Origin of the sequence: Halomonas eurihalina (genome assembly GCF_008274785.1) — a bacterium.
GTDB classification, from domain to species: Bacteria; Pseudomonadota; Gammaproteobacteria; order Pseudomonadales; family Halomonadaceae; genus Halomonas; species Halomonas eurihalina.
On sequence record NZ_VTPU01000003.1, the window covers coordinates 172600 to 227265 of the forward strand.

Sequence of the window (54666 nt, forward strand, 5' to 3'; positions counted from 1 at the left end):
CGGCCGACGGGATCATGGAACGACAGAAGGAATCATGGAATGGATATGACACTCGTCGAACACATGTGGATCGCCGTCGTCGTGCAGCTTGGGCTGGCGTTTTTCCTGGGGCTCAGGGGAGCGGGAGTGGCGGCCGTGATGGTGTTTCTCGGCAGGGAAATCGCCCAGAACGAGTATGAGGCATTGCGGCTTCCCGAATTCGCCGACATGAACCTGGCCACTCTGCCTTGGTGGGCAGGGCTGCGGCATGGCTGGGGGCTGGGCTCGGTGCTGGACGTTGCCGCCCCGGCGCTGGCCTGTAGCCTGGTGCTCGTCCTGTGGCATGCATGGCAGAAGTGGCGATAGGTGTCGCTATCTTGCCACAGGGCATGAGCCTGTCGACTTGCTACCATAGGGGCATCATTCTCTTTTGGAGACTCCTATGCGCGTACTGTCACTATTATTTGGCGCCATCGTCATTGCTGGCCTGGCGGGCTGCAGCTATCAGCCGGCCCGCCTCACCCCGGAACCCCTGATAGAGATCGGGGATGGCGGCCACCACCATGACCGCGGCCATGGCCGAGGCTTCTGTCCTCCTGGTCAGGCGAAGAAAGGGCGTTGCTGACCTTCGACGGGCGTCATCAGTAGCACGACGTATCCTGTCCTTGGGGTGTCACTTATTGCCAGCAACGTTCGATCCGCTCCGGCGTTGGGGAACACCCGACGCCGGGCCTCACTGCTGAGGCCGCGGGAGCCTATTCAGCCTTGTGTGTACCAGCGCCATCAGGTAGAGTGTAAGGGCGAGCGCGAGTACGGAAAGCGCCAGATATATGGCATCGAGAGGGGACGTGAACTGAATCCCGACCACGGCCCGGAAGAACTCGATGATCACTGCCAGAATTACCACCCGGGTGATCTTGTCCTTGAGCTGGTCCAAAGACTGTACGTTGAAAGGATGGGAGGGAGAGCGTTCCTCGACTGGATCGATGGGCGACACGAATAGCTTGTAGACCCCGATTCCGAAGATCATCAATACCAGAGCGATCAGGTATATGTCGACAGCCACGATGATGTTGGTGACGATGCTCTTATGATGAACATCGGATCCTCCTTCAAGGTAGTGGCGCCAAGCTTCGACGACCAGTGAGAGTATGTCCAGACTGGCAATGACAAACAGTACCAAGGCTCCGATCAGTGAGGGAATCACTGCCAGTAGCACCATGAGTCGCGATTGCCAGAGGGTATATTCGAATCGCCGCTCGAGACGGCCGCCTGGTGTCTTGGAGCTGGAATTCCGGGGTGGTCGTGCTTCACTCATTGCTCTTGCCCAGTTGCCCTTGTCACGCTCAGCATAGTGCCTGACTATGCTTCATGCTTTTCTCAACAAATGTGTTGGCGTGAGAGACGATATCAGGCAGGGAGCGCCCCGTCATGGTTGTCTAACGAGCTATATCCAGCGAGTCGCAGACTTTCTGGGCAAGCATGTCAGGTTCCTGTGTAGACTCGATTGCTAGAACTGGGCATGAGCGTTCGGCCAGCCAGGCGTTGTGCCTAGCCAGGCTCCTTCCCCCCATTCCACCGTCATCATACTGGGCGGCCCATTCGAGAAATGCTGGATCGACAGCTCCGAATTGCTGGATGTCTCGGCGCTTGATGCGCTCCAGGCGGGTTCGGACAGGAGCGGTGAGAAAGACGATTGCATCAAAGGCATCTTCGATGTCTGTTCCCCAGGACATGACCGATCCAGCTACGACAAGAACATTGGTCCCTCGAATGATCTTGCTCAACATTTCACGACGTTTTTCCTTCGAGCGTTTTTGTTGAAAAGGGGGAGTCGTGTCGAGCCAGTAGATGTCGTCAGCCTCCTGGAACACGGCGCCAAGTCGGGTCGCTAACAATTTCCCCAGTGTTGAAGTGCCGGACCCGGCGGCTCCCGTCACGAGTATCCTCATGGCTACTTCCCTATAGCGTGGTGAAAATGTGGCCTTTCTGGCGCCAGTCCCGAGACAGCATTCGAGTGATGCACTCATCAATATGCCGGGTCTATACGATTCCGGCCGGGAGTCTATCGGGAGAGTCGCCAGGTTGTATGGATGAGTTTTATTCGGCGAGATCCAGCGTCATGGTGACCATGAGGGGATCGCTGGAGTTGTCCTTTGGCTCGATCGCAAAGCCCAGCTCCTCGGCCATTTTGACCATCCGATGATTTTCACGCAGCACATCGGCAAAGACATGCCGGATACCTGTACTGCGGGCATAGTCAAGGATCTTCTCCATCAGGCAATAGCCCAGACCACTCCCTTTCATGTCACTGCGCACCATAATGGCCAACTCGGCATCTTCCTTGTCGGGGGTGGCTAACAGGCGAACGACTCCGACGATACTTGCTTCATCAGGTGGCATCACGACAAAAGCCATCTCTCTGTCATAGTCGATCTGGGTCAGGCGGGCCGCAAAGGCATGGTCGAAGTTCTGGATGGTGTTGAAGAAGCGTAGTCGTACATCCTCCTTGGATGATCGACGAAGCATATCGACCAGAGCGTTTTCATCCTCGGGCCGAATAGGCCGCAAGGCGTAGCGCCCGCCACGCTGAGTCTCGATTTCTTGTTCCAGCTGATATGGGTAGGGGCGAATGGCAAGTGGGCGTCGATGGGCGCGCTCGGCCCGGACGACAATACGGGCATCCAGGGCAATGACCCCAGAGGGATCGGCGAGAAGCGGATTGATGTCCAGCTCGACGACCCGTGCTAGCCCACATACCAGATGAGACAGCTTGATGAGCGTCAATGTGATCGCCTCGAGGTCGGCCGCCGGACGATCCCGATAGCCACGTAGCAGGCGTGAGATCCGCGATTCCTGAATCATCTCGCGCGCCAGCAGCTGGTTGAGCGGCGGTAAGCCGACAACGCGATCACCGATGACCTCGACAGCCGTTCCGCCTTGTCCGAACAGGATGAGCGGCCCGAACACACTGTCTTCGGCGACGCCCACGATCAGTTCATGCGCGTCCGGACGGTGAATCATCGACTGTACGTTGAAGCCATCGATGCGCGCTTGGGGGGCGATGCGCTGGATGCTGGCGATCATGTCCTCGGCTGCCTGGAGCACGGCACCGGGGGAGGCCAGATTCAACTGCACTCCGCCCACATCGGACTTGTGGGAAATATCGCGGGACAGGATCTTCACCACGACCGGAAAGCCCAATTGCTGCGCCGCCAGGCTGGCTTCTTCTGGTGTCCGTGCCGTAATGGCCGGGGCCGTCGGAATACCGTAAGCGGCGAGTATCGCGGTGGCCTCGGGTTCCGTCAGGACGCTGCGGCCATCTTCCAGGACTCCGTCGATGATCGACTCCGCCTTGGCCTGATCGATCGTGATGGCATCGGAAACCGCCGGCGGTGTTTCCATCAACGACTGTTGATTTCGCCAATAACTGGATAAGTGTCGAAGAGCTCGGATGGCCTGTTCCGGGGTCTCGTAGGTTGGGATTCGCCGGGAGGCAAACAAACGACGCGCCTCGGTAGGTGATTTTTCACCCAGCCAGCAAGTCAGCACGGGAGGTCGTCGCGAACCAAGCGTATCGACGACAGCCTGGGCGGCATCCAGACTATCGGCGACCGCCACGGGACAGTTCATGACAAAGATGGCGTCGATATCGGGTTCATCGAGCAGTGCATCGAGTGCTCCCGCGTAACGTTGTCCCGGCGCATCACCGAGGATGTCCACGGGGTTCGCGTGTGACCAGTCCTTCGGCAGCAAGGCATCCAGGCGCTTCAACGTCGCCTCGGAAAGCTCGGCTAATTGACCGTGCATGTCGGCCAGCTCATCGACAGCGAGAACGCCGACTCCTCCACCGTTGGTGAGGATGGCAAGTCGATCCCCCTTGACGCGAATGCCGGTCGCCAGTGTTCCTGCCGCTTGAAAGAGCTCATCGAGTGTGTGGACTCGCAACATTCCCGCGCGACGGAAGGCTGCGTCGTAGACGGCATCGGCGCCGGCAAGCGCTCCGGTATGCGACAGCGCGGCTTTGGCTCCGGCACTGCTGCGCCCCGCCTTGACGACCACGACAGGCTTGTTGCGTGACGCCATCCGGGCTGCCGAGAGAAACTTGCGTGCTTCAGTAACAGCTTCGGCGTAGAGCAGAATGGAATGTGTCTTGGGATCGAGTGCCAGATAATCGAGCATATCGCCGAAGTCGACATCGCTCATTGAGCCGAGAGAGGCGACATGAGAGAAGCCGATACCGCGGGCCGAGGCCCAATCGAGGATCGATGTCGCCACCGCACCCGATTGGGTGACGAAAGCGATATCGCCTTTCGCTGGGGTGAGATGCGCAAAGCTGGCATTGATGCCCACGTGTGGTGACAGAATGCCCAGACAATTGGGACCGACAATTCTCATTAGAAAAGGCTTGGCGGCCTCCAGCATTGCTTTCTTCAGTGCATCGCCATCTTCATTCTCGCCCTCGCCAAAGCCTGCCGAAATCACGACCGCGGCGCGACAGCCTCGCGTACCGAGCTCATGAATCAACTCCGGCACGGTAGCGGCAGGGGTGGCAATGATCGCCAGGTCGGGGGCTAGCGGTAGTTCGCTTATTGTTTGGTAGTTCAGGGTCGAGCGGATAGCTCGTTCCCTGGGATTTACGGTGAGAATCGGACCTGCAAAGCCTGCTCCGTAGAGATTTCTAGCCAGCACGGCCCCCACCGATCCAGGGCGATTGCTGGCACCGATCAAGGCAATCGTGGAGGGTGAGAACAATGCATCAAGATTGCGAATCGACATCAATGCCCTCCAAAAGCATTGCCGCCTTGAGTTGTCCCGTCAGAGGCCCTGCAACCCGCAGTCATCATACGTCTAAATGGACTGGTCGGGCATTACCTTCTGCCATCAGAGCCTTGACCTTGATCATGTTGCAGGTTCAGGCATCTGCTATGCTGCTTTTGCCTATCATGAGGCGTAGCTGCGAGAAGAGGCTTCTCGGTCGGCCGGGCTAAGCATAGCAGCTAATTTAGTATGGTCCCGTGGGTAGTGACTCTCGTGGAGTACGACAACGATGAAAGCGCTTGTATATGAAGGGGTAGGTCAGCGTGCCTGGATAGACAGGCCGAAGCCGGAGATCGAGGTTCCTACCGATGCAGTGGTAAGGATTACCCATACCACGATCTGCGGTACAGACCTGCATATCCTGAAAGGGGATGTACCTGCTGTGGAGTCCGGCAGGACCCTGGGGCACGAAGGTATCGGTGTCATCGAAGAAATAGGCGAGGGCGTGTCCAACCTGAAGAAAGGTGATCAGGTTCTCATTTCCTGTATCACGTCCTGCGGTCGTTGCGACTATTGCAAACAGGCAATGTATTCCCACTGTCGTGATGGGGGCTGGATCCTCGGCCATCTGATCGATGGCACGCAGGCCGAATATGTCCGCATTCCACATGCCGACAATAGTCTCTATCGCTTACCGCCCGGACTCGAGCCTGCGGCGGCGCTCATGCTGAGTGATATCCTGCCCACCGGACATGAAATCGGTGCGCTCAATGGCGAGGTTCACCTGGGGGATACTATCGCCATCATCGGGGCAGGCCCCATAGGTCTGGCTGCTTTGCTGACGTCTCGCTTCTATTCGCCGGCACGCATCATCGTGGTCGATCCCGACGAGAACCGCCTGGCCGTGGCACGCCAATTCGGGGCTACCGATACCATCGCCGTTGACCCCGTGGAAACCGTGCTGGAGATGACCGGCGGCGAGGGTGTGGATGTTGCCATGGAAGCGGTGGGTATCCCGGAGACCTTCGATGTGTGTCAGCGAATCCTGCGCCCCGGTGGCCGCCTCGCCAACATGGGAGTCCATGGCCACAGTGTCGAGTTTCATCTCGAGGATCTTTGGATAAAGAACGTCACCATCCGTACGGGACTGGTGAATACCAATACCATCCCTGTGCTGATGCGTTTCCTGGAATCCGGCGGCATCGATGCCGAGGGGTTGGTCACCCATCGATTTGCGCTCGACGACATCGAGCAGGCCTATGACGTGTTCTCGCGAGCAGCGTCTGAAAAAGCCATCAAGATGCTGCTCACCGCTGAATAGTGGGGAGGCGTTACCCCGCTCAGGCTAGGGCGGCCTCTCGGCGCGGACGTGATGTGGGCAATTTTTTTGAACACAACGAAAAACCGCCACCCGGCATGACCCGTGAGTGGCGGTTTCTCTTGATGTTTCTGGTCGGAGCGACTGGATTCGAACCAGCGACCTTTGCAACCCCATTGCAACGCGCTACCAAGCTGCGCCACGCTCCGACTCCATTCCCGGTCGACCCTTTTGCGTCTTAGGCCTCCCCGAGAACGAGGCGTATACTAGCGCGTTCGTGAGAAAATGAAAAGCCCCTTTTGCGCTTTTGTTTCAATTGCTTGGCCAATGAAGCCGGGATGGTGCCCGGTTGCTGGACTTTGCCACAATACCGCATGTCGAAAAGGGCGATGAGATGAATCGGGGGACGAGATGCCATTGATCATGGGGATGAGCATGCTGTTGGCATGCCAGATGCTGGGCGAGCTGGTGACACGGGGGCTGACGTTGCCGGTTCCTGGCCCGGTGATTGGCATGGTGATCCTGCTGGTGGCCTTGGTAGTGCGGGGTAAGGTGCCGTCGAGCCTCAGGATGACCGGCGAGGGCCTACTGCGTTACCTGACGCTGCTGTTCGTGCCGGCTGGTGTCGGCTTGATGGTTCATGGCGCCCTGATCGGTGCCGACTTGTTGCCGATTGTGGTGACACTGGTGGGCTCCACGGCCGTGACCCTGGCGGTAACGGCCTGGGTGTTGTCGCGCCTGCAACGACGAGGTGAGCGCCAAGCTAACGGCGAGGGTGGCGCATGAATGTGGCGGCTCTTGATCAGTTGTGGGTTTATCTTTCCGGTAACCCCTTGCTGTCGTTGCTGGCGACACTGCTGGCTTTCATGGTGGCGGTACGTCTCAATCGCGCTCTGGGCGGCACGCCGTTGCTGCATCCGGTTACCCTTTCCATCGCCATCCTGATCGGCTTTCTGTTGCTGGTTGACATGGATTACGCGACCTATTTCGAGGGGGCGCAGTTCATCCACTTTCTGCTGGGGCCGGCAACGGTCGCCCTGGCGATTCCACTCTATGATCATCGCGAGCGCGTCCGCCGCTTGCTGGTGCCGCTGCTGCTGGCCTGTGTCGCGGGTATCCTGACCGCGGTGACCAGCACCATCGGCCTGGCGCTGCTGTTCGGGGTGCGCCAGGAAACCTTGCTATCGTTGGCGCCGCGGTCGGTTACCTCTCCCATCGCCATGGGCATCGCCGAGCAGATCGGGGGAATTCCCTCGCTGGCGGCGGGGCTGGTTCTGCTGACGGGCTCCATCGGTTGCGCCCTTGGTCCCGCGATCTTCCGCCTGTTGAAAATTACCGATCCGGCGGTGCAAGGCTTCACCATGGGGTTGTCGGCCCATGGGTTCGGTACGGCTCATTCCTTCGCCCGCCTGGGGGCAGTGGCGGGGGCCTTTTCGGGGTTGTCGATGGGGCTGACGGGCCTGCTGACTGCCTTCCTCCTGCCGCTGATCACACGGCTTCTTGGGCTGAGTTGACGCCTTCCGTTCTGACAATATCAGGAGGTCGGCGCGCGCATGGTCTAGGGTCAAGGAAGAGGTCGCGTCGAAGGAGAAGGGCAATGTGGCGAGTGATCAAGTCGGTTCTGGCGGCCTTCTTCGGGGTGCAGAAGGAGAGCCGCCGATACGAAGACTTTTCTCGTGGGCGGGCTTCGCACTTCATCATTGCCGGCATTCTGATGGGAGCTGGGCTGGTGCTGCTGATTGCCTTGGTGGCGTCACTGGCCGCACGCTGAGGAAACACTGCATCAATACCTGCGCATGCAAATCGGCTACGTTACGCGATGCTCGAAAGCTTTCCTAGCCTCTTGTTATCTATCGTTTTTTTTGATCTTGTCGCCTTGCGTGACCCACAGAGACGTGGGGAATGCGATGGCCCGTCGGGAACGGGCCTCGCCTTCACGACGCTCGATGATTTATTCAGCGCTTTCCTACTGCTCCTGGCTGCTGATCGTTGAGAGTGGCGTTTATGAACCCACGCCCGGTCAGACCGTGACGAATGTCGAGGCTCTTCTATACTCGATCAAGTAGCGGCTAATACAACAACAATGTTCAGGAGGAGGCGATGCGCAAACGGATCGTGCGGACAGCGGGATTGGTCGCCTGCTCGGGGCTGTCGGGGAGTGTGCTGGCCAATGGCTGGAACATGCCGGTCGGCGTCACCGATGTCAGCCGCGAGATTCATTCCCTGCACATGATCATTTTCTGGATATGCGTTGTCATTGGCATCGTCGTATTCGGTGCGATGTTCTACTCGCTGTTTCGCTATCGACGCTCGCGTGGCGCCAAGGCCGCTAACTTTCATGAGCATACCACCGTGGAAGTCATCTGGACTCTGATCCCGATCTTGATTCTGGTGGCCATGGCGATTCCCGCCACCGCGACGCTCAAGACGATGTACGACGCCTCCGAGGCCGACCTGGATGTCATGATCACCGGTCAGCAGTGGCGCTGGCGCTATTCCTATCTCGGCGAGGAGGTCGCTTTCACCTCCAATATGGCGACATCGCGTTCCCAGGTCAGCGGGGAGAGTGCGAAGGGCGAGAACTACCTGCTCGAGGTCGATGAACCCCTGGTGCTGCCTGTGGATCGCAAGGTGCGCCTGCTGATGACCTCGGATGACGTCATCCACTCCTGGTGGGTGCCGGACCTGGCCGTCAAGCAGGATGCCGTACCGGGCTTCGTCAATGAGAACTGGGTGCGCATCAACGAGCCGGGCATCTATCGTGGCCAGTGCGCCGAGCTGTGCGGGCGCGACCATGCCTTCATGCCAGTGGTGGTGGAGGCCGTGGAGCCAGAACGCTTCGATGCCTGGTTGGCCGAACGCAAGGAAGCTGCCGCCCAGGAGGCGCTGGGTGTGGATCGCGAGTGGGAACTGGATGAATTGATGGAGCGCGGCGAGCAGGTCTACAGCAGTATTTGCGCTTCCTGCCACCAGCCCGATGGTTCGGGCAGTCCGCCGGCCTTCCCGGCATTGGCCGGCAATCAAGCGATATTGGACGACCCGGACTATCACATCGACACCGTGGTCAACGGCGTGTCCGGCACGGCGATGCCGGCCTTCCGTAGCACACTGAATCCAGTGGAACTGGCCGCAGTGATTACCTATGAGCGCAACGCCTGGGGCAATGAGACCGGCGATGCCATACAGCCGGCCGATATTGCCGAGTTACTGGACGACGAGTAAGGCACGGCGCTTTTCGACGACGGATACCGAGGGGGATAGATCATGGCTTCGCACCTGCCTCCCAGACCCACCGCCCAGCAGAATCAGGCCGATGCCGGCGGCATGGCGGTGGATGAGCATCATCATTACGGGCCAAGAGGCCTGAAGCGCTGGTTGCTGACCACCAACCACAAGGAGATCGGTACCCTGTATCTGATCTTCTCGCTGACGATGTTCTTTATCGGCGGCATCTTCGCCATGGTGGTTCGGGCGGAGCTGTTCCAGCCGGGCCTGCAGTTGGTGGAGCCCGAGTTCTTCAACCAGATGACTACCATGCACGGTCTGATCATGGTGTTCGGTGCTGTCATGCCGGCGTTTGTTGGCCTGGCGAACTGGATGGTACCGCTGCAGATCGGCGCTCCCGACATGGCATTGCCACGCCTCAACAACTTCAGTTTCTGGCTGCTGCCGGTGGCCTTCGCGTTGCTGCTTTCCACCCTGGTGATGCCGGGGGGCGCTCCCAATTTTGGCTGGACCTTCTATGCGCCGCTTTCGACGACCTATGCGCCGCCGTCCACGACCTTCTTCATCTTCTCGCTGCACCTGGCGGGCATCAGTTCGATCCTCGGCGCGATCAACATCATCGCGACCATTCTCAACCTGCGGGCTCCGGGCATGCGCATGATGGACATGCCGCTGTTCGTCTGGACCTGGTTGATCACCGCTTTCCTGCTGATTGCCGTGATGCCTGTACTGGCCGGGGTGATCACCATGATGCTGCTGGACATCAATTTCGGCACTAGCTTCTTCAATGCCGCCGGCGGCGGGGATCCCGTGCTCTTCCAGCATCTGTTCTGGTTCTTCGGGCATCCCGAGGTCTACATCATGATCCTGCCGGCCTTCGGCATCGTCTCGGTGATCATTCCGACTTTCGCCCGCAAGCGCCTGTTCGGTTACGCCTCCATGGTCTATGCCACGGCTTCCATCGCGATCCTCTCGTTTCTGGTCTGGGCTCACCATATGTTCGTCGTCGGCCTGCCTCTGGTGGCGGAGCTTTTCTTCATGTACAGCACCATGTTGATCGCGGTGCCTACCGGGGTGAAGGTCTTCAACTGGATCACCACCCTGTTCCGCGGTTCTCTCACCTTTGAGCCGCCGATGCTGTTTGCCCTGGCCTTTGTGGTGCTGTTCACCATCGGAGGCTTTTCAGGCCTGATGCTGGCCATCTCGCCGGCGGATTTCCAGTACCACGACACCTATTTCGTGGTCGCGCACTTCCATTATGTGCTGGTGCCCGGGGCCGTGTTCGCCATCATGGCGGCTGTCTACTACTGGTTGCCCAAGTGGACCGGCCACTACCCGCATACACGGCTTTCGCAGTGGCATTTCTGGCTGTCGGTGATCGGGGTGAACCTGACCTTCTTCCCCATGCACTTTGCCGGACTCGCCGGCATGCCTAGGCGAATTCCGGATTACGCCCTGCAGTTCGCCGACTTCAACATGGTCACCAGCATCGGGGCGTTCATCTTCGGGGCCTCGCAATTGCTCTTCGTGGTCGTGGTGGTGCTCTGCGTGCGTGGCGGCGAGAAGGCGCCGGCCAAGGCCTGGGATGGTGCCGAGGATCTCGAGTGGACGGTTCCCAGCCCGGCACCGTTGCACACCTTCGAGACACCACCGCACTTCGAGCCGCATCGGCATTGATGGCGAAGCCGGGAGGCAGGCATGACAGAGCAGCGTACCGACGACACACGCAAGGGCGTCAGACGTACTGTGGCCAGGACCCTGGTAGCGCTGGCCGGGATGTTCGTCTTTGCGTTCGCCCTGGTGCCGCTGTACGACGTGTTTTGTCAGGTCACCGGGCTCAACGGCAAGACCTCGAACCAGGCCGAGGCACTGGTTCATGAGGACGCCGACGAAGGCCGGATGGTGACCATGCAGTTCATCACCCGAGGCAGCCCCGGCTTGCCATGGGCGCTGGAAGCGCATACCCGACAGGTTCGCGTGCATCCGGGGCAGAGCTCCGAAGTCGAGTTCACGTTCGAGAACTTGGGCGATGAGATCAGCGTGGCCCGGGCGGTGCCCAGCGTGACGCCCTCCGAAGCATCGCTGCATCTTCGCAAGCTGGCGTGTTTCTGCTTCCAGAATCAACGCCTGGCACCGGGCGAGCGTTTCGAAGCGCCCCTGGTTTTCCAGTTGACGCGCGACCTGCCGGACGACATCCAGACGGTCACGCTGGTCTATACCTTGTATCGGCAGGACGCGGCACCGTCCCCGGGGAGCGGGAAACAGGTGCAGGGAGGTGACGCATGAGTGGTGGCAGCTATTACGTACCCGCATCGAGCAAGTGGCCGGCGCTTGGTTCCCTGGCGCTGGGGGTCATGATGGTCGGCACCGGCATGGTGCTGGTGCATGGCAATTCGGGGATGCCGGTCATGGTGATAGGCCTGATCGGGATACTGGCAGTGATGGCGCTGTGGTTCCGAGATGTCATCCACGAATCCCGCAAAGGGCTCTACGATGCCCAGATGGACCGTTCCTTCCGCTGGGGGATGGGCTGGTTCATCTTCTCAGAGGTCATGTTCTTCGCCGCTTTCTTCGGCGCGCTGTTCTATATCCGCACCTTTGCGTTGCCGTGGCTGGATGGCGAAGGGGCCAAGGGAGTCGCCGCGTTGCTGTGGCCTGACTTCACGGCCTCCTGGCCGTTGCTCGAGCCACCGGATGCGGCCATTCAGGGGCCGCACCAGACTTTCAGCCCCTGGCACTTGCCGCTGGTCAACACCCTGATCCTGGTGGGTTCTAGCATCACCTTGACGGTGGCGCACGAGGGCCTGAAGGAAGGACGGCGCACTACGGCGCGCCACTGGTTGACGCTGACCGTGCTGCTGGGGCTGTGCTTCATCGCGATTCAGGGCATCGAGTATCGGGAGGCCTATGTCCATTACGGCATCACCCTGCAGGCGGGCATCTACGGCGCGACCTTCTTCCTGCTGACGGGCTTTCATGGCGCCCATGTGATTGTTGGCACCCTGATTCTGATCGCCATTCTGGTACGGGTCTGGAAAGGGCATTTCTCCGAGGACGATCATTTCGGCTTCGAGGCGGCGGCCTGGTACTGGCACTTCGTCGACGTGGTGTGGATTGGGCTTTTCACCTTCGTCTATGTCTTCTGAGTCCGGGGGCTATTGGCCTCAGCCACCGAGGCCACCGGCATAAAAGCCGTACAGAAGCAGGACCAGCAGCAGAGCGGCCAGACCGACACGCAGCTTGAGGGAAATGAGCACGCGCCGCGAACGGCCACCATCCTTGAGCAAGAAGCCGGCACCAGCGGCGAGGCTCGCGACCATGGCAACGAATACGAGGGCAATCAGGACCTTGAGAAGCATGTCGGACTCCATGACGAGGGTCTCCACTGGGAGGCGCTCCAGCCGTCGCCTGGTGCTGTGGTTCGGATTCTGGGCCTGCCTGGTGGTTCTCGGGCTCGGACTCGGACTATGGCAGTGGGAGCGTGCCGCCGACAAGCGCGAGTTGTTGGCGCGTTACGATGCAGCACCACAGTTGGTGGCTCCCGAGTCCACTCCGCCCAATGGTGCACGGATCAGCGTGTTGGGAGAGTACCTGGTGGAGGAAACCCTGTTTCTCGACAACCGTATTCATGCCGACCGACTCGGCGTGGCAGCCTTGACCCCGCTGCGTGGCGAGGACGGCCGCCTGTGGCTGGTGGAGCGGGGATTCCTGCCCACCGGGCCGAGTCGCGACACGCCACGGGTGTCGACGCCGGAGGGGCGAGTCACGGTGGGGGGGCGCTGGCAGGTAGCCGGGGATTCGGCACCGCTCTTCGGGCCTAATCGTGAAGGCAAGCGTCTGCAGCGCATCGCGCTCGACGCTTGGGAGGGCCTGGATGGTTTTGCCCATGACGGTTGGCTGCATCAGGAGAAAGGTGGGGGCCACTTGACCTCCTGGTGGCAGCCCAATGTGTTGCCGCCGTCGCGCCATCTTGGTTATGCCGCTCAATGGTGGGGGCTGGCGCTGACGGCACTGATAGTGATGGTTGTCGGTGCCCGTCGGCTGAACCGCGATCGACGTCGAGACACGCCCGATGACAAGGAGACTCGCTCATGACCGAAGCCCGTATCGCCCACTCCCGGCTCAAACTGCTGGCGTTGTTCGCCGTGTTCGGTCTGCCCATGGCGATGGCCTGGGGCATGGTCGAGTGGCGATTGGGTATACCCGACGAACGTACCGCCCATGGCTCTTTGCATCCCGACCTGCCCCAGTTGGCCGACTGGCCGCTGGGCCAGGTGGCAAAGGAGGGCGCCGACGATTGGTTGATGGCCTTCGACTGTGCGAGCGATTGCTCCGCATCGGCAGACCGCTGGTGGCGGGTGCATCGTGCCCTGGGGCGTGATGCCCACCGGGTCAGTCGGCTGCGTATCGGCGGGACGGAGAGCAAGGCTCTGCCCGGGGAATCGGTCGTGACATGGCAAGCTGCGCCGGACTGGCGGGAACCCGGCGCTCTCTGGATTATCGACCCCGAAGGGCGGGCGGTGCTGAGCTACGGCGAGGGTGTCGAGGCGTCGAATGTATTGGAGGACATCGAACGCTTGCTGAAGCTGAATCCCGAGCCACCTCTGGCGCGCCTGCACGACGAGTGATGGGAGGGCTGGCGGATGCATATGCGAGATCGGCAATACCGGGCCAGGTTGAACGGGCTACGTTGGCTGAGCCTGCTGGGAGTGCTGCTTGCTGCCTTGGTGGTGCTGGCTGGCGCCTGGACCCGGTTGGTGGACGCTGGCCTGGGGTGCCCGGACTGGCCCGGCTGCTATGGGCAATGGGTCGTGCCGGACCAGGGGCGCGCGCTGGCGCATTCCCCCGATGTTCCGCTTGATGTGTCCAAGGCGTGGATGGAAATGATGCATCGCTACCTGGCTTCGTCGCTGGGATTGCTGGCCATCGCCGTGGTGATGCTGGGCCGACGCTTGAGGCATCATGAAGGGTATCCATGGCGACTCTCGCTGGGGCTGCTGATGTTGATCCTCGTCCAGGGTGCCTTCGGAGCGTTCACCGTGACGCTGCGCTTGTGGCCCCAGGTGGTGACCCTGCACCTGCTGGGCGGCATGGCGGTGATGGGAAGCTTCCTGTGGCTGTATCTGCGCTGTCGACGCCTGGCGATGCCAGGAATGCCGCGACAGCGGCCGCGCCGTTTGACCCCGTTATGGGGGCTGGCGCTGGGCCTGTTGGTGCTGCAATTGGGGCTGGGTGGCTGGACCTCGAGCAATTATGCTGGCCTCGCCTGCCAAGGCTTTCCCACCTGCAATGCCCAGTGGTGGCCGAGCATGGATTGGGGGGAAGGCTTCCACCTGACCCAGACGGTGGGGCCCAACTACCTGCATGGACAACTGCATGGCGAGGCGCGCAGCGCGATCCAGGTCGGACATCGCTTGGGTGGGGTGGCGCTGTTCCTGTGCCTGCTGGGGCTCGGCCTGCGTCACCGTCGTGATCGTGGAATGTCGGTCTGGCTCGGGGCGATGGGCGGTGCTTGTCTGCTGCAGGCGGCCCTGGGCGCCGCCAATGTTCTGTTCTGGTTGCCGCTCTGGCTGGCCTTGTTGCATACGGCGGGTGCGGCCGTGCTGGTGGTAGCGACGCTACTGGCGGTCTGGCACTGGCGATGGGGGCAGGCCGTGCCTCGTTCATCGCCATCGGTGATGGCAAGGGAGCTGATGCATGCATGACGCCCGGTCGATGCCCCAGGAAGCGCCCATGCCGCTATGGCGCGATCTCGCGACCCTCGGCAAGCCGCGTGTGGTGTTGGTGATGCTGGTCTGCAGCCTGGTGGGCATGCTGCTGGCCCGACCGGTGCCACCGCTGGACAAGATGGTGCTGGGGTTGGTGGGTATCGGACTCGCCGCCAGCGGTGCAGCGGCGTTCAATCATGTCGTGGACCGTCGCCTGGATGCGATGATGCTGCGCACGGCGTCTCGCCCCTTGGCGACGAGGCGGTTGTCGATACCGCTGGCCCTGGGCTGGGCAAGCCTGTTGTCGGTGGTGGGGATCGGGGTGTTGTACAGTGGCGTAAACGCCTTGACGGCCTGGCTCACCTTCGGCTCATTGATCGGCTATGCCCTGATCTATACCGCCTTTCTCAAGCGCGCCACGCCTCAGAACATCGTGATTGGTGGCGTGGCCGGCGCCGCTCCGCCACTGCTGGGCTGGACGTCGGTGAGTGACCAGCTCGGGCCCGAGCCGCTGCTGCTGGTGTTGATCGTCTTCGCCTGGACGCCGCCGCATTTCTGGGCCCTGGCCATCCACAAGCGCGAGGAATACGAGCGGGCCGGGGTCCCGATGCTGCCGGTGACCCACGGCGAGGCCTTCACGCGGCTGCAGGTATGGCTCTATGGCTGGTTGACGGTCGCGGTGACGCTATTGCCCTTTGTCATCGGCATGAGCGGCTGGCTTTACCTGGCGGGCGTGACGGCGCTGAACGTGCGCTTCATGTGGTGGAACGGGAAGGTCTGGCGGGGGCGGGATCCGAAGGCGCCGCTCGCGGCCTTCTGGTTTTCCATTCGCTATATTCTTGGTGTTTTCGTCGTTTTGCTGGTGGACAGCTACGCCACGCTTTGGTGGCTATGAAAGGCGGCGGTGGAGGGCATCCACCGCCGCCGGGATCACCAGAACAGCTTCAGCAGCGGATAGGCCAGCAGGGTGACCAGCACCGTGCCGGCCAGGTTGAGAACGAAGCCAGCGCGAATCATCGACTGGATCTTCATGTGCCCGGTAGCAAACACGATGGCATTGGGAGGTGTGGCGACCGGCATCATGAAGGCGCAGCTCGCGGCGATGGCGGCCGGCACGGTGATCAGCAATGGCGAGATATCCAGCGACAGCGCCAGGGCGCCGAGCAGTGGCAGGAAGGCGGCGGCGGTGGCGGTGTTGGAAGTCACCTCAGTAAGAAAAATGATCACCAGAACCACGACGCCGATAAGTGCCAGTATCGGGAAAACGCCAAAGACACCGAGGCGCTCGGCGATCCATTCGGCGAGCCCCGAGCGGCTGATGGCGCCGGCCAGCGCCAGACCGCCACCGAACAGCAGCAGAATGCCCCATGGCAGGCCCTGGGCATCTTCCCAGTGCATCAGGCGGCGGCCTTGTTCATTGCCGGAAGGGAGCAGGAACAAAAGGATGCCGGCAGCGATGGCGATGCCGGTATCCGATAGCCAGTCGAGCCCATGCTGATTGAGCAGCGGACGGACGATCCAGGCCAGGGCGGCCAACAGGAAAATCAAGCCAACCCGGCGCTCGGCAGATGACATGGCGCCGAGCTTCGCCAGTTCGCGATCGACCATGGCGGCGCCATCCTGACTGGTCTCGAGGGCGAAGCCGCGGCGCGTCAGCCACCACCATGCGCAGACCATCATGGCGAGACTGATCGGCAATCCCACCAGCATCCATTGCGCGAAGCCCAGATCGATGCCGCGACTGTCGGCCAGGTAACCGGCCAGCAAGGCATTGGGAGGCGTGCCGATCAAGGTGGCAACGCCGCCGATGCTAGCGGAGTAGGCGATGGCCAGCAGCAGAGCGGTTGCATAGCGACGCAATTCCTCGGGATCGCTGTCGTCGAGCAGGCTGACCACCGACATGCCGATGGGGAGCATCATGATGGCGGTGGCGGTATTCGACACCCACATGCTGAGAAAGCCGGTGGCGATCATGAAACCGCCGATCTGTCGCCGCGGACGCTGTCCCACGACCTTCAGAACATGCAGGGCGATGCGCCGGTGCAGGTCCCAGCGCTGCATGGCGATGCCCAGCAGAAAGCCCCCCAGGAAGAGATAGATGATGGGGTTGGCGTAGCTCACCGCCGTGTCGCTCATGCCTTCGATGCCGAGTGCCGGCACCAGCACTAGCGGTAACAGGGAGGTGGCAGGAATGGGAATGGCTTCGGTCGACCACCAAGTGGCCATCAGCAGCGCCAGTCCGACACAGGCCCAGGCGGGGTCCGTCATGCCGGCCGGGGCGGGTAACAGCCACGTCAAGATCAGCCAGAGTGGGCCGAGCCACAGGCCGATACGTGAAGCGAGGGAAGGAGGCGCAGAAGCGGAGCTCGAGGACATGATCTCTCCTTGGTCATCGTGACAGACGTCTGATGATGCGACGTTCGGAAGGGGATTCTAGCCGAGCGCTCGCCGCTGTGCAGCGAATGCGAAGACTTGTCTCGCGTCTCGATAGGAGAGCTCGATGACTTGGGCCGACTACCCCGGCCGGTATAGAATACCGCCCGCCCCAAGTTATACGCCGACAGGAAACGAGATTAATGTCCACCACTACCGCCTTGATCCTGATGGGCCTTGGCCTGGCCATCGTGGCAGCCCTTGGCGCTTACGCCTATGTTCTATGGCGGGAAGTCCGTCGTCGGCAAGCATTTCGCGAGGAAGAATTACGTCGGGCACACGACAACTGCCTGGAGAATCTCGAGCTGGTGGCCAATGCCTTGCAGCAGGGGCAGGTCGATATTACCGAAGGCGCCTGGCGCTGCAGAGCGTTGCTGGACATCCTCGATCCAACACTGGTTTCGCGGCCGGAATTCCGCGCATTTGCCGAGGTTCATGAGCGTACTCGCCATTTGCACACGCATTCGGCGCGGCAGGCTCTGACCCCCAAGGCGCGGTTTCAGGAAGATCGCGAACGCATTAACGTGGAGGACGAGTGGCGTGATGAGGTCATTAAAGCAGCCTCGTCCGCCCTGGTGTTTCGACGCGGCTGGCCGGATTCTTTGCATTGATTTGAATGACCTAAACAAAACAATGTATTACACTTTCCCATGCGTTTTTCGATTGAAAGGTGACTCAGTCTCCGGCAAGCTGCTAATCGCGACGTAGATGACTGATAAGTGGATGGAGTCCCGGTCATCACGCGCCGTTGATTGGCCGAGATCGCGATTTCGTGCTTTCTTGGTCGGTGTGGGCGGACAAGATCCGTCTCCGGTTGGCCATACCATCGGACTCGCTGGATGGCTAAGCCCTATGCTGGCCCCGCTAGATTTGTGTCAAGAAGGAGTCTTACATGAAAAAATCAACGACTGGCTTGTTGCTCGGTTCCGCGCTGGTGGTCGGTCTTTCCGGCTGCGCCAGTTCGGCGTCTCAATCCTCCGGCATGGGCGACAGCTCTGCGTCCGATCGTGCCTGGTACAAGCATCCCGCAGTGTGCAGCGTCGCGGGTGGCCTGATCGGTGCCGGTATCGGCTATGGCGCTACCGATAGCGACGACGAGGATACCGGTGCTTATGTCGGCGGTACCATCGGTGCCGCAACGGCTGCGCTGCTGTGCGCCGAGCCGAACAAGGGCCCGGCCCCTGTCGGTGACAGCGATGGCGATGGCGTGCCGGACGACAAGGACCAGTGCCCGGGTACCCCGGCCGGTGTCGCCGTTGACGCCGTCGGCTGCCCGCTGGATTCCGATGGTGACGGCGTGCCGGACTACCAGGACCAGTGCCCGGGTACCCCGGCTGGTGCCGAAGTCAATGCTCTGGGCTGCGTCGAGGACCTGGTGCTGCAGGACGTCAACTTCGAGTTCGACTCTGCCAAGCTGACCATGGGCGCCGAGTCCGTGCTGACTGACGTGGCTTCCAAGCTGCGCGCCAACGAGAATGTCCGTGTGCGTATCGAAGGCCACACCGACTCCGTCGGTGCTGCCCAGTACAACAAGGACCTGTCTCAGCGTCGTGCCGATTCCGTGGCAAGCTTCCTGGCTGGCCAGGGCATCGCCGCCAATCGCATGACTACCATCGGTTATGGTGAAGAGCAGCCGGTGGCCAGCAACGACACCAAGGCGGGTCGTGCCGAGAACCGTCGTGTCGAGCTTGGCGAGTGGGAGTGATCCTCTCCTGAGTAGTCGACCCTGCGCGCCCCGGCTTTGAGTCGGGGCGCCGCATAGAGTCGGAAAGGCGCCTTAGGGCGCCTTTTTCTTTGGTGGTTCGGCCTGCCCATGGCGCTGTCGGTAGGGCGTCTGGTAGGCTAATGTCGCTCAAGGCAACCCATCTTCTCGCGACATGTGATCCTTGGTATGGATCACCACTGTGCACAAGGAATCGCTTCATCATGCCCATCGTGACCCTGCCGGACGGCAGTCAGAGATCCTTCGACGAACCCCTTTCCATCATGCAACTGGCCGAGAGCATTGGTGCCGGGCTGGCCAAGGCCTGTGTGGCCGGCCGCATCGATGGCGAGCTGGTGGACGCAGCGGATATCATCGACCATGACGCCAAGGTGGCGATCATCACCGCTCGTGACCCCGAGGGGCTGGATATCATTCGTCACTCCTGTGCCCACCTGATTGGCCATGCGGTCAAGCAATTGTATCCGGATGCCAAGATGGCCATTGGCCCGGTGATCGAGGACGGGTTCTATTACGATATCGACTTTGGCCGTTCGATCACGCCTGAGGATCTCGAGGCCATCGAGGCGCGAATGAAGGCGCTGATCGAGACCGATTACGATGTCGTGCGCGAATATGTCGACCGCGACCGTGCCATGTTGACCTTCCTGCATCGCGACGAGCCCTACAAGCAGGAGATCGTGCGCGAGATTCCGGAAGGGGAGACGATTCGTCTCTATCACCACCAGGAATACACCGATATGTGTCGGGGGCCTCACGTCCCCAATACCCGCCACCTCAAGGCCTTCAAGTTGACCAAGCTGGCCGGCGCCTACTGGCGTGGTGACGCTGAGCGTCCCATGCTGACGCGCATCTACGGCACGGCCTGGGGTGACAAGAAACAGCTCAAGGCCTATATCAAGCGTCTCGAGGAGGCCGAGAAACGAGACCATCGCAAGTTGGCGCGCAAGCTCGACTTCTTCCACATGCAGGAAGAAGCGCCGGGCATGGTGTTCTGGCACCCGCGTGGCTGGACGCTGTGGCAGGTGGTCGAGCAGTACATGCGCCAGGTGTACAAGGACGGTGGCTATCAGGAGATTCGTTGCCCGCAGGTGATGGATGTGTCGCTGTGGAAGAAATCCGGCCACTGGGACAACTATGCCGATGGCATGTTCTTTACCGAGTCGGAGAAGCGTGAATATGCGCTCAAGCCGATGAATTGTCCGGGGCACGTGCAGGTCTTCAACTCCGGCCTGCGCAGCTACCGTGAATTGCCGGTTCGTTATGGCGAGTTTGGCGGCTGCCATCGCAACGAGCCTTCCGGCGCTCTGCATGGCATCATGCGGGTGCGGGCCTTCACCCAGGACGATGGCCATGTCTTCTGTACCGAAGAGCAGGTCGAGCCCGAAGTCACCAGTTTTCATCGCCAGGCCTTGCAGGTCTACCGTGACTTTGGCTTCGAGGACATCGCCGTGAAGATCGCCCTGCGCCCTGAAAAGCGTCTTGGCGATGACGCGGTCTGGGACCGTGCCGAAGAAGCGCTGCGCGGCGCTCTCCGGGCGTGTGACGTCGACTGGCAAGAGCTGCCGGGTGAGGGCGCCTTCTATGGCCCCAAGATCGAATACCACATGAAAGACTGCCTGGGGCGCGAGTGGCAGGTAGGCACCATGCAGGTCGATTTCATGATGCCGGAGCGTCTCGGTGCCCAATACGTGGCCGAGGATGGGGAGCGACGCTCGCCGGTGATGCTGCACCGAGCCATCGTAGGCTCGATGGAGCGCTTTATCGGCATCCTTATTGAGCACTATGCTGGAGCGATGCCACTGTGGCTGGCGCCGCAACAGGTTGTGGTGTTGACGATCACCGATGCGCAGCGCGATTATGCCATTTCCCTCGAACAGCACTTGCAGAAAAAAGGCTTGCGAGTCAAGGCGGACTTGAGGAATGAGAAGATCGGCTTTAAAATCCGCGAGCATACGTTGCAGAAGGTCCCCTATCTCCTGGTGGTGGGAGATAAGGAAGTCGAAGCCGACTCGGTGGCCGTGCGCTCGCGCAGTGGCGAGGATCTCGGCACCATGACGGTGGATGCCTTCATCGACCGGATACAGGGCGAGCGGCGCTAGCGACATCTTCCAAGACTAAAGTGGAGACGGAACCATCAAGAGAAGCAACCCAAGAGGACGCCCGCAGGAAAAGCGTCCCCCGATGAACGAGAAAATTACCGACGAACAGGTGCGCCTGATTGATAGCGATGGCGAGCAGTTGGGGGTTGTCCCCACTCGCGAAGCGCTGGAACGTGCCGAAACGTCGGGTATGGATCTCGTGCAGATTTCCAATGCCGATCCGATCGTCTGCAAGATCATGGACTACGGCAAGTTCGTCTTCGAGCAGAAGAAGCAGAAGGCGGCTCAAAAGAAGAAGCAGAAGCAGATCCAGGTCAAGGAAGTCAAGTTCCGGCCTGGCACCGACGAGGGCGACTATCAGGTCAAGATGAAAAACCTGACGCGTTTCCTCGAAGGTGGCGACAAGGGCAAGGTCACGTTGCGTTTCCGCGGTCGCGAGATGGCCCACCAGGACATCGGTCGCAAGCTGATGGAGCGCATCGCCGCCGATCTCGAAGAGATCGGTACTGTCGAGTCCTTCCCCAAGATGGAAGGCCGTCAGATGATCATGATCATTGCCCCCAAGAAGAAGTGATCCGGCGGCCAGTCAAACGGGTGGCGGGTGTCATGCCCGCCATCGGCCCCGGGTTTTCTCAAAAACCTCGAGCGGAGTTCAACTCATGCCGAAAATCAAGAGCAACAGCGGCGCTGCCAAGCGCTTCAAGAAGACGGCCAACGGCTTCAAGCACAAGCAGTCGTTCCGTAGCCACATCCTGACCAAGAAGTCCACCAAGCGTAAGCGTCAGCTGCGTGGTATGAAGCAGATCCACGACGCCGACAAGCAGCTCGTGCAGCGTATGCTGCCGAACCTGTAACCCTTGGTTGTCATTTTTAACGTCAGGAGTAAGCCATGACTCGTGTCAAGCGTGGTGTCGTCGCTCGTCGTCGTCACAAGAAGATTCTCAAGCAGGCCAAGGGTTACTACGGTGCCCGTTCACGCGTCTTTCGCGTAGCCAAGCAGGCCGTCATCAAGGCCGGTCAGTACGCCTATCGTGACCGTCGCCAGCGTAAGCGCCAGTTCCGTGCCCTGTGGATCCAGCGCATCAACGCCGGTGCTCGTCAGCACGGCCTGTCCTACAGCCGCTTCGTCGGTGGTCTGAAGAAGGCCGGGATCGAGATCGACCGCAAGGTGCTGGCCGACCTGGCCGTCAACGAGAAGGCAGCATTTGCCGCTATCGTCGAGAAGGCCAAGGCTGCCCAGTAACGGGGGTCGAGAGGGTGCGGTGCCAGCAGAGCGCGAAGCGCCGCCCCGATGATCGTCACAGGGGAAGAGCGGCCGCTCTTCCCCTGTTTTTTTGCATGCGACACCCGATCGCGTCGACGAAGTCCGCCTGGCGGAGTATCGGTCGGCGATGACCGGACCAAGAATTCGGAGCATCAACGGATGGACCACCTTCCCACTCTGGTCGCCGAGGCCCGCGATGCCATCCAGGCCGCCGAAAGCATGGCCGTACTGGATGAGCTGCGCGTGCGCTACCTCGGCAAGAAGGGCGAGATCACCGCGCTGCTCAAGGGGCTGGGCCAGCTACCGGCGGAAGAGCGCCCGGCCGCAGGGGAGCGTATCAACCAGGCCAAGCAGGCGTTATCCGCCGAGCTCGACGAGCGCAAGCAGACACTCGAGAAAGCCGCCCTCGAAGCGCGACTGGCCGCCGAAACGCTAGATGTGACACTGCCGGGGCGTGGCCAGCCCAGTGGCGGTCTGCATCCGGTGACCCGGACCCTGGAACGTATCGAGGGGTTGTTCACCCATGTCGGTTTCGACGTGGCGGTCGGACCCGAGATCGAAGACGACTACCATAACTTCGAGGCCCTCAATATTCCCGCTCATCATCCGGCGCGGGGCATGGCCGATACCTTTTACTTTGATGCCACCCGACTGCTGCGTACTCACACCTCGCCGGTCCAGGTGCGCACCATGAAGAGCACCGAGCCGCCGATCCGCATCGTCTGCCCGGGGCGTGTCTACCGCAGCGATTCCGACCTGACGCATACGCCGATGTTTCATCAGGTGGAAGGTCTGCTGGTCGACGAGGACGTGCGATTCTCCGACCTGAAGGGCACCATTCAGGACTTCCTGCATGCCTTCTTCGAACGGGACGATCTGGCTGTGCGCTTTCGTCCCTCCTATTTCCCCTTCACCGAGCCTTCGGCTGAGGTCGATATCCAGTGCGTGATGTGTGACGGGGCAGGGTGCCGGGTTTGCTCTCACAGCGGCTGGCTGGAAGTCATGGGCTGCGGCATGGTGCATCCGGAAGTGTTCCGCCACTCCGGTATCGATAGCGAGCGCTATACCGGCTTTGCCTTCGGCATGGGAGCCGAGCGGCTGGCCATGCTGCGTTATGGCGTCAACGATCTGCGGTTGTTCTTCGACAATGATCTGCGCTTCCTGCAGCAGTTTGCCTGATTGATCACCGAATAAGCATTCCTTTCCCCATGATTCGGCGAGGATGGGCGTCGGGGACAAGGCGAAGCGAGGGTCTTTTGCCATGAATGGCAAAAGTAGCGCCCAAGGACGGGTTTACAGCGCCCTCGCGCAGGCTTGGCGCCGACGCAACCAGCTCGGTCGTGGAAAGGGGTCTCAGCGGAAACAGGATCTGACATGAAATTTTCCGAACAGTGGCTGCGTGAATGGGTCTCTCCGGCGTTGGCGACTCAGGCGCTGGCCGATCAGATCACCATGGCCGGCCTCGAGGTGGATGGCATCGAGCCCGTGGCGGCAGCCTTCGATGGCGTGGTAGTGGCCGAGGTGGTCGAGCGGGCGCCGCATCCCGACGCCGACAAGCTCAACGTCTGTCAGGTCGACGACGGTGTCGAGCGGCTGCAGGTCGTCTGCGGTGCGCCTAATGTCGCCGAGGGCCAGAAAGTGGCCTTCGCCCGGGTCGGCGCCGTGCTGCCCGGTGACTTCAAGATCAAGAAGGCCAAGCTGCGTGGCGTCGAGTCCCGCGGCATGATCTGCTCCGCCTCCGAGTTGGGGCTGGAAGAGGAAACCTCCGCCGGTATTCTTGAGCTGCCGTCAGCGGCTCCGGTCGGCGAGGACTTCCGTACTTACATGACCCTCGACGACAGCACCATCGAGGTGGACCTGACGCCCAATCGGGGCGACTGCCTGAGCGTCAAGGGCATGGCACGCGAGGTCGGCGTGCTCAATCGCCTGCCCGTCGAGGGGCCGAATGTTGCCCCGGTGGCATCCGTGCACGAGGAAACCTTCCCGGTGCGGGTCGAGGACACCGAAGGCTGTCCGCGCTACCTGGGGCGGGTGATCAAGGGCGTCGACGTGACGGCCGAGACGCCGCTGTGGATGGTCGAACGCCTGCGCCGCAGTGGCATCCGCTCCATCGATCCGGTGGTCGATATCACCAACTACGTGATGCTCGAGCTCGGCCAACCCCTGCACGCCTTCGATCGGGCCAACCTCGACGGTGCCGTGGTGGTGCGTCGGGCCCGCCAGGGCGAACAGCTGGTACTGCTCGATGGCCAGACCATCACGCTGAACGACGACACCCTGATCATCGCCGACGAGCGCGGCCCCTTGGCCATCGGCGGTGTCATGGGGGGAGAGCACTCGGGGGTGAGCGTCGACACCCGGGATATCTTCCTCGAAGCAGCGCACTTCTCGCCGCTGGCAGTGGCCGGCCAGGCTCGCGCCTACGGCCTGCACACCGATGCGTCGCACCGCTTCGAGCGTGGCGTCGACCCTCGGCTCGCCCGGGAGGCCGCCGAGCGTGCCACCACCTTGTTGCTGGAGATCACCGGCGGCGAAGCCGGTCCGCTGATCGAAGCGGCCGACGAATCGCAGTTGCCCGACGACCGTGAGGTGGTGCTGCGGCGCGCGCGGCTCGATCAGGCCCTGGACAAGGTGCTGCCTGACGACGAGGTTGGCGAGATTCTCGAGCGCCTGGGCATGAGCGTCGAGCGCGTCGATGAGGGCTGGCGGGCCAAGGTGCCGAGCTGGCGGTTCGATATCGCCATCGAGGAAGACCTGATTGAGGAAGTGGCGCGCATCCATGGCTACAACCAACTGCCGGCGCGTCATCCTCGGGCTCTCCTCGGGCCGCGTCCGGATAACGAAGCGCGTACGCCACTTGCCTCTCTGCGGCATCGGATGGTCTCGCGGGGCTACTTCGAGGCGGTAACCTACAGCTTCGTGGCACCCGACCTGCAGGAGACGCTGTTGCCCGAAGCTGTGTCGCCGGTGCTGGCCAATCCCATTTCCAGCGATCTGTCGGTGATGCGTGCCAGCCTCTTTCCCGGCTTGGTGCGGGCGCTCGAGCACAACCTCAATCGTCAGCAGAATCGCGTTCGGCTATTCGAGACGGGATTGGTGTTCCGCGGCGAACTCGACGATCTCGACCAGGTGCCGATGCTCGGCGCACTGGTTTGTGGCAGTCGCGAGCCTGAGGGCTGGAGCGGCGGCAAGGAAAAGGTCGACTTCTTCGATCTCAAGGGCGATCTCGAGAGCCTGATCGAGATGGGCGGCGAGGGCGAGGCCTGGCGCTTTGAGCCCGGTGTACACCCTGCCTTGCATCCCGGACAGTGCGCGCGAGTGATGTATCGTGGTCAGGAAGCCGGCTGGATCGGCACCCTGCATCCGGCGGTACGTGCCCAGCTCGGTCTCAAGACCGATGCCGTGCTCTTCGAGGTTCGCCTGGATGCCTTGACTCATGGCCGCGTACCGGCGTTTCAGCCGTTGTCCCGCTATCCTGAGGTGCGGCGTGACCTGGCCTTTTTGGTCGACGCGGAACAACCGGTGCAGGCCCTGCTGGATACTCTGCGAGCCCAGGCCGGTGAATGGCTGGTCGAGGCGCACCTGTTTGATGTCTATCAGGGCAAGGGCGTGCCGGAAGGGCGGAAGAGCGTGGCATTGGGCTTGACCTGGCAGCATCCTTCGCGCACGCTAAATGACGATGAAATCAATCAGTTGGTCGATGCCATCGTCGAGGAATCGCGTCTGCACCTGGGGGCCGAGTTACGCGCATGAAGGCCTCGGAGCGACACCTGGAGCAAGGGCTGGCTCGACCACCACAGCGTGAGGAAAGCGACATGGGGGCGTTGACCAAGGCCGAACTGGCCGAACACCTGCACGCCGAGCTTGGCCTCTCCAAGCGCGAGGCCAAGTCCATGGTGGAGTCCTTCTTCGAGGAGATACGAGGCTGCCTGCGCGAGAACGAGCAGGTCAAGCTGTCTGGATTCGGCAATTTCGATCTCCGTGACAAGCGCGAGCGACCGGGACGCAACCCCAAGACCGGGGAGGAAATTCCAATTTCCGCTCGTCGGGTCGTGACCTTCCGCCCTGGCCAGAAGCTCAAGTCGCAGGTCGAGGCGTATACCGGCGACGAGAACTAATCACCGCTACGCCGCATCGAGCCAAGAGATGATGCCGCCATTTCCCCGGGAAGTGGCGGCGTCATTGCATTGAAGCATCACAGTACGCCGTGCTCCAGTGACCAGCCGACCACGACCTTGATCAGGTAAGCCAGCATGCCGGCGCCAAGCACTACGAATAGCATGATGGTGCCGAAGCGTCCCGCCCCGGACTTGCGGGCCAAGTCCCAGATGATAAAGCCCATGAACAGCATCAAACCGCCGATCATGACGGGGGTGATCCAGGTATCGATGGCGTCTTGCATGTCTCCTCCGCTGAGTCAGTAGTCCTTGCGAGTTTAGGCGATTCCCAGTCGCTCAGGGCTACCCGGCAGTGTGCGGCATCCGGGCGGCCATGTTAGTATCCGGCTGAATTTTTCAGGCAATATCCTCGACATGCCCATGCTCAAGATCTTTGTTGGAACCGTATATGGCGGTGCCCTTGATGTGGCCGAACAGGTTGCACCACTTTTCGAACAGGCCGGCTACGAGGTGTCGATCTTCGACCAACCGACGCTGGATGACCTGATCGGCTCGCCGACCGATCTGGCACTTTTCTGCACCTCGACCACAGGCAGTGGCGACTACCCAGGCAATCTCGTTGCCTTCGTGCGCGAGCTGGAGGCGAAAAGCCCAGGCCTTGTCGGCCTGAAGTACGGTCTGATCGCCATGGGCGACAGCTCTTACGTGGACTCCTTCTGTGGCGCCGGTCGCAGCCTCGACGAGGTACTGCAGGGGCAGGGGGCCGAGCGCCTTGGCGAGCGTCTCGAAGTGGACGCCATGGAAACCTTCATGGCCGATGACGCGGCCTTGCCCTGGGTCGACGACTGGATCGAATCCCAGCAGCTCAAGGTGGCCTGAGCGTGTCCGCCTCGCCGGAGCGTTGCAGCCTGCTGCTCGGGCTATTGATCCTGATGGTGGCCAGCGTGCCACGCTACCTGGTCGGTGGCCATGATACCCATCTGGCCCTGCTGGCGATCGGTGGCGTGGCCGTGGCATCGCTCACCGTTTTCCAGTGGTGGTTGTTACCCGCTGAGTTGCGTGCCGTGCTGCCGACCTTGATGCGGCGTCTCATCGCCTGCATGGCGATCGGGCTGCTGGCCATGGGGATCTGGCATGCACTGTTCGGTGCCTGGAGTGGCTGGCCGCTGCTAGTGTCGCATGGCGCGACCCTGGGGCTGCTGTTGCACGCTTTGGGGGTGTGGTGGAAGCCTCTCGACAACGAGAACCGCGACTGACGCCGCAAGACAAGAAGAGTGAAGAGCGGCGCTACGCGCCTGAAGAGGGAAGAAAGCCCTTGACGCCCCAGACCCTGGAGCCAGCTTGTCTTTCTTCCCTCTTCCCTCTTCCCTCTTCCCTCTTAATTCAACGTATAGCACGGCTCGTATTCGCCGGTGAGCTTCATGCGGCCCTGGGCGACGAAGGATGTCAGCAAATCGTCCAGGCGGGCCATCAACTCGGGTTCCGCATTGAGCCGGAAGGGACCGTTGGCCTCGATGAGACGGATGCCTCGCTCCTTGACGTTGCCGGCGACGATGCCGGAAAAGGCCCGCCGCAGATTGGCCGCCAGTTCATGCACCGGCTGGTGTCGGTGCAGGGCCAGAGACGCCATGGTTTCGTGAGTCGGGTCGAAGGGCTCCTGAAAATCCCGGGCCACGGTGAGTCGCCAGTTGAAATAGAAGGCGTCCTGCCGCGCCCGCCGGTATTCGCTGACATTGTCGATACCCTTGCGCATGACTCGGGCGACTTCGACCGGATCGTCGATGATGATGCGGTAGAGCTGCCGTACCGACTCGCCGAGGGTATAGACCAGGAATTCGTCGATGCGCTTGAAGTAATCGGCGGAGTCGGCGGGACCGGTGAGGATGACCGGCAGCTCCATGTCGTCATTGTCCGGGTGCAGCAGGATGCCGAGCAGATAGAGGATCTCCTCGGCGGTGCCGACCCCGCCAGGGAAGACGATGATGCCGTGACCAAGGCGGACGAAGGCCTCCAGGCGCTTCTCGATGTCGGGCATCACCACTAGTTCGTTGACGATGGGATTGGGGGCTTCGGCAGCGATGATGCCGGGCTCGGAAACGCCGAGATAGCGGCCCTCGCGGTAACGCTGCTTGGCGTGGGCGACGTTGGCTCCCTTCATCGGCCCCTTCATGGCACCCGGGCCGCAGCCGGTACAGATGTCGAGTTCACGCAGCCCCAGGTGGTAGCCCACGTGCTTGGTGTAGTCGTACTCTTCACGCGAGATCGAGTGGCCGCCCCAGCACACCACGATGCTCGGATCGTGGCTGGGCTTGAGCGTGCCGGCCTTGCGCAGAATGTGGAAGACGGCGTTGGTGGTGCCGTCGGCGCTGTCCAGGTCGAAGCGCCGGCGTGTCTGGATCTCGTTGTAGACATAGACGATATCGCGCAACACCGAAGAAAGGTGCTCGCGAATGCCGCGAATCATGCGGCCATCGACGAAGGCCTCGGCGGGGGCATTGGTCAGTTTCAGGCGTACGCCGCGGTCCTGCTGGATGACTTCAATGTCGAAATCCGGATAGGTTTCCATCAATGCCAGGCCGTCGTCGGTGGGATTCCCCGAGTTGAGGACGGCCAGCGCGCAACTGCGCAACAGTTCATGAAGGCCGGTGCGCGAGGTGTCGTGCAGGCGATTGACTTCCTGCTGGGAGAGAATTTCCAGGCTGCCTTCCGGCGAGATGGTGCTGGAGATGGTATCGGCCATTCGGAGCGTCCGTGTCGCGGAGATGGGAACGGGAGTCTGCCGGGGCATCTCCCTGGCCCCGCCGGTCGTGGCGAAGCCAAATTGCATGTCATTGATGCTACCACGGCCGCAGGGGACGCGCAGCGCTGCGGTTGTGTCCGCCAACTGATAGAATGGCGTTGCCGGTTCTCTGTACAGTGATGACGCGCCATGTTCAACGCCCAATATTTCCGCACCTTCATCACCTTGGTCGAGACGGGCAGTTTCACGCGAACGGCGCGCCGCCTGGAAATGACCCAGCCCGGGGTCAGCCAGCATGTACGCAAGCTCGAGCAATACCTGGGGCGCTCCCTGCTCGAGCGCCAGGGGCGGCGTTTCGCGCTCACCGAGGCCGGTCGGCGTGCCTATGACTATGCCCTCAAGTTGTTTGCCGAGCACGAGCAGTTCCGCCATTCCCTGGATGACGAGAGTCTCGACAGCGGCGAGTGCCGGCTGGCCTCGCCCGGCAGTGTCGGTCTGATGCTCTATCCCTTCATCCTCGGCCAGCAGCAGATGCATACGGGGTTGACGGTCAGCTACAGTTTCGCCTTCAACCACGAGATCGTCAGCGACGTGCTCGCCGGGCGTCACGACCTGGGCATTGTCACCGAGGCGGTGCGGCATCCCGAAGTGGACTGCGAGGTCTGGCATCAGGAGCCGCTGTGCCTGGTGGTGCCGGCAGACTTTGCTGGCACTGGCCTGGCAGACCTGATGGGGATCGGTTTCATCAGCTATTCGGATGGTGTCAACCACGCCGATATCTTGCTGCGCTGCAATTTTCCGCAAGAATTTCGTTCCATGAGCCACTTTCCGCGCCAGGGTTTCACCAACGAGGTGTCCATGGTGCTGGATGCCGTGGCGCGTGGCCTGGGGTTTACAGTGGTGTCGCGGTTGGTCCTCGAGACCTCACCCTGGCAGCGTCAGGTCAAGGAACTGTCGTTGCCGCAGCCGGTACACGAGACGCTGTATCTGGTGACCCGGCGGGGGAGCCGAATGCCGCGGCGTTACACGCGGTTGCTGGATGCCTTTCGCGAGCACCGGCGGCATGAGCGTTACGGGCATGGCGAACCGTCAATAGAGCGCGCTGGTGCCATCGAGAATGGCGGAGGCGCGGCCTGAACGTGCGGATCTGAAGGCGAAACGACGACGCCCCGCTATTGAGCAGGGCGTCGTCGTTTCGGGGGGATTCTTAATCCCGATAGGCGTCGATGCTCGGGCAGGAACAGATCAACTGGCGGTCGCCTTGGACATTGTCGACCCGGTTGACGGCTGGCCAGTACTTGGCCGCCTTGGCGGCCTGGGAAGGAAAGGCGCCGATTTCACGGGAATAGGGGCGCTCCCAGGCGTCGTCCATCAGGTCGGCCATGGTATGCGGCGCTCTGACCAGCGGGTTGTTGTCCGCCGGCCATTCGCCGGACTCGACCCGGGCGATTTCTTCGCGAATGCTGATCATGGCATCGCAGAAGCGATCCAGCTCATAGCGGGATTCCGACTCGGTCGGCTCGATCATCAGGGTGCCGGGTACCGGGAATGACATGGTCGGCGCATGGAAGCCGTAGTCCATCAGTCGCTTGGCGATGTCCTCCTCACTGATGCCCGAGTCGGCCTTGAGCGGACGGATATCGATGATGCATTCGTGGGCCACGGTGCTGTTGGCACCCTTGTAGAGCACCGGATAATGCTCGCCCAGTCGATGGGCGATGTAGTTGGCGCCGAGGATGGCCAACTCGGTGGCCTCGCGCAGCCCCCGCGCGCCCATCATCTTGATGTAGGCCCAGGAGATCGGCAGGATCGAGGCGCTGCCGAAGGGCGCCGCTGCCACTGCACCGGAGTCGGCCTCGACGCCTTCCAGGGCGCGCACGCTGTGATTCGGCACGTGGGGTGCCAGGTGAGCCTTGACGCCGATCGGTCCCATGCCTGGGCCGCCGCCGCCGTGCGGAATGCAGAAGGTCTTGTGCAGGTTGAGGTGGGAAACGTCGCCGCCGAAGTCGCCGGGACGCGCCAGGCCCACCTGGGCATTCATGTTGGCACCATCGATGTAAACCTGGCCGCCATGCTCATGAACGATGTCGCAGGCTTCGCGCACTCCCTCCTCGAAGACCCCGTGGGTGGAAGGGTAGGTGAGCATGATCGCCGACAGCTTGTCGCGGTGCTGTTCGGCCTTGGCGCGCAGGTCGGCCAGATCGATATTGCCGTTCGCATCGCACTCGACCACCACGACCTTCATGTGGGCCATGGCCGCCGAGGCCGGATTGGTGCCGTGGGCCGAACTGGGGATCAGGCAGACATCTCGATGCCCCTCGCCCTGAGCCGACTGATAGCGGCGGATGGCCACCAGGCCGGCATACTCGCCCTGGGCGCCGGAGTTGGGCTGCATGGCGATGTGATCGTAGCCGGTGATCTCCACCAGGAAGGCCGCCAACTCGTCGATGATCTGCGTGTAGCCGGCGACTTGCTCCTTGGGGGCGAAAGGATGAATGCGCGCCAGTTCGGGCCAGGTGATGGGCATCATCTCGGCGGTGGCATTGAGCTTCATGGTGCACGAGCCCAGCGGAATCATGGCATGTGCCAGCGACAGGTCCTTGTTTTCCAGGCGCTTGAGGTAGCGCAGCATCTCGGTTTCACTGTGATAGCGCTGGAAGGTCGGGTGCGAGAGGAAGTCGGACTCGCGCTGGCAAGCCTTGGGAATGCCGCTGGTGCCTGCGGCGACGATCTCGGCGTCCAGGACCGCCACGGACAGGTCGTGTTCCTCGCCGAGCAGCACATCGAAGAGCAGTGCCACGTCATGGGCAGTGGTGGTCTGGTCGAGGCTCAGGCCGACGTCGCCGTTCGCGAAATAGCGCAGGTTGACGTCGTGGGCCATGGCACGGCCGTGAATCTTGCCGGCATCCACGCCGCTCAGGCGCAGGGTGTCGAACCAACTGTCATTGACCAGGCTGACGCCTGCGCGGCGCAGTCCCTCGGCCAGAATAGTGGTCAGACGGTGGATTCGGCCGGCGATGGTACGTAGCCCCTCGGCACCGTGATAGACGGCATAGAAGCCGGCGATGTTGGCCAGCAGTGCCTGGGCGGTGCAGATGTTGGAGGTGGCCTTCTCACGGCGGATGTGCTGCTCGCGGGTCTGCATGGCCATGCGCAGGGCGGTGTGCCCGCGCTCGTCCCTGGAAACGCCAATGATGCGGCCGGGGATTGAGCGCTTGAGCTTGTCAGAGGTGGCGAAGAAGGCGGCATGGGGACCGCCGAAGCCCATGGGCACGCCGAAGCGCTGGGCGGAGCCGACCACCATGTCGGCCCCCAGTGCGCCCGGCTCCTTGAGCAGCACCAGCGACATGATATCGGCGGCCACGCAGGTCATGATGCCCTTTTCCCGGGCGCTGGCCAGCAGGGGGGCGAGGTCGCGGACCTGGCCGCTGTCGCCGGGATACTGCAGCAAGGCGCCGAAGACATCGTGCTCGGCCAGTTGCTCGGCGGGGGCGACGATCAATTCGAAGTCGAAGTAGTGCGCCCGTGTACGGACGACATCCAGCGTCTGTGGGAAGACATCCTCGGCGACGAAGAAGGCGTTGGTCTTGGCCTTCTTGTTGGCGCGTCGGCAGAGGGCCATGGCCTCGGCGGCGGCGGTGGCCTCGTCGAGCAGCGAGGCGTTGGCCAGGCTCATACCGGTGAGGTCCATAACCATCTGCTGGAAATTCAGCAGGCCTTCCAGGCGGCCCTGGGATATCTCCGGCTGATAAGGGGTGTAGGCGGTGTACCAGCCGGGGTTCTCGAGCACGTTGCGTTGGATCACCGCCGGCAGCAGGGTGTCGTAATAGCCTTGTCCGATATAGCTCTTGGCCACGCGGTTCTGGCGTGCCAGTCGATAGAGGTAGTCCAGGGCTTCGGCTTCGCTGCGTGGTGGATCCAGCTCCAGTTCGCGTCCGAGGCGAATGCCCGCCGGGACGGTGCGATCGATGAGACTGCCCATGCTGTCGATGTCCAGGGTTTCCAGCATGGCGGCCACATCCTCGGCATTGGGGCCATTGTGGCGCTGGAGGAAGGCATCGTGGTTGGCCAGCTCGGCCAGGCGGCGATTGTCGAAAGCCATGACATACCTATTGGTGAGGTGGTTGGCACTCGCACTCGGGTGCCGGAGACAAGTGAAGGGCCGAATGTCCGAAACGTGCCTGCACTCATCGACTCGTCGGACGAGGCCCGGCCGCAATCGGCCGGGCCGGGCAGGATCATTCCTCGGCGTCGGTGATGGCCTTGTAGGCGTCGGCGTCGAGCAGGTCGTCCAGGTCGGTGTCCTCCTCGAGGCGGACTTTCATGATCCAGGCATCCTCGTAAGGAGATTCGTTGATGGACTCGGGAGCGTCTTCCAGGGCCTCGTTGACTTCGACCACCTCCCCGGATACCGGTGCATACAGATCGGAAGCGGCCTTGACCGACTCGACGACGCCGAACTCGTCGCCCTTGGCGAGTGACGCACCGACTTCGGGCAATTCGACAAACACCACGTCGCCCAGGGACTGCTGGGCGTGGTCGGTGATGCCGATGGTCACCGTCCCGTCACCATTGTCCTGAATCCACTCGTGGCTCTCGGCATAGCGCAGATTGGGGGGAATAGAGCTCATGATGTTTTCCTATACGAAAAAGGTTTTCTGAATTGGATGGAATCCTAACGCCATCGAAGTCGTTTGGCGAGCCCCGAAGGCGCTGATCTCTGCTGTGCGTGGGGGACGCCCATCCCCATCTTAGAAAACCCTCGGGCAAATGCCCATGAACGTCGGCATTCTCTCGTCATCTACGGCATCCTGTCCGGCGGTGCCGGGGCTGCCCGAGCGACATGGCCATGCGCGTTCGCTGGTCCGGGGCGGCGGGCCAGACCAACTTGGGGTATCGGTGCGGATGCGACGAACTTGTTCAATCTGCAAGCTGCCGCTACAGTGTTGGAAAGTTTCTTATAGGAAACACGTTTCATGCTTCGTGCGGGGCAGGGCCGAGCCCGGGCCGTGTCGGGCCAGCGACTATACTTTGTTCTGCATGGGGGAGAAATCCCGAGATTTTCCAATAGGAGACTGGAGCACCAACGGAAGGATTCGCTATGGTACGCCTGTTCGTATCATCGCGGTCCAGGCTGCCCATGAAAGCCATGCACGCTGGTGCATAACAAGAAATCCTAGGGAGACGAAACGTGGAAACCTTGACCAATATATTGACGGCAATAGAAGGCGTCGTCTGGGGCCCTCTGATGCTGGTGCTGCTGCTGGGCGTCGGCCTCTACCTGCAATTGGGACTCAAGTTGTTGCCCATTCGCAAGCTGGGGATGGGCTTCAAGCTGTTGTGGGGCGGTCGCACCACGGCCGCAGGCGATGAGAAGGAGGGCGAGGTGTCGCCCTTCAACGCGCTGATGACCTCGCTGTCGGCGACCATCGGGACCGGTAATATCGCCGGGGTGGCGACGGCCATCTTCCTGGGTGGCCCCGGCGCGGTCTTCTGGATGTGGATCACCGCCCTGGTCGGCATGGCGACCAAGTATGCCGAAGCGGTGCTGGCGGTACGCTATCGCCAGGTCGACGAGGCCGGCGAGCATGTGGGCGGTCCCATGTACTATATCCGCAACGGGCTCGGCAAGAAGTGGGCCTGGCTGGGCGGGCTCTTCGCCTTGTTTGGTGCGGTGGCGGCCTTCGGCATCGGTAACACCGTGCAATCCAACTCCGTGGCCGATGGCCTTGGCGAGTCGATCGGCCTGCCGCACTGGGTTACCGGCCTGGTGATCATGGTGCTGGCCGGCGCGGTCATCCTCGGTGGTATCAAGCGCATCGCCAAGGTGGCGGGCAAGCTGGTGCCGGTGATGGCGGTGGCCTATATCATCTGCGGCCTGTTGGTGTTGATCATCAACGCCGATCAGATCGGTTCGGCACTGGGCATGATCTTCGGCCACGCCTTCACGCCGATCTCCGCGGCGGGTGGTTTTGCCGGCGCGGCGGTGGCCAAGGCTATCCAGTTCGGTGTGGCGCGCGGGGTGTTTTCCAACGAGGCGGGGCTCGGCAGTGCGCCGATTGCCCACGCCGCCGCGCAGACCAAGAATCCGGTACGCCAGGGGTTGATCGCCATGCTGGGGACCTTCATCGATACCATCGTGGTGTGCTCGATCACCGCCCTGGCGATCCTCACCTCCGGCTGGACGTCGGGCGAGACCGGCGCGGCGTTGACCTCCCTGTCGTTCGAGGCTGCTTTGCCGGGGATCGGGCAGTACGTGGTGTCCTTCGCCCTGGCAGTGTTTGCCTTCACAACCACTCTTGGCTGGGCATTCTACGGCGAGAAGTGCTTCGAGTACCTGTTCGGCGTGGGCGCGATCAAGTTCTATCGGGTGATCTACATCATGGCGATCTTCGCCGGGGCCGTGTTGCCGCTGAACTTCGTGTGGCTGCTGGCCAGCGTCTTCAACGCCATGATGGCGATCCCCAACCTGATCGCCCTGGCGCTGTTGTCGCCGGTGGTCTTCAAACTGACCAAGGACTACTTCGACGGCAAGCAAGTGCTGCCCGGCGAGGACCTCAACAAGTAAGCAGTGATGATGGGATGGCCGGCCGGCTGCATGCCGGCCATTCGGGCTCGATTTTCATGGGAAAGGCTAGCGAACCGATGAGCGAACAACGCAAGACGCCACTTTTCGATCTGCATGTGGAGCTCGGAGCACGGATGGTGCCTTTCGCGGGCTATTCGATGCCCGTGCAATACGAGCTGGGCGTCAAGAAGGAACACGAGCATACCCGTCGTGCCTGCGGGCTGTTCGACGTCTCCCACATGGGGCAGGTGCTGTTGCGCGGACCGAATCCGGCCGAAGTGCTGGAAACACTGGTACCGGCGGATCTGGTCGGCTTGCCGGAAGGTCGGCAGCGTTACGGCCTGTTCACTGCCGAGGATGGCGGCATTCTCGATGATTTGATGATCGTCAATGCTGGCGATCATCTCTATCTGGTGGTGAATGCCGCCTGCAAGGAACAGGACATCGCGCACCTGCGTCGTGGCTTGCCCGATCATGAACTCGAGGTGCTGGATCGCGGCCTGCTGGCGTTGCAGGGGCCCGAAGCCGCGGCGGTGATGCAGCGGCTGTGTCCCGAGGCTTGCGAGATGGTGTTCATGCAGCATGGCCGCTTCACCATCGAAGGCATCGAAGTGTGGATCAGCCGCAGCGGTTATACCGGTGAGGACGGTTTCGAGATTTCCGTGCCCGCCGAGCAGACCGAAGCCCTGGCACGACGTCTGCTGGATGAGGAGGAAGTCGAGGCAATCGGCCTGGGTGCCCGGGATTCCCTGCGTCTCGAGGCCGGTCTGTGCCTTTACGGTCACGACATCGACACCACGACGCCCCCGGTGGAGGCTGGTCTGATCTGGGCCATCGGCAAGCCGCGTCGTCGTGATGGCGAGCGTCCCGGAGGATTTCCTGGCGCTGATCTCATTCTGCATCAGGTTGCCGAGAAGGATCACCAGCGCAAGCGGGTGGGACTGCTGGGCGAGGGCCGTGCGCCGGTCAGAGAGGGCGTCGAGCTGTATGATGGCGATGGCAATGCGATTGGAGCCGTGTGTTCCGGTGGCTTCGGCCCCAGCGTGGGGCGTCCGGTGGCTATGGGGTACGTATCCATCGACCAGGCGGCCATCGACACCGTGGTCTATGCGGAGGTGCGCGGCAAGCGCCTGCCGATGACGGTGACGAAGATGCCCTTCGTGCAGCCGGGTTATCATCGCGGTTGATTTTATACCGTTATCTTGCATGTCTGGCACATGGGAACGGCTACCTTCGAGGGTGGCCGTTTTTTTATCTCCAAGATTGACAGGGTGAGGCGCCTGCCGCCGAACGGGCTAGCCATGGAAGACCCCGGCCCAGGTCCTGCAAGCGAAGCAGGAAGCGGGAGCGCTGCAGGGCGGATGTAGCGCTCATGGAGGGGGTTGCAGCGCCCTAGCGAGGGTCCGACACTTCTGGGCTTGTCGCCGGAAAAGCTCACTTCCAACCATCGGGCCTTTAAGGGGACCTAAGTACGATCAGTCGCCGGTGGGGCGATCCAGCGGAAGGTCAGGCTGATCCGCAGGCCCTGGCGCTGTCGTGAGGGAAGGCTGTGCTCGAGCCGTGCCTGTATGCCGGCTCCCATCAACAGCAGGCTGCCGTGGGGCTGGTCGACGTTGAAGGCCGGGGCGTGCCGATCCTTCCAGCGAAAGCGCAACGGGCGGTCGGTGCCTAGGCTTACGGCGGCAATCAAGGGTGACTCGCCGAGCTCGGGCTCATCATCGCTGTGCCAGCCCATACGATCCCGGCCATCGGCGTAACGGTTGAGCAGCACGCTGTTGAAACGTGCCTTGACACCGCTGTCGGCCAGGCGACGCTGTACGGCGTCGCGAATCGCCAGGACGCAGGGATGCCAGGGATCCGGTGCGAAGTGCCGGCCCGAGTAACGGTAGCTGGCGTCGCCCATCCAGACCTGCCGACGCGGTATCGGATGCTCGCGTCCATACAGTCGCAGGCTGGGACGCTGCCAATCGAGTTCGGCGTCGAGGCGAGCCAGGGCGGCCGTGGCTTCGGTGTTGCCCAGTAGCGCGGAATGGCGGATCAGTGGCGGCGAAGCCAGCAGGACCTCGCCGCCGTCGTCATGGGTGAAGAGTGACATGTTTTCAGCATGCCATTCCATCGCCTAGCCGGCTAGATACAGGCTGCCCAGTGCAAAGGCGTAGCCGATGGCCGCACCCGCGATGACGTCGCTGATGTAGTGCAGGCCGAGCCCGACGCGCGAAATGGCGATCAGGATGACCGCTGGCAGCAGCCAGGGCGCGAGCCAGGGCGTATGCACGAGGGTCAGCGTCAGAAACATCACCGCATGCATGGTGTGGCCGCTGGGAAAGCTGTAGCGGTCCCGGGCCGGCTCGTTGCAGATGATGGTGTGGAAGGTGATGAACGGACGTTCCCGGCACAGCCGGGTCTTGACCAGCCGATAGAAGGCAATGGCCACCAGGGCAGTGATGGCGTATTGCACCATCAGGCGCCAGCCCGTCGCCGTATCGTGGAGCAGGGGTTGCAGCAGGATCAGTCCCACCCAGAGGGGCCAATCTCCGGCGCGGCTGGCCAGACGCAGAGTGGCCAGCCAACGGCGATAGATACTGAAGCCGGCCATCCATTGGCAGAGTTGCCATTCCAGCAGGTCGAGCCGCTCAAACACGGCAGGGACGCGTGGTTTCATCGGGCACCTCCTGAGCGAGGTTCAGTGCAGCGAGGAAGTCATCGGTGATGGCGGGCCAACGGTACTGCAGTGCCCGCTCGCGGGCTGCTCGGCCCAGCCGGGCGTAGCGTGCCGGCTGTTGACTGAGAGTAACGGCGGCGTCGCGGAAACCGTCTTCGTCGCCGACGGCCAGGCTGACGCCGTTGATGTCGTTGTCGATCAGTTCGGCCCCGGCGGCATGGCGAAAGGCGACGACAGCCAGGCCGCTGGCCATGGCCTCGAGCACTACATTGCCCCAGGTCTCGGAAATCGACGGGAAGATGAAAAGATCGGCACTGGCATAGTGTCGAGCCAGGCTTTGCGGGTCGACGAAGCCGGTGAAGCGGACATCCGGCAAGGCCTTTTCCAGACCGCTGCGGCCCGGGCCGTCGCCGACCACCACGATGCTCATTTCGGGGCGAGCCGCCAGCATGGCGGAGAAGGTGTCGCGCAGCAGGTCGAGGTTCTTCTCCGGTGCCAGTCGGCCGACGTAGAGCGCCACGGGCCGGTGTTCGTCGCTGTCCCAGCTTTCGCGCAATTCGGAACTGCGATGCGCCGGTGAAAAGGCATCGCCATCGATGCCGCGGGCCATGACGCGCACGTTCTTGAAGCCCTTGGCCGTCAGTTCCTCGGCTTGCTGGCGGGTGGGCACCAGGGTGCCGGCACAGCGATTATGGAAGTGGCGCAGGCGTTGGGTGACCAGTGGAGTGAGCCAGCCGATGCCGTAGTCGCGGCAGTAATGATCGAAATTGGTATGCCAGCCGCTGACCACCGGAATCCCGAGTTTCTCGGCGACGCGCAACGCCGACCAGCCCAGGGGACCTTCGGTGGCTACATAGATGGCATCGGGACGTTCTTCCGACCAGAGGCGTTTAAGGCGGCGCTCCGCCGGCAGACCGAGACGCACTTCGCGGTAACCGGGCATCGAGAACCCCCTGACCTGCAGCTCGGCGCTCATGCCGTCGGCTCGATGCGCCTGGCCGGCGGGGCGCGGGCGCACGAGCTGCAGGGTCGAGTTTCGCCGCAACAGCTCGCTGCTAAGTTGCTTCAGGGTATGGGCGACACCGTTGATATCCGGTGACCAGGTTTCGCTGACCAGGCAGATGCGCATGTCGATCCTCGTGTCGTCCGGCGCCGGAATGACGCCTTTTGACACTGACCATGCCCGGCATCGATGACAGCGGGACGACAGCGCGATGAAGAGCCGATGACGTAACGGCCTTCAGCGCAGCACGGTCTGAGGATCCATCGGCTTGCCGCCATGACGCATGTCGAACAACAGCTCGTGGCGGCCATTCGACGCCGTCCCCACGACACATAGCGGCGTGCCGCGCTCGACACGTTGGCCGCTGTCGACAAGCAGGCGTGCGCAGCGGGCGTAGACGCTCTGCAGATTGTCCGGGTGATGGACGATGACGACCTGGCCGAGCTGGCGCATGCTGTCGGCGAAACGCACCTGGCCGTCGGCCACGGCCTTGGCGCGCGCTCCCTGGCTGGTGGTGAGCAGCATCGGTTGCAGGGTGCCGTGGGCGTCCTTGCCGAAACGTCTTGCCACGTCGTAGTCGTCGAGCGGCCAAGGCCAGCCCTTGGCGTCAGCGGGCATGGTGCCAGGGTCGGGCAGGCGGGCCGGAGGCGTCGACGCCGAGCTGCTGCTGGCGGATGAGCCGCCGCCGAGTGGCACCTGTATCAGGTGACCGACCTTGAGGTCGGTGGGGGTGACATCGGGGTTCGCCGCGACCACCCGGCTGGGGTCGGCGCCGAAGCGTCGGGCCACAGAGGTGAAGGTGTCGCCGGGGCGTATCTGGTAGCGGTATGGGCCTCCGGAGGGGGCGCGTTCCTGCCGGTTGGGCACCAGGACGCGCTGGCCGACGGCGAGCCCTCGCGGCTCGATGCCGGGGTTGAAACGTTGCAACCTGACCAGCGGGACCTCCGCGCGGTTGGCAATGTTACCGAGGGTGTCGCCACGGCGAATGGACACCCAGCTGCCGGCGATGCCGGCAGCCGCGTCGGGGGAGCCGTTCGGTGTCGAAGGCTGACCGGCGCAACCGGTCAGCAGCGTGAACAGGAGTATCAGAGCGAGTCGAGGGAGGCATCCTTTGCCTGCCACAGGGCGTTCAGCCATGAGTGGAAGCGTTCCTTGTAGTTCGGGTCCTGATGATAGTCGCCGTCTCGCATCCAGGCGGGGACTTGCAGATGGCGCGCCCGGAGGTGGATGAGCCCCTCCTGGCCGCACAGAAATCGCCAGAAATGCGGGGCGGGGGTGTCGTAGCTCAAGGTAACATCGAGGATGCCGCCGAGACGGTCGCCGAGCAATCCGACGACTTGAGCGATACCGCCCGCCCGGGGCGGCAGCAGGTGGCGGTAGGGGCTTTGGCGAGCGGCGTGCTTGTCGGGCGTGAAGCGAGTGCCCTCGACGAAGTTGTAGATGGCGATGGGACGCTCCCGGGCATGGCGGCACATGCGCTCGGTGGCTTCCTGGTCGCGGCGCGCGAGATGCGGGTTGCGTTCGCGCTGTTCGCGGGTCAGGCGTCTGAGCATGGGGAATTCCAGGGCCCAGAAGGCCAGCCCGACAACGGGGATCCAGATCAGCTGGCGCTTGACGAAGAAGTGCGGCATGGGAATGCGCCGATGCAGGACTAACAGCAGCACGAAGATGTCGGTCCAGCTGCGATGGTTGGAGAGCACCAGCCACCAGTCATTGCGGCTCAGGCCGTCGGGTAGTTCCAGATCGAGTCGCGGTGATAGCCAGCGACGCATCCACCAGAGGTTGACGTCCAGCCACCAGCGGGCAATGGCGTTGAGTCCCGTGAGCACCCGGCGGCGCAGCGGGCGCCCGGGGGTGACGAGCTTGAGCAGAGTGAGCGCGATCAGCGGCACCGCCCAGAACAGGGTGTTGAGTGTCAGCAGTAGCAGGCTGACGATCCCTTTCAGGGTCGACATGCCGGTTTCCTCCATGATCGTCATCAGCCCGCAATGCTAATGGAGAATGTACCCGCTCGCCAGACGACATTCTCCAGACGATACTCTCTGAGGGGGGAGTCTGGGATCAGTCACGCAATTCGGGCAGGTCCTCGAACAGCGACAGCGACTCGGGGTTGGCCAGGGCTTCGCGATTCTTCACCGGCTGGCCATGCACCACGTTGCGCACCGCCAGCTCGACGAGCTTGCCCGACAGGGTGCGCGGTAGGTCGTCGACCTGGAGGATGCGGGCCGGCACATGGCGCGGGGTGGTATTGGCGCGAATGGTGGCCTTGATCTCGTCGCGCAGGGCGTCGCCGAGAACGAGGCCATCCTTCAGGCGGACGAACAGGATCACGCGAACATCGTCGCCCCATTCCTGACCGATACACAGCGACTCCAGAACGCCTTCGACCTTCTCGACCTGGCGATAGATCTCGGCGGTACCGATCCTGACCCCACCGGGGTTGAGGACGGCATCGGAGCGGCCGTGGATGATCAGGCCATCTTCGGGGGTGATCTCGGCATAATCGCCATGGGCCCAGATGCCGGGGAAGGTGGCGAAGTAGGCATCGTGATAGCGTTCGCCGTCGGGATCGTTCCAGAAGCCGATCGGCATCGAGGGAAAGGGACGGGTGCAGACGAGCTCGCCCTTCTCGCCGCGCAGCGGCCGGCCATCGTCGTCGAAGACGTCCACGGACATGCCCAGACCGCGGCACTGCAACTGGCCGCGATAGACGGGGCGGATCGGGCACCCCAGGGCGAAACAGGAGACGATATCGGTGCCTCCGGAAATGGAAGCCAGCAGCAGGTCGTCCTTGATGTCGCGGTAGACATAGTCGAAGGATTCATGGGACAGCGCCGAGCCGGTGGAGAGGACGGCACGCAGTGCCGTCAGGTCGTGATCTCGTCCGGGGACGAGCCCCTCCTTCTCGCAGGCGGCCAGGTAGCGGGCGCTGGTGCCGAACACCGTGATGCCCTCGCGTTCGGCGATGCGCCAGAGCACGCTGGAGTCAGGGGCGAAGGCGGCGCCGTCGAACAGCACCAGGGTCGCGCCGCTGGCCAGGCCGGTAACCAGCCAGTTCCACATCATCCAGCCGCAGGTGGTGTAGTAGAAGAGGGTGTCCGCGGCGGAGAGGTCGGTGTGCAGACGCTGCTCCTTGAGGTGCTGGAGCAGGGTGCCGCCGGCACTGTGGACGATGCACTTGGGCGTGCCGGTGGTGCCCGATGAATAGAGGATGTAGAGCGGATGGTCGAAAGGCTGGGGGCGGAAGTCGATGTCCTCGGCCGGGTTGTCGAGGTAGTCGTCCCAGGCCACTGCACCGGGAATCTCGTCCAGTGACGGCGCGTCGTCGAGGAAGGGGAGCACCACCAGGCTCTCGAGCCCATCGAGAGCGCGGGCGATTTCGGCCAGCCGGGAGCGAGTGTCGATGGGCTTGCCGTTCCAGGTGTAGCCGTCGGCGGCGATCAGCACCTTGGGCGTGATCTGGCCGAAGCGGTCGAGGACACCCTGGAAGCCGAAGTCCGGTGAGCAGGAGGACCAGACGGCGCCGAGACTCGCCGTCGCCAGCATGGCGATCACCGCATGCTCGCTGTTGGGAACGAAGCCGGCGACCCGGTCGCCCGCTTCGACGCCATCGTCGCGTAGTGCCCGGGCCAGCCTGGCGACGCATCGATACAGCTCGGCGTGGCTGAGCTCGCGCCGGCGCCCGCGTTCGTCGTGGGCGATCAAGGCCGGTGCCGTGTCGCGGCGACGCAGCAGGTTGGTGGCAAAGTTGAGCCGAGCCTCGGGGAACCAACGCGCTCCCGGCATGGCGTCGGGCGCTTCGAGCACCGGCTCGCCGCGCTGTTCGGCGACGATCTCGAAGTCGTCCCAGAGCAGAGACCAGAAACGCTCGGCATTGTCGACGCTCCAGGCATGCAGGTCAGCGTAATCATGCAGCTGTGCGCCATGTTCGGCCTCGATGCGACGCATCAGCGATGCCATCTGCGTGGCGGTCATGGTCTCGGGGGAAGGTTGCCAGAGTGGAGCGGTCATGTCGTTCCTCTCATCGGGTCTCGGTCGGGGGTATTGCGGGCGGCGGACGTCCTTTTACAGCCTAGCAGCCCGAACAAATCGATCGCGCGCCATTCATCACACGCTGGGCAATGTCGGTGGCGCAACGCCATCGCATAGCACGTCACGCAGGGCCTGGGCGGCCATCGAGAGTTCGCCGGTTCCGGGCGAGAGTACGCCGACCGCGCGTTCGATGATCGGCGAGTGCAGCAGCAGGCAGCGTGCGCCGAGTTCGTGCATCTGCTCGATGCACAGTGACGGCACGGCGCTCACGCCCAGACCGTCGGCGACCATGCGTCCCACCGTGGTCAACTGATGGCTTTCGAAGGCCACTGCCAGCGGGATGCCGGCATCGCCGAGGCGCCGCTCGAGCATGCGCCGCACCGTGGAGGGACGTTGCAGGGTGATGAAATCCTGCGTCAACAGCCTAGGCCAGTCGATATCCTGGCAGTCGGCGAGCTCGGAATCGGCGGGCACCACGGCGACGAAGCGGTCCATGAACAGTGGGTCGACCTGCAGCGTTTCGCTGGCGTCGGGCTCGAAGGCGATGCCCAGTTCGACGCGCCCCTGGCGCACCATGTCGATGACCTCCTCGTTGATGACATCGTGCACGGTGACATTGATGCCGGGATGGCGTCGCCGAAAACTGGCCAGCAGGGAGGGAAGCTGGTTTCCGGCGAAGGAGGGCATGGCGGCCACGGCAACGCTGCCGAGTTGCAGCGTGAAACGCTGACGCAGCATCTCCTCGGTGTTGTCCCAGTCGGCCAGCAGGCGCTTGGCCAGCGGCAGCAGGGACTCGCCTTCCGGGGTCAGGCGAACGCTGCGCGTACTGCGATTGAGCAAGCGTCCGCCGAGGGTTTCCTCGAGCCCCTTGATAGTCAGGCTGAGCGCCGGCTGAGAGAGGTGCAGCCGTTCGCAGGCCTGGGTGAAGCTGAGGGTCTGGGCAACGGCGAGAAAGGCCCGAAGCTGTTTGACGGTCATGCTGGGCGTCTCATGGCGACTATATTTATTTGTTTTTACAAAAAAACGATAAGAAAAACAAACTTAACAAATAGATGGTCGGGCCATGACACTGCAGGACAAGCTCCCGTGATGGTGGAGCGCCGACAATAATTTCCTGGCAATCATTGAGGCACCAGTATGGCCGGATTCGACAAGCGTGTGGATTCCTATGAGGCGGCGATGGCCGGCCTCGAGAGCGGCATGACGATCATTGCCGGCGGCTTCGGGCTGTGCGGTATCCCGGAGAACCTGATCGGCGAGATCAAGCGGCGCGGGGTCAACGACCTGACCGTCTATTCCAACAACTGCGGCGTCGACGGCTTCGGTCTCGGTGTCTTGCTCGAGGATCGTCAGATCCGTGCCATCCATGCGTCCTACGTGGGCGAGAACGCGCTCTTCGAACAGCAGATGCTGGAAGGTGAGATCGAGGTGGTGCTCACGCCCCAGGGGACCCTGGCCGAGAAGATGCGTGCCGGGGGGGCGGGGATTCCCGCCTTCTACACCGCCACCGGCTATGGCACGCCCATCGGCGAGGGCAAGGAGGTCCGCGAGTTCAACGGGCGCTCCTATATTCTCGAGGAATCCGTGGTCGGCGACTTCGCCATCGTCAAGGGCTGGAAGGCCGACCGATACGGCAATGTCGTCTACCGCGACACCGCCCAGAACTTCAACCCGCTGGCCGCCACTGCCGGTCGTGTCACCGTGGTCGAGGTGGAAGAAATCGTCGAGCCCGGCGAGCTGCGTCCCGATCAGATTCATACGCCGGGGATCTATGTCGACCGGATCATTCAGGGCACCTTCGAGAAGCGCATCGAGAAGCGCACCGTGCACGAAAGCTGAGCGGTTTTCTCCGTCTCCCGGACATCCGCCGTTGCGTGGCGCGAGAGGGCGCCGGGGGCAGATCGTAGAGGAGGTCCGACGCCATGGATGGCGTCGGTAGCGCCCAGGGAGGGGTTCATAGCGCCTCCTCGTAGATCTGCCCCCGGCATTGGCCCGACATGGCTCGCCGGCGTTTATCCCTCACAAGATACAAGAGGCATCAAGATGGCACTGACTCGCGAACAGATGGCAATGCGCGTGGCGCGCGAACTCGAGGATGGTTTCTACGTCAACCTGGGCATCGGCATTCCGACCCTGGTGGCCAACTATGTCCCCGACGATATCGATGTGATGCTGCAGTCCGAGAACGGTCTGCTCGGCATGGGGCGCTTCCCCACCGAGGACGAGCTCGACCCGGACATGATCAATGCCGGCAAGCAGACCGTCACGGCTCGACCCGGCGCGGCGATCTTCTCCTCGGCGGAGTCCTTCGCGATGATTCGCGGCGGCCACGTCGATCTCACCGTGCTTGGCGCCTTCGAGGTCGACCAGCACGGCAACATCGCCTCCTGGATGATTCCCGGCAAGCTGATCAAGGGCATGGGCGGGGCCATGGACCTGGTGGCCGGGGCCGAGAACATCATCTGCACCATGACCCATGCGTCCAAGCATGGTGAATCGAAGCTGCTTGAACAGTGCAACCTGCCGCTGACCGGTGCCGGCTGCATCAATCGCGTGCTCACCGACCTGGCGTACCTGGAGATCGAGGATGGCGCCTTCGTACTCAAGGAGCGTGCCCCCGGGGTCAGCGTCGAGGAGATCAAGGCAAAGACGGCCGGTCGCCTGGTCGTGCCCGAACACGTGCCGGAGATGACCTTCGACGACTGAGCAGGCTTGTTACGACTCGTCTGTCGAAAATCTGACCATTTCGTGTCAGGGGGCGTTGGCTTGCCGCTTGCGTGCGGTTCTACCGGGCCGATTCACAGTGTTATCCACAGAAACTGTGGATGGCCATGACGCATTGCAACGAGAAGCGGTGAGCCAGGCCCCTCAACCCAGCTCACAGCGGGTATGGTGGGGAAGCAGCAGCTCGACGCTGCGTTCCTGATTGGCGCTGACCTGTTTCTGGACCAGTGCCAGGCCGCCGAGGGGAACGCGATGCAGGTCGCCGTTGGCGAAGGGCAGGCGCTGTGAATGGGTGGCGTAGAAGCGATAATCGAGCAATGGCGAGATAGGAAAGATGCCGCGGTGGCGATCGCTGTCGCTGGGGAAGCCGGCCTGATGCAATTGTCCGTCGAGGTGGGCTATGTCGTTGCCGAGATGGCCGCAGTCGAATCCCGAGTGATGGACACGCGTGCCCATCACTGCCAGCCAGCCTGCCAGGGGATGCGCTTCCGCCAGGGTTCGGTACTCATCCCAGCTCGGCATGGGCCAGGGACGGCCCCCGCAAGGCAGCGAGGCAGGGCTGGTGTCGGCGCTATCGACAAGCCGGCGCAAACAGTCTCGGGGCTGGCGCTGCAGGGTGCCGAGTTGCAACTCGGCGAGCACCAGCCAGGGGGCATCATGGTCGGCCGCGGCCAGCAGGGTGACCAGCAGGCCGCGATCTGCCATGGCATAACGATGGCGAGGCTGATAGCCGCATCCCGCAAGAAGCGGCAACAGCGCATCCATCGCCCAGGGGCCATGATTGAGCGTGAGCAATGTCAGATACTCCGCTCTCGCTGTCACCGGCCAGAGACGCAGCCTGCCGATATCCGGTTGATGATGGATATAATCCAACCATAGCTGCTGGATAAACGCTTCCCGTTGCATCCTTGATCCTTTCTGTCGATCCGACGACGTCCTGTGCCATCTCGAAAGCGCCGCAATCCGCTGCTGAATGCCCGCACAACACCGCGGCGCTTTCTCATGCTCGATCATGAAGAGTATAAAATGAAGAGTGTAAACGGCCTGAGTGTGGGCGGATTCAACGAGGGTGGAAGCGGGTCATTCGGAGCAGGATTCGGCAAGGGAGGCAACGAAAAAAACCGCCTGTCGGCGGTTTTCGGATGGAGCATTAGAGACGTACTGAATTAGCCGCTCACTGGGCAGTGGCGGCCAACAGCCCTTGCTCGGTAACGTACTGGTCGAATTCAGTGAAACCACCGATGTGGGTCTGGCCGGCGAAGATCTGCGGCACGGTTTCCACCGGCTTGCCGATAGTCTTCTCCATGTCGGCCTTGGTAATGCCTTCCTCGTGGATGTCCACGTAACGGAAGCCTTCGATGGCGCCAGCGGTTTCCAGCTTCTCGGCGAGGTCCTTGGCGCGAACGCAGAACGGGCAGGCGGGGCGGCCGAAGATGACGACGAACATCAGCAGTCTCCTTGCATTGCGGGATGCATGAATGGATAGGGGAAATCGTGCGGTATTGTGACCGAGCGGCCGGCGTTTGGCCAATAGGTACCACCGAAAGGCCATCATTGCGCCAGCCTATCAGAGGGTTACCAGGACGAGATTTCACTGGCGTCGGCGCGGCGCAGCAGGTCTCCCAGTTCGTCATGCAGGCCGGGACTGCTGACCAGCAGGTTCTCGCCGTAAAGGTCCTCGGGGATACCGCCCGGACCGGGGTAGAGGTGGCTGGTGCGGGCACCGGCTTCCCGGGCGATCAGCAGTCCGGCGGCGAAGTCCCAGGGCGAGACGCTTTCGTAGTAGGCGTCCAATCGACCGCAGGCGACGTCGCAGAGGTCGAGGGCAGCCGAGCCATTGCGACGAATATCCTGGCAATGGGTCAGGATGGCCATCAGCCGGCGCATCAGTGGCGGGCGGCTGTCACGCCGGTAGGGGAAACCGGTACCCACCAGGGCGCGCTCGAGTTGCGGCGCCGGGCTGGCCTGGATCGGTTCGCCATTGCGCCAGGCGCCATGACCTTCGAGTGCCGTGTAAGTCTCGTCGAGGAAGGGGGCGTGCACCACGCCGAGGCGCAAACGTCCCTCGCTCGCCCAGCCGATGGAGACCGCTACATGGCGCAGCCCATGTGCGAAATTCACGGTGCCGTCGATGGGATCTATGATCCATAGCGCCTTGGGGGTTTCCAGGGCTTCGCGGTCTGGTGCCAATTCCTCGCTGAGACGCTGTTCGTCGGGGAAGTCGGTCTGCAGCCGTTCGCTGATGTAGGTATCCACCTCGACATCGGCGTCGGTCACCAACTCCTGCCCGTCCTTGTAGCGCTGGCCGAAATCCTGGCCCATGCGCGCGTCGCGGATCATGCGGCCGGCCTGCCGGGCGATGTCCTCGGCGATGTCCAGTCGTTGCTCGGGGGTCATGGTGGCAGGCTCCTCGGCGTTGATATCTCGTCTGTGCAGTGTCCTGCATCACTATCCGCTTGTCGAATGTCGTGGTCGTGGGCGATAGGCAGGCCAATGGGCTTTGCCCTATGCTGTTGACGTTTCCTGGCCATGCCGCCGTGCTTGTTTTGAAACCGTTTATTTGAAACCGTTTTCTACAGCTCTCCGAGGAGTCGTTCATGAATGGCAATGCTTCTACGCCCCGTGTCGCCCTGGTCACCGGCACCAGCAGTGGCATCGGTGAGGCCGTGGTCCGCCACTTTTGCGAGCAGGGACACCAGGTCCTGGCCGTGGACTTCAATCCGGCCGGTGAGGAGGTCGCCGAACGCGCCGGTGCGGCCTTTCATCAAGCCGACCTCACCGATGGCGATGCCTGCCGGGCGGCGGTACAAGATGCTATCCAGCGCTTCGGTCGTCTCGATATTCTGGTCAACAACGCCGGCATCCAGCATGTTTCGCCGATCGAGACCTTCCCCGAGGAAAAGTGGCGCCACATCATCGACCTGATGCTGACGGCTCCCTTCCTGCTGACCCAGGCTGCCTGGCCCTCCATGCGCGAAAATGGCTGGGGGCGCATCGTCAACATCGCCTCGGTGCACGCCCAGGTCGCCTCTCCCGGCAAGGCGGCCTATGTCAGCGCCAAGCACGGCATGATTGGCCTGACCAAGACGGCCGCACTCGAGGGAGGCGATCAGGGCATCACGGCGAATGCCTTGTGTCCGGCCTACGTCAAGACGCCGCTGGTCGATAATCAGATCGCCGATCAGGCTCGGATGCACGGCATGGACGAGCAAGAGGTCATCGAGCAGATCATGCTCAAGAACGCCGCCGTGAAGCGGCTGATCGACCCCGACGAAGTGGCATCGCTGGTCGGCTACCTGGCATCCGATGCTGCCGGTGCCGTCACCGGCGCCAGTTGGAACATCGACCTGGGCTGGACGGCCCAATAGTTGACGATGCTGGTCGACGCGCATTGCCATCTGGATTTCCCCGACTTCTCCGCCGACCGGGAACGGGTGATGGCCCGGGCCCGGGCTGCGGGTGTCGAACGTTTCGTGGTGCCGGGCACGACCCGGGAGCGATGGGGCGAGGTACTGGCGCTGGGCGAGCGCGAGGGGATTGCGGTATGCCTCGGGCTACATCCCTGCTTTCTGGACCGGCATGGTGACGAGGACATTGAGGCACTGGAGGAAGCGCTAGATGCCAGTCCTGGCGTCGTCGCGTTGGGCGAGTGCGGCATCGATGCGCGCTTCGCCGATTCGCTGAAAGCGCAGTGGCGGTTGTTCGATGCCCAGGTACGACTGGCGCGACGGCGCAACCTGCCCCTGGTCGTGCACTGCGTTCGAGCCAATGACCCGGTGGCCAAGCGGCTGCGCCAACTGGCGCCGCCGGCCGGCGGTCTGATCCATGCCTTCGCCGGTTCTCCCGAACAGGCGGAAGCCTTTCGTCGACTGGGGTTCGTGGTGGGCCTGGGAGGCGCCGTGACGCATGAGCGCGCCAAGCGACTGCAGCGTGCCGTGATGGCCTTGCCCGATGACGGCTACGTGCTGGAGACCGACAGCCCCGACATGCCACTTGCCGGTCACCAGGGTGAGCGCAACGAGCCGGCGTGGGTCGCGGAGGTGTGTCGGGTAGTAGCCGAGCTGCGCGGCCAGTCATTCGACCGGGTGGCGGCGGACAGCTCGGCGACGGCGAACCGGCTATTCGGTTCAACCTAAGAATATCCACTTCGTATCGGTAAGCACTGAACAAATCGACGAGCGTATAAAGGCTAGGCCCGTTCCCTACGGGCCATCGCATTTCCCACATCCCTGTGGGTCACGCAAGGCGCCCGGAACACAGAAAGCGAGACATAACATGTGGTTAGGCGAGCTTTCGCGTACCGCGTACAAATTCGCCAGGAGCGAATTTGAACCGTCTTTTTGACGGGCCTGTAGGGTAGTCGCCAAGGATGGCGACTATAAACTGGCGATTTACACGCGCAGGCATTTGTTAGTGTTTCTCCGCCAACTGCTCCGGATCCAGACGCTCAAGAGGATAAGGGAGCTTGAGGAGCTTGAGCTGCTGCCCGGCCACGCTCAATGGCTCCTTGGGTTCCCGGGTACTCATCACCGCCAGGATCTCGGCCTGCCCATAGGCGTCCAATTCGGCGCTGAGCACCTCACCGAGGCGCTTGTCGGCGGCGTCGAGGATGGCGCTGCCCGGCTCGGGCAATTGCTCGCCCTCGAGCTGGGCGCGCATCAGGCGCTTCTTGACCTGGCCACGGAAGTGCGCCCGGGCGACGACTTCCTGGCCGGTGTAGCAGCCCTTCTTGAAGCTGATGCCGCCCAATGCCTCCCAGTTGATCATCTGCGGCAGGTAGCTATCGCGCTGGCTGGCGTCGAGCCAGACCAGCCCGGCCTGGATGTCGTGCAGGCGCCATGTGGCGTTGTCGACCGGCGTGACCTGGGCGGCCAAGCGTGACCACATGGCCTCGGCGTCCGCTGCCGGCAGGCAGGCCACCATCCGGGCTACCGGGCCGGGATGCCCCACGACCTGGAGGGCTTCCCGTTCGACCTGCCGCCAGGTGCCGGGGGGCTCGACGTCGAGCAGGGCCTCGACCACGGCGGGGGCCTCATGGCCGAACAGGCCGATCAGGGCGAGATCGTCGCGCGGCGTCAGCTCGACCCGATAGAAGGGCGCGAACTTGGCCAGATGCTCGGCGAGGGAAGCGACTAGCTCATGGTGTGTCAGCAAGCGGTAGTGATTCGGCGCCACGCGCCATAACTGGACGTTGGCGAGAACGCGTCCCTTGGGCGTGCAGAAGCAGCCCAGTGGTGCGAACTCGCCGTCGACCAGCGAGAGCTGGGCGCTGGTCTGGCCCTGGAGGAAACGTTCGGCACCATCGCCCACGACATCGAGGATGCCGAGGTGGACGAGCGGGGACATCACCGGCCCCTCCAGGGCTCGGCGAGCGGGTTCGGGAGTGTCGAAGACGACACGCGCGCCGTCTTCGAGGCGACCGCCGATTCGCGCGATCCAGTCGTTCATGTCGGGATCCTTGTCATCTGCCTTGCGCGGAGTGTGGAAGCAACATGCGGGCGAGGCGGCGGGAATGCAAGTGTCGCGGGCCAGCCGAGCGGGCGTCGTGCTAGACTCGAGGGCTGATGTTCGCTGCCGAATGGAGCTACCTGCATGGCGCAATTGTCTCTACAGTTCAAGGGCGTCGAGAACGCCGATCAGGTCAATCGCATCACCACCGCCTTGATGATGCTGGATGGTGTCGAGAGTGTCGAGGTGGGACGCCATGGCGCCGATGTGGATGGTAACGTGCGTCGCCAGGCACTGATAAAGGCGGTCCAGTCGCTCGGCCTGGGCATCGAGGTATCCTGAATGAGCATTCGGCTGCGTAGCGAGCGCAACGGCCGGTTGCGCGAACGGGCCACCATCGATGAGTTCGAGGATCTGCTCGTCGATGTGCCCGAAGCGTATGGCGGCGATGGTCTGGCGCCGGACCCGCATGACTACTTCGATCTCTCGCTGGGCGCCTGCAAGGCGATCACCGCCCGGATGTACGCGCGCCGCAAGGGCTGGCCCCTGGAGAGCGTCGAGGTGACGGTCAACCGCGATGAACGCGACGAGGCCCGGGGTGTCTATCGCCTCGAGGTGATCATGAGCTTTCATGGCGACCTGGATGAGACACAGCGGGCGCGGCTCGAGGAGATCAGCGACAAGTGCCCCATTCACCGCCTGATGACGACATCCGAGGTCGAGATCACCACGCGGCGGTCGACATAGTCGAATGCCTCGACAGTAGGGAGAACCGATGAGCAAGCCGTTTCGTCTGGAATCGAAATTCAAGCCCGCCGGGGATCAGCCCGCGGCCATCGAGGGGTTGGTGAATGGCATCGAGGCCGGGCTGGCCCACCAGACGCTGCTGGGCGTGACCGGCTCGGGCAAGACCTTCACCATGGCCAATGTCGTCGAGCGGCTGCAGCGCCCGACGATCGTCATGGCGCCGAACAAGACCCTGGCTGCCCAGCTCTATGGCGAATTCAAGTCGTTTTTCCCCGACAACGCCATCGAGTACTTCGTTTCCTACTACGACTATTATCAGCCCGAGGCCTATGTACCTTCCTCGGATACCTTTATCGAGAAGGATGCCTCGATCAACGACCACATCGAGCAGATGCGGCTTTCCGCCACCAAGGCACTGCTCGAGCGTCGCGATGCGCTGATCGTGGTCTCGGTGTCGGCGATCTACGGCCTCGGCGACCCGGATCTCTACCTGAAAATGCGCCTGCACTTCAATCGTGGCGAGCTCATCGACCAGCGTGCTTTTCTGCGACGTCTGGCCGAGTTGCAGTACACCCGCAACGATATGGACTTCAAGCGCGGGACCTACCGGGTGCGCGGCGATGTCATCGATATCTTCCCGGCCGACGCCGAGGACGAGGCCGTGCGCGTCGAGCTGTTCGACGACGAGATCGACCAGATCAGTCTGTTTGATCCGCTGACCGGTGAGGTACGGGGCAAGGTGCCGCGCATGACCATCTATCCCAAGACGCACTATGTGACGCCGCGGGAAACCATCATGGGCGCCATCGACTCGATCAAGGAGGAGCTGGCCGAGCGGCTGGCCTGGATGCGTCAGCACGACAAGCTGGTCGAGGCGCAGCGGCTGGAGCAGCGTTCGCTCTACGACATTGAGATGATGCTGGAACTCGGCTACTGCAATGGCATCGAGAACTACTCCCGCTACCTCTCGGGGCGGGCGCCTGGCGAGCCGCCGCCCACCTTCTTCGACTACCTGCCGGCGGATGCCCTGCTGTTCATCGACGAGTCCCACGTCAGCGTTCCCCAGGTCGGGGGCATGTACAAGGGCGACCGTTCGCGCAAGGAGACGCTGGTGGAATACGGCTTCCGGCTGCCCTCGGCACTGGACAACCGCCCCATGACGTTCCAGGAATGGGAGCGCATCTGCCCCCAGGCGGTGTTTGTCTCGGCGACGCCCGGCCCCTACGAAGCCGAGCACGCCGGGCAGGTGGTGGAGCAGGTGGTGCGTCCCACTGGCCTGCTTGATCCCGAGATCGAGGTGCGCCCGGCCTCCACTCAGGTAGACGATTTGTTGTCGGAAGTCCGTGCACGCAGCGCGGTGGACGAGCGCGTGCTGGTTACCACCCTGACCAAGCGCATGGCAGAGGATCTGACCGAGTACCTGGATGAGCACGACGTCAGGGTGCGATACCTGCACTCCGACATCGATACCGTCGAGCGCGTGGAGATCATCCGGGATCTTCGACTCGGCAAGTTCGATGTTCTGGTGGGCATCAACCTGCTGCGCGAGGGCCTGGACATTCCCGAGGTTTCGCTGGTGGCGATACTCGATGCCGACAAGGAAGGTTTTCTGCGCAACGAGCGCTCGCTGGTTCAGACCATTGGCCGGGCGGCGCGCAATGCTCACGGCAAGGCAGTGCTCTATGGCGATCGGGTCACCGATTCCATGCGCCGTGCCATCGACGAGACCGAGCGTCGACGCGCCAAGCAGATCGCCCACAACGAGGAGCATGGCATCACGCCCGAAACCGTGTCCCGCTCGGTGGCGGATATTCTCGAGTCGGCCGAGACACCGGGACGCAAGGGCAAGGGGCGCAAGAGCGAACGCAAGGTGGCCGAGGGCGCGGTGATCTACGATCCCGATTCCCTGTCGCCGGCGGAGATACAGAAGGAGCTTACGCGGCTCGAGGATGCCATGGTCGAGGCGGCGCAGAATCTCGAGTTCGAGGAAGCCGCGCGACTGCGGGATCGCCTGCATGAACTCAAGGAACGCCAGCTGGCGGTAGGCTGAACCGGCTAGGGGCGATGATTCCTGTGGTGTCAAGCTGCCGGAAGGAAGGCGATTACGGTAT

55 protein-coding genes and 1 tRNA gene are annotated in these 54666 nt (G+C 62.5%); 35 read left to right on the forward strand and 21 right to left on the reverse strand.

Annotated elements, in window-relative coordinates:
- Positions 1-39 precede the first annotated feature (39 nt).
- Together FZZ93_RS04775 and FZZ93_RS04780 are read left to right on the forward strand one after the other, a co-directional pair.
- Positions 40-345, forward strand: coding sequence for a hypothetical protein (locus FZZ93_RS04775; protein WP_149321184.1), 306 nt, complete (start codon positions 40-42; stop codon positions 343-345).
- Positions 346-421: 76 nt separating this feature from the next.
- Entirely contained in the window at positions 422-604 is a 183-nt protein-coding gene (locus tag FZZ93_RS04780; protein WP_149321185.1) for a hypothetical protein, read from the forward strand.
- A gap of 108 nt (positions 605-712) precedes the next feature.
- On the opposite strand, the gene FZZ93_RS04785 is transcribed toward FZZ93_RS04780, so the two are convergent.
- From FZZ93_RS04785 to FZZ93_RS04795, 3 genes are all read right to left on the reverse strand, one after another.
- Positions 713-1297, reverse strand: a complete 585-nt coding sequence (locus FZZ93_RS04785; protein ID WP_149321186.1) for a YqhA family protein — start codon at positions 1295-1297, stop codon at positions 713-715.
- A gap of 121 nt (positions 1298-1418) precedes the next feature.
- Positions 1419-1931 carry an AAA family ATPase gene (locus tag FZZ93_RS04790; protein ID WP_149321187.1) on the reverse strand — a complete coding sequence of 171 codons (513 nt, stop codon included), beginning with the start codon at positions 1929-1931 and terminating at the stop codon, positions 1419-1421.
- A gap of 148 nt (positions 1932-2079) precedes the next feature.
- Positions 2080-4758, reverse strand: a complete 2679-nt coding sequence (locus FZZ93_RS04795) for a bifunctional acetate--CoA ligase family protein/GNAT family N-acetyltransferase (protein ID WP_149321188.1) — start codon at positions 4756-4758, stop codon at positions 2080-2082.
- A 271-nt stretch (positions 4759-5029) separates the two neighbouring features.
- Here FZZ93_RS04795 and FZZ93_RS04800 point away from each other — a divergent pair, with 271 nt between their 5' ends.
- Positions 5030-6061 carry a zinc-dependent alcohol dehydrogenase family protein gene (locus tag FZZ93_RS04800; RefSeq protein ID WP_149321189.1) on the forward strand — a complete coding sequence of 344 codons (1032 nt, stop codon included), beginning with the start codon at positions 5030-5032 and terminating at the stop codon, positions 6059-6061.
- Positions 6062-6190: 129 nt separating this feature from the next.
- Here FZZ93_RS04800 and FZZ93_RS04805 read toward each other — a convergent pair.
- Positions 6191-6267: transfer RNA gene (locus tag FZZ93_RS04805), tRNA-Pro, on the reverse strand.
- 202 nt (positions 6268-6469) lie between these two features.
- Between FZZ93_RS04805 and FZZ93_RS04810 the strand changes: the two genes are divergently transcribed.
- The 7 genes from FZZ93_RS04810 to FZZ93_RS04840 all read left to right on the forward strand — a co-directional run bounded on the left by FZZ93_RS04810 (position 6470) and on the right by FZZ93_RS04840 (position 12429).
- Entirely contained in the window at positions 6470-6844 is a 375-nt protein-coding gene (locus FZZ93_RS04810) for a CidA/LrgA family protein (protein WP_149321190.1), read from the forward strand.
- Entirely contained in the window at positions 6841-7572 is a 732-nt protein-coding gene (locus tag FZZ93_RS04815) for an LrgB family protein (RefSeq protein WP_149321191.1), read from the forward strand. The genes FZZ93_RS04810 and FZZ93_RS04815 overlap by 4 nt, the downstream gene beginning before the upstream one ends.
- 83 nt (positions 7573-7655) lie before the next feature.
- Positions 7656-7829, forward strand: coding sequence for a DUF2970 domain-containing protein (locus FZZ93_RS04820; RefSeq protein WP_149321192.1), 174 nt, complete (start codon positions 7656-7658; stop codon positions 7827-7829).
- Between the two features lie 329 nt (positions 7830-8158).
- Complete coding sequence (gene coxB, locus FZZ93_RS04825) at positions 8159-9280, forward strand: cytochrome c oxidase subunit II (RefSeq protein ID WP_149321193.1); 1122 nt, start codon at positions 8159-8161, stop codon at positions 9278-9280.
- Between the two features lie 42 nt (positions 9281-9322).
- Positions 9323-10960 carry a cytochrome c oxidase subunit I gene (gene ctaD / locus FZZ93_RS04830; protein ID WP_149321194.1) on the forward strand — a complete coding sequence of 546 codons (1638 nt, stop codon included), beginning with the start codon at positions 9323-9325 and terminating at the stop codon, positions 10958-10960.
- A 21-nt stretch (positions 10961-10981) separates the two neighbouring features.
- Positions 10982-11569: a cytochrome c oxidase assembly protein gene (locus FZZ93_RS04835; protein ID WP_149321195.1), complete on the forward strand. Its 588-nt coding sequence runs from the start codon at positions 10982-10984 to the stop codon at positions 11567-11569.
- Complete coding sequence (locus FZZ93_RS04840; RefSeq protein WP_149321196.1) at positions 11566-12429, forward strand: cytochrome c oxidase subunit 3; 864 nt, start codon at positions 11566-11568, stop codon at positions 12427-12429. Before FZZ93_RS04835 ends, FZZ93_RS04840 begins: the two co-directional genes overlap by 4 nt.
- Positions 12430-12447: 18 nt before the next feature.
- Here FZZ93_RS04840 and FZZ93_RS04845 read toward each other — a convergent pair whose 3' ends face one another.
- Positions 12448-12642 carry a DUF2909 domain-containing protein gene (locus FZZ93_RS04845; protein WP_149321197.1) on the reverse strand — a complete coding sequence of 65 codons (195 nt, stop codon included), beginning with the start codon at positions 12640-12642 and terminating at the stop codon, positions 12448-12450.
- On the opposite strand from FZZ93_RS04845, the gene FZZ93_RS04850 reads away from it, so the two are divergent.
- From FZZ93_RS04850 to cyoE, 4 genes are read left to right on the forward strand one after another with little or no spacing between them, the layout of a single operon-like run.
- Positions 12641-13378, forward strand: coding sequence for an SURF1 family protein (locus FZZ93_RS04850; RefSeq protein ID WP_149321198.1), 738 nt, complete (start codon positions 12641-12643; stop codon positions 13376-13378). The genes FZZ93_RS04845 and FZZ93_RS04850 overlap by 2 nt on opposite strands.
- A complete protein-coding gene (locus tag FZZ93_RS04855) occupies positions 13375-13911 on the forward strand; it encodes a glycoside hydrolase family 3 protein (RefSeq protein WP_149321199.1) in 537 nt (178 codons plus the stop codon). The genes FZZ93_RS04850 and FZZ93_RS04855 overlap by 4 nt, the downstream gene beginning before the upstream one ends.
- A 15-nt stretch (positions 13912-13926) precedes the next feature.
- Positions 13927-14988, forward strand: coding sequence for a COX15/CtaA family protein (locus tag FZZ93_RS04860; RefSeq protein WP_149321200.1), 1062 nt, complete (start codon positions 13927-13929; stop codon positions 14986-14988).
- On the forward strand, positions 14981-15886 hold the full coding sequence (cyoE, locus tag FZZ93_RS04865) for a heme o synthase (RefSeq protein ID WP_149321201.1): 906 nt from the start codon (positions 14981-14983) through the stop codon (positions 15884-15886). The genes FZZ93_RS04860 and cyoE overlap by 8 nt, the downstream gene beginning before the upstream one ends.
- A 35-nt stretch (positions 15887-15921) precedes the next feature.
- Here the strand turns inward: cyoE and FZZ93_RS04870 are convergent, their stop codons facing one another.
- Positions 15922-17367: an SLC13 family permease gene (locus FZZ93_RS04870; protein WP_149321202.1), complete on the reverse strand. Its 1446-nt coding sequence runs from the start codon at positions 17365-17367 to the stop codon at positions 15922-15924.
- A 200-nt stretch (positions 17368-17567) separates the two neighbouring features.
- Between FZZ93_RS04870 and FZZ93_RS04875 the strand changes: the two genes are divergently transcribed.
- The 9 genes from FZZ93_RS04875 to ihfA all read left to right on the forward strand — a co-directional run bounded on the left by FZZ93_RS04875 (position 17568) and on the right by ihfA (position 26631).
- Positions 17568-18035: a DUF2489 domain-containing protein gene (locus FZZ93_RS04875; RefSeq protein WP_149321203.1), complete on the forward strand. Its 468-nt coding sequence runs from the start codon at positions 17568-17570 to the stop codon at positions 18033-18035.
- Positions 18036-18316: 281 nt separating this feature from the next.
- Positions 18317-19129, forward strand: coding sequence for an OmpA family protein (locus FZZ93_RS04880; RefSeq protein ID WP_149321204.1), 813 nt, complete (start codon positions 18317-18319; stop codon positions 19127-19129).
- Positions 19130-19350: 221 nt separating this feature from the next.
- Positions 19351-21249 carry a threonine--tRNA ligase gene (gene thrS, locus FZZ93_RS04885; protein WP_149321205.1) on the forward strand — a complete coding sequence of 633 codons (1899 nt, stop codon included), beginning with the start codon at positions 19351-19353 and terminating at the stop codon, positions 21247-21249.
- 34 nt (positions 21250-21283) lie between these two features.
- The gene (gene infC / locus FZZ93_RS04890; protein WP_281290362.1) at positions 21284-21823 is read left to right on the forward strand and encodes a translation initiation factor IF-3; all 540 of its coding nucleotides are present in this window, start codon (positions 21284-21286) and stop codon (positions 21821-21823) included.
- Between the two features lie 85 nt (positions 21824-21908).
- Positions 21909-22103: a 50S ribosomal protein L35 gene (rpmI, locus tag FZZ93_RS04895; protein ID WP_016854829.1), complete on the forward strand. Its 195-nt coding sequence runs from the start codon at positions 21909-21911 to the stop codon at positions 22101-22103.
- Positions 22104-22138: 35 nt separating this feature from the next.
- Positions 22139-22492, forward strand: coding sequence for a 50S ribosomal protein L20 (gene rplT, locus FZZ93_RS04900; RefSeq protein WP_013332273.1), 354 nt, complete (start codon positions 22139-22141; stop codon positions 22490-22492).
- A gap of 180 nt (positions 22493-22672) precedes the next feature.
- Positions 22673-23692, forward strand: a complete 1020-nt coding sequence (gene pheS / locus FZZ93_RS04905) for a phenylalanine--tRNA ligase subunit alpha (RefSeq protein ID WP_149321207.1) — start codon at positions 22673-22675, stop codon at positions 23690-23692.
- Between the two features lie 195 nt (positions 23693-23887).
- On the forward strand, positions 23888-26266 hold the full coding sequence (pheT, locus tag FZZ93_RS04910; RefSeq protein WP_149321208.1) for a phenylalanine--tRNA ligase subunit beta: 2379 nt from the start codon (positions 23888-23890) through the stop codon (positions 26264-26266).
- Positions 26267-26328: 62 nt separating this feature from the next.
- Positions 26329-26631, forward strand: a complete 303-nt coding sequence (gene ihfA / locus FZZ93_RS04915) for an integration host factor subunit alpha (RefSeq protein WP_149321265.1) — start codon at positions 26329-26331, stop codon at positions 26629-26631.
- 77 nt (positions 26632-26708) lie between these two features.
- Here the strand turns inward: ihfA and FZZ93_RS04920 are convergent, their stop codons facing one another.
- Positions 26709-26915, reverse strand: coding sequence for a DUF2788 domain-containing protein (locus FZZ93_RS04920; protein WP_149321209.1), 207 nt, complete (start codon positions 26913-26915; stop codon positions 26709-26711).
- Positions 26916-27045: 130 nt separating this feature from the next.
- Here FZZ93_RS04920 and FZZ93_RS04925 point away from each other — a divergent pair, with 130 nt between their 5' ends.
- On the forward strand, positions 27046-27510 hold the full coding sequence (locus tag FZZ93_RS04925) for a flavodoxin domain-containing protein (RefSeq protein ID WP_041602016.1): 465 nt from the start codon (positions 27046-27048) through the stop codon (positions 27508-27510).
- Between the two features lie 2 nt (positions 27511-27512).
- The gene (locus FZZ93_RS04930; RefSeq protein WP_149321210.1) at positions 27513-27887 is read left to right on the forward strand and encodes a hypothetical protein; all 375 of its coding nucleotides are present in this window, start codon (positions 27513-27515) and stop codon (positions 27885-27887) included.
- A gap of 122 nt (positions 27888-28009) precedes the next feature.
- Here the strand turns inward: FZZ93_RS04930 and ppnN are convergent, their stop codons facing one another.
- Positions 28010-29371 (reverse strand): nucleotide 5'-monophosphate nucleosidase PpnN, encoded by a 1362-nt coding sequence (ppnN, locus tag FZZ93_RS04935; RefSeq protein ID WP_149321211.1) that lies wholly within the window; start codon positions 29369-29371, stop codon positions 28010-28012.
- A 189-nt stretch (positions 29372-29560) separates the two neighbouring features.
- Between ppnN and FZZ93_RS04940 the strand changes: the two genes are divergently transcribed.
- Complete coding sequence (locus FZZ93_RS04940; protein WP_149321212.1) at positions 29561-30508, forward strand: LysR family transcriptional regulator; 948 nt, start codon at positions 29561-29563, stop codon at positions 30506-30508.
- A 70-nt stretch (positions 30509-30578) separates the two neighbouring features.
- Here the strand turns inward: FZZ93_RS04940 and gcvP are convergent, their stop codons facing one another.
- Together gcvP and gcvH are read right to left on the reverse strand one after the other, a co-directional pair.
- On the reverse strand, positions 30579-33473 hold the full coding sequence (gene gcvP, locus FZZ93_RS04945; protein ID WP_149321213.1) for an aminomethyl-transferring glycine dehydrogenase: 2895 nt from the start codon (positions 33471-33473) through the stop codon (positions 30579-30581).
- A gap of 136 nt (positions 33474-33609) precedes the next feature.
- Complete coding sequence (gene gcvH, locus FZZ93_RS04950) at positions 33610-34002, reverse strand: glycine cleavage system protein GcvH (RefSeq protein ID WP_149321214.1); 393 nt, start codon at positions 34000-34002, stop codon at positions 33610-33612.
- A gap of 560 nt (positions 34003-34562) precedes the next feature.
- Between gcvH and FZZ93_RS04955 the strand changes: the two genes are divergently transcribed.
- Both FZZ93_RS04955 and gcvT read left to right on the forward strand, forming a co-directional pair.
- The gene (locus FZZ93_RS04955) at positions 34563-35939 is read left to right on the forward strand and encodes an alanine/glycine:cation symporter family protein (RefSeq protein ID WP_149321215.1); all 1377 of its coding nucleotides are present in this window, start codon (positions 34563-34565) and stop codon (positions 35937-35939) included.
- A 77-nt stretch (positions 35940-36016) separates the two neighbouring features.
- Entirely contained in the window at positions 36017-37126 is a 1110-nt protein-coding gene (gene gcvT / locus FZZ93_RS04960) for a glycine cleavage system aminomethyltransferase GcvT (RefSeq protein ID WP_149321216.1), read from the forward strand.
- A 278-nt stretch (positions 37127-37404) separates the two neighbouring features.
- On the opposite strand, the gene FZZ93_RS04965 is transcribed toward gcvT, so the two are convergent.
- The 7 genes from FZZ93_RS04965 to FZZ93_RS04995 all read right to left on the reverse strand — a co-directional run bounded on the left by FZZ93_RS04965 (position 37405) and on the right by FZZ93_RS04995 (position 44614).
- On the reverse strand, positions 37405-38034 hold the full coding sequence (locus FZZ93_RS04965) for an alpha-ketoglutarate-dependent dioxygenase AlkB family protein (protein WP_149321217.1): 630 nt from the start codon (positions 38032-38034) through the stop codon (positions 37405-37407).
- A 24-nt stretch (positions 38035-38058) separates the two neighbouring features.
- A complete protein-coding gene (locus FZZ93_RS04970) occupies positions 38059-38601 on the reverse strand; it encodes a phosphatase PAP2 family protein (RefSeq protein ID WP_149321218.1) in 543 nt (180 codons plus the stop codon).
- On the reverse strand, positions 38573-39730 hold the full coding sequence (locus FZZ93_RS04975) for a glycosyltransferase family 4 protein (RefSeq protein ID WP_149321219.1): 1158 nt from the start codon (positions 39728-39730) through the stop codon (positions 38573-38575). Before FZZ93_RS04975 ends, FZZ93_RS04970 begins: the two co-directional genes overlap by 29 nt.
- 111 nt (positions 39731-39841) lie before the next feature.
- Positions 39842-40741: a murein hydrolase activator EnvC family protein gene (locus FZZ93_RS04980; protein WP_149321220.1), complete on the reverse strand. Its 900-nt coding sequence runs from the start codon at positions 40739-40741 to the stop codon at positions 39842-39844.
- A complete protein-coding gene (locus tag FZZ93_RS04985; protein WP_149321221.1) occupies positions 40690-41559 on the reverse strand; it encodes an acetyltransferase in 870 nt (289 codons plus the stop codon). The genes FZZ93_RS04980 and FZZ93_RS04985 overlap by 52 nt, the downstream gene beginning before the upstream one ends.
- Positions 41560-41665: 106 nt before the next feature.
- Entirely contained in the window at positions 41666-43615 is a 1950-nt protein-coding gene (locus FZZ93_RS04990) for an acetoacetate--CoA ligase (protein WP_149321222.1), read from the reverse strand.
- Positions 43616-43711: 96 nt separating this feature from the next.
- Positions 43712-44614: a LysR family transcriptional regulator gene (locus FZZ93_RS04995; protein WP_149321223.1), complete on the reverse strand. Its 903-nt coding sequence runs from the start codon at positions 44612-44614 to the stop codon at positions 43712-43714.
- A gap of 159 nt (positions 44615-44773) precedes the next feature.
- On the opposite strand from FZZ93_RS04995, the gene FZZ93_RS05000 reads away from it, so the two are divergent.
- Positions 44774-45475, forward strand: coding sequence for a CoA transferase subunit A (locus tag FZZ93_RS05000; protein ID WP_149321224.1), 702 nt, complete (start codon positions 44774-44776; stop codon positions 45473-45475).
- Positions 45476-45679: 204 nt separating this feature from the next.
- A complete protein-coding gene (locus tag FZZ93_RS05005; protein WP_149321225.1) occupies positions 45680-46342 on the forward strand; it encodes a CoA transferase subunit B in 663 nt (220 codons plus the stop codon).
- Between the two features lie 162 nt (positions 46343-46504).
- On the opposite strand, the gene FZZ93_RS05010 is transcribed toward FZZ93_RS05005, so the two are convergent.
- The 3 genes from FZZ93_RS05010 to FZZ93_RS05020 form a co-directional block, all read right to left on the reverse strand.
- On the reverse strand, positions 46505-47266 hold the full coding sequence (locus FZZ93_RS05010; RefSeq protein ID WP_149321226.1) for a VOC family protein: 762 nt from the start codon (positions 47264-47266) through the stop codon (positions 46505-46507).
- A gap of 268 nt (positions 47267-47534) precedes the next feature.
- Entirely contained in the window at positions 47535-47807 is a 273-nt protein-coding gene (locus tag FZZ93_RS05015; protein ID WP_149321227.1) for a GrxA family glutaredoxin, read from the reverse strand.
- Positions 47808-47935: 128 nt separating this feature from the next.
- Entirely contained in the window at positions 47936-48757 is an 822-nt protein-coding gene (locus tag FZZ93_RS05020; protein ID WP_149321228.1) for an inositol monophosphatase family protein, read from the reverse strand.
- A gap of 200 nt (positions 48758-48957) precedes the next feature.
- Between FZZ93_RS05020 and FZZ93_RS05025 the strand changes: the two genes are divergently transcribed.
- Both FZZ93_RS05025 and FZZ93_RS05030 read left to right on the forward strand, forming a co-directional pair.
- Positions 48958-49728, forward strand: coding sequence for a 3-hydroxybutyrate dehydrogenase (locus tag FZZ93_RS05025; protein WP_149321229.1), 771 nt, complete (start codon positions 48958-48960; stop codon positions 49726-49728).
- Positions 49729-49734: 6 nt separating this feature from the next.
- On the forward strand, positions 49735-50496 hold the full coding sequence (locus tag FZZ93_RS05030) for a TatD family hydrolase (RefSeq protein ID WP_149321266.1): 762 nt from the start codon (positions 49735-49737) through the stop codon (positions 50494-50496).
- 274 nt (positions 50497-50770) lie between these two features.
- On the opposite strand, the gene ygfZ is transcribed toward FZZ93_RS05030, so the two are convergent.
- Positions 50771-51808, reverse strand: coding sequence for a CAF17-like 4Fe-4S cluster assembly/insertion protein YgfZ (gene ygfZ / locus FZZ93_RS05035; RefSeq protein WP_149321230.1), 1038 nt, complete (start codon positions 51806-51808; stop codon positions 50771-50773).
- Positions 51809-51952: 144 nt separating this feature from the next.
- Here ygfZ and FZZ93_RS05040 point away from each other — a divergent pair, with 144 nt between their 5' ends.
- The 3 genes from FZZ93_RS05040 to uvrB are packed head-to-tail and all read left to right on the forward strand — an operon-like array spanning position 51953 to position 54605.
- A complete protein-coding gene (locus tag FZZ93_RS05040; protein ID WP_149321231.1) occupies positions 51953-52150 on the forward strand; it encodes a copper-exporting P-type ATPase CopA in 198 nt (65 codons plus the stop codon).
- A complete protein-coding gene (locus tag FZZ93_RS05045; protein WP_149321232.1) occupies positions 52151-52555 on the forward strand; it encodes an OsmC family protein in 405 nt (134 codons plus the stop codon).
- Positions 52556-52583: 28 nt separating this feature from the next.
- Positions 52584-54605 carry an excinuclease ABC subunit UvrB gene (gene uvrB / locus FZZ93_RS05050; protein ID WP_149321233.1) on the forward strand — a complete coding sequence of 674 codons (2022 nt, stop codon included), beginning with the start codon at positions 52584-52586 and terminating at the stop codon, positions 54603-54605.
- The last annotated feature ends 61 nt before the right edge of the window (positions 54606-54666 follow it).

Excerpts from the sequence above, each read along its gene's own strand:
- FZZ93_RS04775 (WP_149321184.1), top strand. The coding sequence starts at position 40 with ATGGATATGACACTCGTCGAACACATGTGGATCGCCGTCGTCGTGCAG.
- FZZ93_RS04780 (WP_149321185.1), top strand. The coding sequence starts at position 422 with ATGCGCGTACTGTCACTATTATTTGGCGCCATCGTCATTGCTGGCCTG.
- FZZ93_RS04785 (WP_149321186.1), bottom strand. The coding sequence starts at position 1,297 with ATGAGTGAAGCACGACCACCCCGGAATTCCAGCTCCAAGACACCAGGC.
- FZZ93_RS04790 (WP_149321187.1), bottom strand. The coding sequence starts at position 1,931 with ATGAGGATACTCGTGACGGGAGCCGCCGGGTCCGGCACTTCAACACTG.
- FZZ93_RS04795 (WP_149321188.1), bottom strand. The coding sequence starts at position 4,758 with ATGTCGATTCGCAATCTTGATGCATTGTTCTCACCCTCCACGATTGCC.
- FZZ93_RS04800 (WP_149321189.1), top strand. The coding sequence starts at position 5,030 with ATGAAAGCGCTTGTATATGAAGGGGTAGGTCAGCGTGCCTGGATAGAC.
- FZZ93_RS04810 (WP_149321190.1), top strand. The coding sequence starts at position 6,470 with ATGCCATTGATCATGGGGATGAGCATGCTGTTGGCATGCCAGATGCTG.
- FZZ93_RS04815 (WP_149321191.1), top strand. The coding sequence starts at position 6,841 with ATGAATGTGGCGGCTCTTGATCAGTTGTGGGTTTATCTTTCCGGTAAC.
- FZZ93_RS04820 (WP_149321192.1), top strand. The coding sequence starts at position 7,656 with ATGTGGCGAGTGATCAAGTCGGTTCTGGCGGCCTTCTTCGGGGTGCAG.
- coxB (WP_149321193.1), top strand. The coding sequence starts at position 8,159 with ATGCGCAAACGGATCGTGCGGACAGCGGGATTGGTCGCCTGCTCGGGG.
- ctaD (WP_149321194.1), top strand. The coding sequence starts at position 9,323 with ATGGCTTCGCACCTGCCTCCCAGACCCACCGCCCAGCAGAATCAGGCC.
- FZZ93_RS04835 (WP_149321195.1), top strand. The coding sequence starts at position 10,982 with ATGACAGAGCAGCGTACCGACGACACACGCAAGGGCGTCAGACGTACT.
- FZZ93_RS04840 (WP_149321196.1), top strand. The coding sequence starts at position 11,566 with ATGAGTGGTGGCAGCTATTACGTACCCGCATCGAGCAAGTGGCCGGCG.
- FZZ93_RS04850 (WP_149321198.1), top strand. The coding sequence starts at position 12,641 with ATGTCGGACTCCATGACGAGGGTCTCCACTGGGAGGCGCTCCAGCCGT.
- FZZ93_RS04845 (WP_149321197.1), bottom strand. The coding sequence starts at position 12,642 with ATGCTTCTCAAGGTCCTGATTGCCCTCGTATTCGTTGCCATGGTCGCG.
- FZZ93_RS04855 (WP_149321199.1), top strand. The coding sequence starts at position 13,375 with ATGACCGAAGCCCGTATCGCCCACTCCCGGCTCAAACTGCTGGCGTTG.
- FZZ93_RS04860 (WP_149321200.1), top strand. The coding sequence starts at position 13,927 with ATGCATATGCGAGATCGGCAATACCGGGCCAGGTTGAACGGGCTACGT.
- cyoE (WP_149321201.1), top strand. The coding sequence starts at position 14,981 with ATGCATGACGCCCGGTCGATGCCCCAGGAAGCGCCCATGCCGCTATGG.
- FZZ93_RS04870 (WP_149321202.1), bottom strand. The coding sequence starts at position 17,367 with ATGTCCTCGAGCTCCGCTTCTGCGCCTCCTTCCCTCGCTTCACGTATC.
- FZZ93_RS04875 (WP_149321203.1), top strand. The coding sequence starts at position 17,568 with ATGTCCACCACTACCGCCTTGATCCTGATGGGCCTTGGCCTGGCCATC.
- FZZ93_RS04880 (WP_149321204.1), top strand. The coding sequence starts at position 18,317 with ATGAAAAAATCAACGACTGGCTTGTTGCTCGGTTCCGCGCTGGTGGTC.
- thrS (WP_149321205.1), top strand. The coding sequence starts at position 19,351 with ATGCCCATCGTGACCCTGCCGGACGGCAGTCAGAGATCCTTCGACGAA.
- rpmI (WP_016854829.1), top strand. The coding sequence starts at position 21,909 with ATGCCGAAAATCAAGAGCAACAGCGGCGCTGCCAAGCGCTTCAAGAAG.
- rplT (WP_013332273.1), top strand. The coding sequence starts at position 22,139 with ATGACTCGTGTCAAGCGTGGTGTCGTCGCTCGTCGTCGTCACAAGAAG.
- pheS (WP_149321207.1), top strand. The coding sequence starts at position 22,673 with ATGGACCACCTTCCCACTCTGGTCGCCGAGGCCCGCGATGCCATCCAG.
- pheT (WP_149321208.1), top strand. The coding sequence starts at position 23,888 with ATGAAATTTTCCGAACAGTGGCTGCGTGAATGGGTCTCTCCGGCGTTG.
- ihfA (WP_149321265.1), top strand. The coding sequence starts at position 26,329 with ATGGGGGCGTTGACCAAGGCCGAACTGGCCGAACACCTGCACGCCGAG.
- FZZ93_RS04920 (WP_149321209.1), bottom strand. The coding sequence starts at position 26,915 with ATGCAAGACGCCATCGATACCTGGATCACCCCCGTCATGATCGGCGGT.
- FZZ93_RS04925 (WP_041602016.1), top strand. The coding sequence starts at position 27,046 with ATGCCCATGCTCAAGATCTTTGTTGGAACCGTATATGGCGGTGCCCTT.
- ppnN (WP_149321211.1), bottom strand. The coding sequence starts at position 29,371 with ATGGCCGATACCATCTCCAGCACCATCTCGCCGGAAGGCAGCCTGGAA.
- FZZ93_RS04940 (WP_149321212.1), top strand. The coding sequence starts at position 29,561 with ATGTTCAACGCCCAATATTTCCGCACCTTCATCACCTTGGTCGAGACG.
- gcvP (WP_149321213.1), bottom strand. The coding sequence starts at position 33,473 with ATGGCTTTCGACAATCGCCGCCTGGCCGAGCTGGCCAACCACGATGCC.
- gcvH (WP_149321214.1), bottom strand. The coding sequence starts at position 34,002 with ATGAGCTCTATTCCCCCCAATCTGCGCTATGCCGAGAGCCACGAGTGG.
- gcvT (WP_149321216.1), top strand. The coding sequence starts at position 36,017 with ATGAGCGAACAACGCAAGACGCCACTTTTCGATCTGCATGTGGAGCTC.
- FZZ93_RS04965 (WP_149321217.1), bottom strand. The coding sequence starts at position 38,034 with ATGTCACTCTTCACCCATGACGACGGCGGCGAGGTCCTGCTGGCTTCG.
- FZZ93_RS04970 (WP_149321218.1), bottom strand. The coding sequence starts at position 38,601 with ATGAAACCACGCGTCCCTGCCGTGTTTGAGCGGCTCGACCTGCTGGAA.
- FZZ93_RS04975 (WP_149321219.1), bottom strand. The coding sequence starts at position 39,730 with ATGCGCATCTGCCTGGTCAGCGAAACCTGGTCACCGGATATCAACGGT.
- FZZ93_RS04980 (WP_149321220.1), bottom strand. The coding sequence starts at position 40,741 with ATGGCTGAACGCCCTGTGGCAGGCAAAGGATGCCTCCCTCGACTCGCT.
- FZZ93_RS04985 (WP_149321221.1), bottom strand. The coding sequence starts at position 41,559 with ATGTCGACCCTGAAAGGGATCGTCAGCCTGCTACTGCTGACACTCAAC.
- FZZ93_RS04990 (WP_149321222.1), bottom strand. The coding sequence starts at position 43,615 with ATGACCGCTCCACTCTGGCAACCTTCCCCCGAGACCATGACCGCCACG.
- FZZ93_RS04995 (WP_149321223.1), bottom strand. The coding sequence starts at position 44,614 with ATGACCGTCAAACAGCTTCGGGCCTTTCTCGCCGTTGCCCAGACCCTC.
- FZZ93_RS05000 (WP_149321224.1), top strand. The coding sequence starts at position 44,774 with ATGGCCGGATTCGACAAGCGTGTGGATTCCTATGAGGCGGCGATGGCC.
- FZZ93_RS05005 (WP_149321225.1), top strand. The coding sequence starts at position 45,680 with ATGGCACTGACTCGCGAACAGATGGCAATGCGCGTGGCGCGCGAACTC.
- FZZ93_RS05010 (WP_149321226.1), bottom strand. The coding sequence starts at position 47,266 with ATGCAACGGGAAGCGTTTATCCAGCAGCTATGGTTGGATTATATCCAT.
- FZZ93_RS05015 (WP_149321227.1), bottom strand. The coding sequence starts at position 47,807 with ATGTTCGTCGTCATCTTCGGCCGCCCCGCCTGCCCGTTCTGCGTTCGC.
- FZZ93_RS05020 (WP_149321228.1), bottom strand. The coding sequence starts at position 48,757 with ATGACCCCCGAGCAACGACTGGACATCGCCGAGGACATCGCCCGGCAG.
- FZZ93_RS05025 (WP_149321229.1), top strand. The coding sequence starts at position 48,958 with ATGAATGGCAATGCTTCTACGCCCCGTGTCGCCCTGGTCACCGGCACC.
- FZZ93_RS05030 (WP_149321266.1), top strand. The coding sequence starts at position 49,735 with ATGCTGGTCGACGCGCATTGCCATCTGGATTTCCCCGACTTCTCCGCC.
- ygfZ (WP_149321230.1), bottom strand. The coding sequence starts at position 51,808 with ATGAACGACTGGATCGCGCGAATCGGCGGTCGCCTCGAAGACGGCGCG.
- FZZ93_RS05040 (WP_149321231.1), top strand. The coding sequence starts at position 51,953 with ATGGCGCAATTGTCTCTACAGTTCAAGGGCGTCGAGAACGCCGATCAG.
- FZZ93_RS05045 (WP_149321232.1), top strand. The coding sequence starts at position 52,151 with ATGAGCATTCGGCTGCGTAGCGAGCGCAACGGCCGGTTGCGCGAACGG.
- uvrB (WP_149321233.1), top strand. The coding sequence starts at position 52,584 with ATGAGCAAGCCGTTTCGTCTGGAATCGAAATTCAAGCCCGCCGGGGAT.